The sequence below is a fragment of the Providencia sp. PROV122 genome (assembly GCF_028482365.1).
GTDB lineage: Bacteria > Pseudomonadota > Gammaproteobacteria > Enterobacterales > Enterobacteriaceae > Providencia > Providencia stuartii.
On sequence record NZ_JAMPQI010000027.1, the window covers coordinates 1 to 48,445 of the forward strand.

Genomic DNA, 48,445 nt, shown 5'->3' on the forward strand with positions numbered 1-48,445 from the left:
TTTTTGCCAAGAAGCATTGTATAATGAAAATCACGATGTTGTCGCTCAATGGCTTATCACGCTATGTGATAAACATATAGAGTGGTCGGCACTTTTTTCGGACAATGACAATGAACAAAGCTCAACAGGTTATGAAATATCAATGAATATTTTAATTCCTTGGCCTTTTGAGTACCAAGCAGTCAAAAATTTCCGAGCTCGCCATGGGTTGACAACACCCATCATTGATCATCCGCTATTAAAAACCCCCATGGCAATAGACCACCGTCCGGATATGATAGGATGGAAACAAAATATGCCCGCTATTTATCACCAAATGATTGATGACTTGATTTCGATTAATCCCGAGCTTCAAGTGATTCACAAGTTATTTTAATCACGATTAATAGGCAGTAATTTACTGACTGTGAATATAGATAATGTCGTGAAGCTGACGTCAAAAAACAAAAAAATTATTCAAAGTAGCGAACGTCAAGCGTTTTTTTTATCTGGAAAATGAATATCAACCGGTATTAGCACACTATAAGATTAAACGAATAATATTCTTTAATTTGCTAAAGAGAAACTGCTTGCAATATTAAGCAGTAGCCGAATTACCTGAGAATACTATTCCGCATGATGGAAATTTCTCTAACATTTAAATTTATTGATTTCGGTGATCGTTTGAACGACCACCTTTTATAAATAGGCAAATATATAGAATTATTCACAGGGCCTAGAATTCATCGCCCCAGTACTCTTCGATAGATATTTAAATACGCCTCCGCCGACTTTTGCCAACTCACATCTTTTGCCATTGCATTTTTTTGGACCTGTTGCCATTGTGCTGGAGAATCCCACAAAGCTAACGCGCGGTCGATTGCGGATTTAAGATCGGCGGCATGACTCTCATTAAACACAAAGCCTGTTGCCTCTTTGCGTTTTATCGCCTCCAATGAACAATCTGTCACGGTATCGGCTAGGCCACCAGTGTTGCGCACGAGTGGTAACGTGCCATAACGTAGCGCGTAGAGCTGTGTCAGGCCACATGGCTCAAAACGACTTGGCACCATTAATACGTCTGCACCTGCAATGACTTGGTGGGATAATGGCTCATCATAACCAATAATCGCGCGTACTTGATCTGGATATTGTGATTGAGCATGGCGATAGGCATTTTCGAGGTCGTGATCGCCGCTGCCAAGTAAAACAAACTGACTACCAGAACTCAGTAGATCCGGTAAGATTTCTAAGATCAGATCCAAACCTTTTTGGCGGGTCATTCGGCTAACAACAGCAAAGAGCGGTTTATCCGTTTGTTGCGCAAGGCCGAGGGATTGTTGCAAAGCCAGTTTGTTTTTTACCTTATTTTTTACACTACGCTCACTGTATTTTTGCGCAATTAAGGCATCACTTGAAGGTGACCAGACTTCAGTATCTATGCCATTTAAAATACCACTTAAGCGCTGCTCGTGGTTGAGCCGATTTAAAAGCCCATCGAGGCCATAAGCATAATGCGGATTTAAGATCTCTTTGGCATAGGTCGGGCTAACGGCGTTAGTATGATCGGCATAAAATAGCCCTGCTTTCATAAATGAGAGTTGACCAAAAAACTCCATTCCATCAACGTTGTAAAACTCAGGAGGCAACCACAGTTCATGAATATGATGGGGTGAAAATAGCCCTTGGTAAGCGATATTATGGATGGTGAACATACAGCGGGCAGGGTAGCCATAGGCTGCAAGGTAGGCACAGGCTAGGGCAGCATGCCAATCATGAGCATGCACAATGTCGGCTTGCCATAGTGGGTCACAGCCTCTGGCGAGTTCAGCGGCGATAAAACCTAATAATCCAAAGCGGCGATAGTTATCTTGATAGGCATTGTTATAACCATCGTGATAGGGGCTACCTTCTCGTTGGTAAAGGTGCGGTGCTTCAATAAGATATAATGGCGTATCGTTATATAGACAATAAAATAAGGTCACTTCCCCTGCGAATGTGTTAAGGGTCGTGACTTTTTGTTTATCAGCAAGTTGATTGATAATAGCAGGAAAACCCGGCACTAAGACTCTCGCATCTGCACCATGTTGCCGCTGAGCGGGCGGGAGTGCCGCAACAACGTCAGCCAGTCCACCTGTTTTTAATAAAGGAAAAAACTCGGCACAAACATGTAATACTTTCATTTTTTACTCCTTATTTTTCTTTGTGGCTGGCTTTATGGTCAGATATAGCGTTGATAACGGTGGCAGCGTCAATGCAATAGAATACTGGCAACCATGTGCCTTGATTGGCTGGCTGGAAATAGGAGCAACAGGATGCTTATCGCTGCCCCCATAGCGTGAATCATTTGTGTTTAATAAGACTTGATATTGACCGTGTAGCCTGACACCAATGCGGTAATCTGCTCGCGTTACTGGAGTGAAATGGCTGATTACAAGCAGCGGGTCGCCATTTTCGGCGTAGCGAATAAATGCAAAAACCGAATTATCGTGATCGTCGACGATCACCCATTCAAAACTACTTTCATTGTGATCGTTATCGTACAGGGCGGGTGTACTGCGATAAGTAACGTTGAGATCTCTGATCAGACGTTGAACACCAGCATGCGGGCTGGTAGGAATATCCACCAGATGCCAATCTAACTCCCCATCATGATCCCATTCACGCCATTGTGCGATTTCTCCCCCCATAAACAGCAGCTTTTTACCTGGGTGCGCCCACATAAACCCATAATAGGCACGTAGCGTGGCAAGTTTTTGGTCAGGTGAGCCTGACATTTTGCGCAATAAGGAACCTTTACCGTGAACAACTTCATCGTGAGATAGAGGCAATATGTAGTTTTCACTCCACGCATACATCACGCTGAATGTCATTTTATTATGGTGGTATTTACGAGCGATAGGGTCTAGCTGTAAATAGCTTAACGTGTCATGCATCCACCCCATATTCCATTTGTAGTTAAATCCAAGTCCGCCAAGGGATGGTGGTAATGTCACCCCAGAGAAGTCTGTCGACTCTTCTGCGGCCATTAATACATTAGGCTGGATACGGTGAAGTAATTCGTTGGTATGCTGTAAGAAACTGACGGCCTCAAGGTTAATATTGCCACCATACTCGTTTGCAATCCATTCGCCGTCAGGGCGGCTATAATCGCGATAAATCATCGATGCAACAGCATCAACGCGTAAGCCATCGAAGCCAAATCGATCTACCCAATAGACGGCATTATCGGATAAAAACTGGCGTACCTCGTGACTGCGGTAGTCGTAGATCAGAGTATCCCAGTCGCGGTGCTTACCTTCTTTTGGGTCAGCATACTCATAGAGTGGCGTACCATCAAAATTGGCTAACCCACTATTATCCGAAGGAAAATGGCCGGGCACCCAATCTAGGATCACATTAATACCTAATCGATGTGCTTCATCAACAAAGTCAATCAAATCTTGCGGCGACCCAAAACGGCTGGTAGGAGAGTAGATACCTAATGGCTGATAGCCCCATGAGCCATCAAAAGGGTGTTCGCTAATAGGCAATATTTCTAAATGGGTGAACCCCATCTCTTTAACATAGGGAAGTAATGTTTCTGCCAGTTCTCGGTAAGTGAGCCAACTATGGTTATTGGCTGAGCGCCGCCATGAACCAAGGTGAACCTCATAAATAGAGATAGGGGCATTGCGTTGGTTCGATTGGATTTGCTGTGCTGTGGGGTGGCGCTGTTTTGGAAGCAGGGAAACAATTGATGTCGTATCTGGTCGTAATTGGCTGCGAAAGGCATAAGGATCGGATTTTAATTGTATTTCGCCTTTTGCATCTAATATTTCATATTGATAGTGAGTACCTGCCTGAATCGCGGGAAGAAAGATTTCCCAAAGGCCATTTTCGGGATGATGGCGCATTGGGTATCGGCGACCGTCCCAAAAGTTAAAAGCGCCCACGACAGAGACTCGTTGGGCATTCGGTGCCCAAACACAAAAATGCGTACCTGTAATATCACCCACTTGGCGTACATGCGCACCGAGTGTTTCAAATGAGAAAGTACGCTGGAGGCCTTTGGTATCTGCATCGTGTAGTAATGTGCCGAAACGGTACGGATCTTCAATAACCTGTTGTGAATTGCCCCAGTTAACCTGCAAAATATAAGTGAAATTAGCGTCTAAGTCTGTTGCATCGCCTGAAAAAAAGCCGCGTTCATCAAGGCGTGATAGTTGCACAACGGGGGCTGCGGTCAACCTATCCAGTACGGTGACCTCTTGAGCATTTGGGAGTAAGACTCGAAAATAGGTAACTTTTCCTTGTTGATGCATACCAAGGAAAGCAAAAGGGTCACGATAATGTCCGGCAAATAATTGATCGATGATCAGTTGTTGCTCTGATGGTTTTTCTCTCTCTTTCATCACCTCTCCTGAATGAAATCAGTCGCAGCTAGCCGCCTTATATTATCGTTTTCATGATTAACTTTTAGATGCTAAAGGTAGCGTTAAAACGAGCGCTATTTGTTATTATTTATCTTTTCAATGATACAAAATAATAGTCCACAATTTCATTTGATAAAAATATTGAGATAAGTCAATAACTATCAAATTAGGAATGTTTTATATTTTAATATAGCGATAAAACAATAAAGCTGCTTGGTGTTGAAGTAAAGTCATCAAAAATAGATGAATTGGAAATGGTTTTGTTTCTTATGATAATAAGTCTAGGTGCTAAAAAGTCAACATCTATAACTAGTTGAATCTATGCGTTTAAATGCTTTTCAATTTCGGATGCTCTTGATTAAATATTACTGTCATTTATTGATGTGAAATATAAAAAATTAATTAATGACAAAACTAAAAATTAATATTGTTAAATGGAATTCTCTATTGCTTTATTAGCATTAGTCCGTAAATATAAGGGTAGTGATTAATAAAGTGTGAGACCCAGAGAGTTATTATGGATCAACCAACGAGTTCAACCGAAACTAATCAAAAAACGAAGAATGAAAAACGTAGAAAAGTCTGGATGGTAATTGCTTCAATTATTATTGTTCTACTGTTTGTTGCTTATGGTGCTTATTGGTTTTTGGTATTACGTTTTCAAGAATATACTGATGATGCTTATGTCTCCGGTGTGCAAGTACCTATTGTTGCGCAGACTACAGGTAATGTGACTCAGGTTAATTTTGAAAATACCGATTTGGTTAAAGCGGGTGATGTGCTGGTGGTTCTGGATAAAACCAATGCACGGCTAGCCTACGAGCAGGCAAAACATGACCTCGCAACCACGGTGCGCAAAACCAAAGAGCTGTACATTAATGGTGATGAATACCAAGCGCAAATCCAAAAAAATCGTATCTCACTTGCGCAAGCACAGAAAGATTATCAACGCCGCGCCGCTTTAGGACGAAGTGGGACTATCTCTAAAGAAGATTTACAACACTCCCAAGAAGCGGTGCAGTTGGCGCAAGCAGCCTTAGATATCTCCATTCAGCAATATAATGCGAACCAAGCACTATTGCGCAATACCGAGTTGAGAAAACAACCGGCAATCCAACAAGCCGCAGATAATGTGCGCAACGCATGGATTACTTTGCAACGTACAGAGGTGAAAAGCCCTATCACAGGTTATGTTTCGCGTCGTAATGTGCAAGTCGGTTCACAAGTCGGTCCGCAAGGCTCTTTGATGGCTATTGTGCCAGCTCAACCCGTTTGGGTGGATGCGAACTTTAAGGAAACACAATTAGAAAAGGTGCGCATAGGGCAGCCAGTAACACTCACCAGTGATTTTTATGGTGATGATATTGTGTATACCGGTAAAGTGGCTGGTTTGGATATGGGAACGGGGAGTGCTTTCTCTTTATTACCTGCACAGAATGCAACAGGTAACTGGATTAAAGTGGTACAACGTTTGCCTGTCCGTGTAGAGCTAGACCCTGAACAGGTTGCCAAATATCCGTTGCGTATTGGGTTATCAATGAATGCAACGATTGATATTAAAGATCAAAATGGCCCTGTGCTAGCAGAGGTTCAGCGTGACACGCCAGCATTTGAAAGTGATGTGCTGGTGTTAAAGCTGGCGGATGTCGATTCGGTGATCGACACGATTATTAACGAAAACGCGGATTAGCCCGAAAGGAGTGGCTGTGGCAGATATTCAACCACTAAAGGGCTCAAAGCTGGTATGGGCAACGATTGCATTGTCACTTGCAACCTTTATGCAGGTGCTGGATTCGACAATCGCTAACGTTGCCATCCCAACCATTGCTGGTGATCTCGGTGTTTCAATGTCACAAGGAACATGGGTGATTACCTCATTTGGTGTTTCTAATGCCATTTCCATTGCGATCTCTGGGTTCCTTGCTAAACGGTTTGGTGAAGTCCGTGTTTTTATATGGGCAACCGCTTTATTTACCATCTTTTCATTACTTTGTGGCTTCTCTGATAGCCTTGGCATGTTAATCTTATTTCGTGTTTTACAAGGTGCTGTTGCGGGGCCGGTGATCCCCCTTTCACAAAGTCTGATCATGCGTTGCTACCCCCCTAAAATGCAAAATATGGCATTGGCATTTTGGTCAATGACGATCATTTTAGCCCCGGTGTTTGGCCCTATTTTTGGTGGTTATATTAGTGATAACTTCCATTGGGGGTGGATCTTCTTTATGAACGTTCCACTGGGTATTTTTGTGGTTATTGTAGGCTCTATTATCCTTAAAGGAATGGAATCGAAAGTAGTCAATGTCCCGTTTAATTTGATTGGCTTGGCATTATTGTCAGTGGGTGTTGGTTGCCTTCAGGTCCTGTTGGATAAGGGGAAAGAGTTAGGATGGTTAGCCTCTGATGAAATTGTCACATTAGCGGTAATTTCCGCGATAGCATTGGTTTTTTTGGTTATTTGGGAACTAACAGACAAAAATCCAGTTGTTGAGCTTGCACTATTTAAATCACGTAACTTCACGATAGGCACGATTTCCGTTAGCTTAGCCTATATGGCCTACTTTGGTGCTATCGTTCTCTTGCCCCAGTTATTGCAGGAGGTCTATGGGTATACGGCAACATGGGCGGGGTTGGCCCTTGCGCCGATAGGGTTATTGCCCGTCTTGTTCTCTGCCCCCGTCGCGAAATTGTCAGACTTCCTTGATATTCGCTGGATAGTGACATTTAGTTTTGTATTCTATGCGATTTGTTTCTTCTGGCGGGCATATACCTTTGAACCAAGTATGGGCTTTTCTGCCGTAGTTTGGCCTCAGTTAGTGCAAGGGATGGCTGTGGCTTGCTTCTTTATGCCACTGACGACGTTAACACTGTCAGGTTTACCCCCTGAAAAACTGGCGTCGGCGTCAAGTCTTGCAAACTTCTTCCGTACTCTTGCAGGCTCGATAGGAACATCAATCACAACCACGATGTGGAGTGATAGAGAGTCGCTCCATCATAGCCAGTTAACGGAATACATCACTGACTATAACCCTGAATCGCTAGAGATGTATAAAGAGATGGCGGCACATGGCTTAAGTCATGAGCAGACATCGGGCTTTATTGCGCAGGAGATCACTAGCCAAGGATTAATCATTGCGGCCAATGAAATCTTTTGGTTATGTGGATGGGTGTTTATTGGACTGATTATCACCGTCTGGTTTGCAAAACCGCCTTTTGGTAGTAAAGCGTAAGTTAAATACGATAAGAGCGCTAACGATTAGCGCTCTTATCTTTTGAAGCTTACGGGTAGACAATATTGAGTGTCGCCGTGGTTTTGAGGGTGCCTTGGGTTGCTCGCTGAGGGTCCCATGCATAATAGTAAACAGCCATTGGAATACTAAAGTGCGGTTCCAGTTGGCCTCCTGCATTTACGTAAAACAGCGACGTTGCATTACCTCGGGAGTTTGGATTTTGTGAAATCACCACAGGGGTATTTGGCGCATTAGTTTTAACTAAGCGTAGCCCGATACCTTGTGCGGCATTGGCTGTTTTATCAATCAAGACCGTATTATCTGAGCTAAGCAGATTATTGCTAGATAAAAAGACATCGATCGCTCTTTCTGCCGTATTATTTGCGCCCCCAAGGTTCTCACAACGCATATTCAATGAAAACGGTGTATAGCCAGCTTGGTTTCCATTAATGACTTGATGGCGGCTTAATGTTGGTAATGTGACAACAAGCCCCGCATTTTGGAAAGCGCAGGTAGTTAATTTTGGTGCATATTTTAATATTAGTGGCTGACCGAACATATCACGGTCATCATAGGGCCAGTTAAAACCGTTAAATAACCATTGTAGGATTTTCAGAAGTTGTTTAACGGGCCATAGCACAATATCAAAAATTGACATTCCGCTTAAATCTGTGACGAAGAGAATATCATGTAGATGGACGGTATCACCGGCAATGAGCGTGCCTTGTTTTGGTTCAAGCGTAAATTTAATCGTCACTGGCGTATTTAACTCAGAAGCAGAGTGACGACCTGATTTATTCAGTTTCTTATTCGGAATATCATTAATGATTTGTGCCCTGACATGATATTTCCCATTCATAAAACTCAAAATGGTTGCATATTGGTTGTCAGTATTCAGGATTTTGGTATAACCAAATTCGCTTTGGCGGGTGGAACAATTAAAGCTACCCGAGTACTGTGTCGATATGGTCGTTGTCCACTCGGGGGTGGCGGGGGTGAGTTTATCCGACAAATCAATGCTAATTGGCGAAGCATAGCTTATGCCACTTTCATGGCAAATTGCCTGACTATAGCCGCTAAAGAGAATTAGGATTAAAAAAAGATAGGATCGCATCATGACATTCATCTCGTTATTGGCAAACGCCAGTGGGGCCGTCAAGGTTGTCTGGTAAGTTATGAATGGTGCAGTGACCCTCATTTAACCGAATAATGACCGACTTAGGAAAAGCTTCCGCTTTTAAATACAGCACACTGGCTTGCCCTACATAGCCAATCGCTTCTCCTTGAAGGTCAGTTACTTCTGCGCCGAAAGGTAATGCACTGCCATCTTGTCGTAATGCACGACTGAGCCAAGAGGTGCGCGTATCGGTTTTGAATTTCACTAAATTCACTGAACCTTCGATTGGTGCGCTATTTGCCATATTGCCGATAACTTCAGCGCCTTGTGTATTTTCTGTATTTGAAAGCATAATCGTATTTTTACGATATGGCGTTGCATAAGGTACTAATGCCAGTCCTTCTTTATTGGTCACGATACTTTGGTCGCCATTCACCATTAAGCCTTGTGCATGGGGCGCTTTGACGATGGTCATTGTATTGCCGATTTCGTTAGATGCGAGTATATCCCAAGGTATAGCGACTAAGCTGCCGCGTGCACTCAGCCCAGTTTGATGGTAGTCATTAGATTCACTGAGTGAACTACCAATAGTGGAAACATTTGAGCGATAAGCCATATTGGCGCTTGCCATGTTTTGGCCACCTTGCTGATTACTGCCGGAAAGTGAATAACTCAATCGGTTTGCTTCCAGAGCCGTACCACTTAAAGAAACGGTACTTTGTTGATAGTGAGAATCGGTAGCAGTAAGGCCTGTGCTGACCCATATATCATTATCAAATACAGACAGAGGTAAACTGATTGAAATATAGTAGCGATTTTCTTCTTCGCCTTTACCATCCCGTACTCGGCTAGCGGACAGTGAATAGCTGATATCTGAATACGCATTCGAGTAGCCTAGTTGGTACTCGCGGGTTGTTGGGGTAGTCGACCAATAGTCACGTTGGGAGCCGGAAACGTAGAAGGTTCCCCAGTTTTCAGGTAAGCGCTGATTTAAATTGATCGTGAAGGTATTTTTTGGACGAACCCCACGCATAGAATCCCACGTATTTATATCGAAAGCAGGTAATTCACGATGAGGCAGTGTCTCTGTGGCCTGTTTTTCTAAAGTTTCCTGATATAAACGATAACCTTCATGGGCATGAATCGAATCACTGAAGCTATAATAGCCTTTGGTCGAATAGCGATAGGCGGCTAAGGTGAAATTGGTAGCTGTTGTATTGAGAAACTTACTGTATGACACTCGCATACTTTGGCCTTTCTGCGTGTCATTAGGTAATTGAGTATTGGCATGTGTGATATCGAGAGAAACAGCACCAATAGGTAAGTTCCAACCAGAGCCGACCAGATAAGCTTGATAATCTTCACTTGCAATCACCCCCGTGTAGCCAGTGATTAGGTTATTAAAACCATATTCAAAGGTGCCTTGGAGAAATTTGGGCTGATAGTGACCATTTTCTTGGTTCACCTTACCAGCCAGCAGGGCATAATTACTTACCCCCTCTTTTAACATCCCCGGTACGGCAGAAAATGGAACCGTAAAGGATTGTTCTTGCCCGTTGGCTTCTTTTACGATCACTAACAAATCGCCAGCCGACCCCGTTGGCTGAATATTATCGATGGTAAATTGCCCTGGTGGCACGTTTTCTTGGTAAATAATACTGCCGTTTTGTATGACTTTGACAAGGGCGTTAGTTTGAGCGACACCTCTAACAATCGGGGCAAAGCCTTGTTGTGAAGTGGGGCGCATATTAATGTCTGAGGCGAGAGAAACGCCACGAACTCGCACTGAATCAAATAGTGTTCCCTGGGAGTAAAAATCACCTGCAATAAAATTGGATTGATATAATGGTAAAGCTTTGCGTAGATAGCGTGTATTATTTTCCCATTTTAAGCTATCACCTGAATGTTTTCGGAGTGAGCTGCTATCGCGAAATTGCCAAGAGCTAAAATTGAGCCCCGATTCAAAACCCGCGTAGAGATCATCACTCGATGATTTATCACCATTTTTATTCTTTGTTTTATAGTAAGTCGCGTTATATGAAAGCATGGCTGCGGGGATACCCTCTTCCCAAAATTCGGGAGGAACATAGCCCACTTCGTTGCGCAAAAGAAAGCTTTGTGGAATAGACATTTTGATGCTTAATGTACTGATATCGACATTAAAGCTACCACCTTGCACCAATTGTTCTAATGTATATTCCTGCTCTTCATCCGATGTTTCAGGTAATTTGATCCCTAAAAGTCCAGCTTCGCGTTTACTAAGAAAAATACGGTTGTGAGAGTCTGTAAATATAAAAGGATAACGGCCTTTCCAATCGCCATTAATAAAGACATCCATCTCTTGTGTACCCGCTGGCATGCTTTGCTCTTCATAAAAGCGAGACAGATCGGATTTCGCGGAATCACCAGCGAGTAAAGAGGTATCAAAACTCACCCCCCAGCTTTTTGATGTTCCAAGAATTAGGCAAACTGCTAATAGGCTCCTATGGCGGCCATGCAACTTCATTATTACAAGCTCTCTTATATTTTATTTTGCAATCACATCTTTATTTTTATAGGCGCCGAGATCATCGACATAGAGCAAACTGTATTTTTGACCTGCACTGACAGCGGTTTTAGTTGGTGCTAAAGCATGTGAAAACGGCGCTACCATGAGTGAATCGGTCAATATTTTTTTACCTTTTTTATCATCAACATTCGCAAGAGTGACGTAATAAGGACTATTGTTAGTGATACGGAATTGTTTGTTTTCCGCTTTCACTTCAATCTGTTCGAGTGCTTGTTCAACACCGGCTTGTAAGTGGTTCGGACGATAGAACAGTTTAATACGTGTTTTAATCGCCAACTGCATCGTGTTTTTCCCTTGCAGATGTTCTGGTGTTGGTGGGATATCTAATATATTTAAATAAAAAACAGATTCGCGATCGGTTGGCAGCGATGCGGGGAGTTTTTTAATGCGTAACTGTTGCCCATCATTCCCTGATACCTTAACAACAGGGGGAGAAAGCAAAAAAGGAACATTGGCTGTTTCTGGTGTTGAATTGATATCACCATCGTCAATCCATGATTGGACTAAGGCTGGATCATTTCCATTATTAATAAGTTGTACGATGGTTTCGTTATTTTTTTCTGGATAAATAACGCGTGTTCCATTAACAACAATATTAGCAAAGGCAGTATTAATACTAGCGAGTAAGGAAAATAAAATAAGTAGGCGCATAATAATAAACTCAGAAATAGCCAAGCTAATAAAATAGCCTGGCTATTTGGGTAAATAATTACAGATATGAAATGGTATAAGTGACGTTAGAGCTTAAGCTACCAACTCTTGCTGGCAGAGCATTCGTTTTATAGTAATAGATATCTAATGCTAAGGTTTCAGTGTTAGAGTCGTTGCCTTTGATATCAGTAACGAATGGTTGGTTTAATAACAGAGGAATTTGGTCTGTTGTTTTAGTAATGGCGAAACCAACGTTACGAGAAACGCTCGTGTCATTTTCATTAACTGTGGTATTTTGCAGATACTTACCATCAGTAGAAATATTATTTGCAGATGAGAAATAAATTTTCAGAGGGGTATCAGCAGCGCCGCTTGCAGAAGTACAGTTAGAGAAAGTGAGTGATACTGTTTTTTTATTTTTAGTAATAATGCCTTGAGTCGTGCCTGCATCTTCAACAGTGATTGGATTTAATGCAACAGTGAAATCCGCACTTTTACCGCCATTGATAGTACAAGTTGTATCAGTAATTGCGCCACTAAAGTTAATTACACCACCAGCTGCTTTTTCAGCAGCAAGTGCTGGTGTAGCAGAAAGAATTAATGCCGTTGCAACTGATAATGCAAATTTGTTATTCATTTTCTTCTCCGAGAAAAGCTGTATATATGTTAATAAAAGAGGAATGGCAAAGTTTGCGCCTTCTGTTATTTATAGAAATAGAAAGCCATCCTCAGCCAGTTTAAAAAAATTTATTAATTACGTTGAATTTAAAAAACAGAAATACGAAACGGCACTTTTTAACAAAGGCGCTTTATATTTCAGCCTCATTTAAATTTGAGGGTAATTTGATTTATATCAAATTTTATAGGGCGCTATTATACGTGTAATCATTTGTTTAAAAAGAGGGGGATTATTACTCATATTAGATTTAAAAATTAAATATCGAATTAGGCTCGGAAAAGATTGCTGATTACGTGTTAAAGGGCGTATTTTGAAAAGAGGGTGGTGTTTTATTTTTTAATTTCAGTTAATTCAGAGCTATATGTATTTTTTGGCTGCAAAAGTAGAGTTAAAAACTTGTTACCAAACGTTTCATTTTGTGGATTTGTATTTCTTTATTGATTTTAAATCAATATGTTAAGTCAGGTACTCCTTTGGTAGTAGTTGATAAATAGTCAAAATACATAAATTTTTTTGATGAAAATCATTTTAATAATTTTATTTTATTCAAATTTTTAATCTTAATAAATAAGTTTAGTCAAAATAAATATTTATATAAAAATGAAACTATTCTTAATATGTATTATTGTTAATAAATATATTCACCATGTGAAATATTTTTTTGATATAAACAATGACGTATCGATGAGTAAATATTAATCAATTTTAGGTTTTAACTATCATATTAATAGCTAATATCTATAAAATAACCGTATTAATAATAAGGTTTATTTTATATTGGCTCACTTCGAAAAAGGTCTGCCAGTTAAACTTAATTTATCGAAAAATGATTTATTCATTTCTACAGGTTTCATTATCGGCAAAAAACAAATTAACTTTATTATTAATTTACCTTTTCTTTTGCACATAGAAGAAAAGGCGGTGAATTTTTCAACATGGGGGGTATTTTGCACGATAAATACCCATAACGAATTGTTATTCTTTGTTATTGTGGGTTGAAAAACAGCCACTGCTTATTTTATTTCTAAGGGATTGTATTAAACACGGCGATATAAGCGAATCAGAATAGTATCAATTTAATGATGATTTATTGCCAATAATCAGTGACTTTACTTAATTATGGGTATAAAAGCACTCGAAGTGGAGTGCTTATTATTTTATTTGTGGGGTAACTATAGGGCTGATTTCGGAATGACACCTTCAAATGTCAGTTTCGGGCGATCTGGCTCTTCTTGTGTGAGTGGGGTAACTTCTTTGAAGCTTTGTTGGCAGCGGATAACAAGGTCTTGATAGTCAGCCGTACCTCGGCTTTTCCAAGCTATTTCTTTTTCAGACAGTGTTCTTTGTGCTTTAGCAGGCGTTCCTACGATCAACGTATTATCTGCAAATACCGCTTCTGCTTTCACAAAGGAGCAAGCGCCAACAATAGAATTCTCGCCAATCACGGCGCCATCCATAATGACACTGTTCATTCCAACCAAGGCATTACGCTTAATATGGCAGCCGTGCAAAATCGCACCGTGACCAATATGACCATTTTCTTCAATGATGGTATCGTATTGCGGGAAACCATGCATAACACAGTTATCCTGAACATTAGCCCCTTCTTTAATGATCAAGCGCCCGAAGTCTCCACGTAAGCTCGCATTAGGGCCAATATAAACATTTTTTCCGATAATCACGTCGCCAATGATCACAGCGGTTGGATGCACAAAACTTTCTGGACTAACAACTGGCGTGATGCCATCTATCTGATAAAAAGGCATATTGAGTTCCCCTTCTGTTTAAGTTACATCGGTATTTAAGAAGATTTATGCCGCGATCTCTTTTAATACACCGCCAAAACGTCGGAAATAGGTTGTAGTCGGTTGCGGCAGTTCCCCTACAGTTGTTTCGCATATTTCGCTGACGTAGCGTGTTGCTGCTACTTCAACACGCTGGTAAATATTGATACACAGATTCCTGGCTATTTGCCCCTCCCATTGTGCGGGAAGTAACTCATCGGGTAGCAGCGGATCTTTTAATACCACTCGGCGATAAAAGTGGATCAGTAATAAGCGTAGTTGAAAGCATTGCTCAGGTGTTATTTGCTCATCCGATAACTCTTTTAATAAGAGTGCGAGTGGGCGAAATAACACGATAAATTGGTGATAATGTTCAGCCACCTGTTGTAACGACCAACTGTCTGACACCAACTCTTTTAGGTGTTTTTCGGAGCGGTTATAGGGGTAATCTGCTCGAAAGTAGATCACCTCTTCACTTGCATTAAGTTCATTAAGTAATGAAGGAATATCGCTTTGAGCGCTACTTGGTGCTGCCATCAGTGAGGTGCTAAATTGACCAAATCCTAACCAGCTTAACTCTTTTTTGAGCCTTGCTTTTTCATCTTTGTCAGCGGCTTCAAGTAACAATAAATCCCACTTGCCATCCCAATTGGGTTGCTCACTTTGATAGATTTTACTTTCAGCGTGACGAAATTGGTTTTGACCACGTTCAGATATTCGGTAATAGCTACGACGACCGATTTTTTCAGCATCTAGCCAGCCTTCTTTTTGTAAGCGAAATACAGAAGTACGGACAAAGCGGTCGGTAAAGCCCATTGGTTCAAGTAAATTGGTTAAGCTACCAAGCCATACTTCGCCCCCGCGGTGGTGTAGCGCATCGCCATAAAGAGAGATAATGAGTGATGTTCCACTAATTGGCTGGCTGGTTAGCGCATGCTGTATAAATTGGTTAAGTTTAGTTTCCATTTTGTCATTATCCGATGAATATCTGTATCAAAAATATGAATGAATAGTAGACAAAAACATCTTGCTTGTCTTCTATTTGCTACACAGGGCATTGTTATATTAGGAAACTAAAATTAAAGGCACCCCGACATTTATCCATTGTGAGGTGCCTCGTAGAGAAGATTTATATGGCGATCCTTGTATCAATAACACGAGCCGCTTTGCCTTGTGAACGAGGGATATCACCGCAATTAACGATACTGATCTGTGTGCTCACACCTACCATTGACTTAATTCGATGCTTAAGGTTATGGCAGATATTACAACGCTCATCATAGGTCAGAAGATCGGGTTTTTTCAGCTCGACGCGAATAGCTAAGCTATCCATATTCCCTTTACGGCTAATTTCTAGCTGGTAATGAGGGGAAAGCTCTTTGAACTGCATGATTTGCTCTTCTATCTGCGATGGGAAAACGTTGACTCCACGAATGATCATCATGTCATCAGAGCGGCCGGTAATTTTACCGATACGGCGCATATTACGATTAATCCCCGGCATTAAGTGGGTTAAATCGCGAGTGCGATAGCGGATAACAGGCATAGCCTCTTTTGTTAGGGTAGTGAATACTAACTCACCTTTATCGCCGGGCGAGAGTGTTTTTAGGGTATCAGGTGAGATAATCTCCGGATAAAAATGATCTTCCCAGATTGTAGGCCCACTTTCTCCGGCATCGGCACACTCCATGGCAACACCTGGCCCCATGACTTCTGACAGGCCGTAGATATCAAGCGCTTTGATGCCTAAGCGAGTTTCAATTTCTGTTCTTAATGCCTCAGTCCATGGCTCTGCACCAAATACGCCTAGTCTTAGTGAGCACTTACTTGCGTCTCCGCCCATGATTTTCTCTAGCTCATCAATGATGCTTAGACAGTAAGAGGGGGTTACCATGATGACGTCAGGTTTGAAATCAGCAATTAATTGAGCCTGTTTTTCTGTCTGACCACCAGACATAGGAATAACGGCTGCACCAAGACGCTCAGCACCATAATGAGCGCCTAAGCCACCGGTAAATAGGCCGTAGCCGTAGGCAACGTGGATTTTATCTCCTTTCGTGGCTCCCGCAGAGCGTAGGCTACGAGCGATTAAATCAGCCCAATTATCAATATCTTGTTGGGTATAGCCGACAACAGTGGGGCGACCCGTCGTGCCCGAAGAGGCATGAATACGGATGATTTTATCCATGGGCACTGCAAAGGTATTAAATGGGTAATTCTCGCGTAGATCTTGCTTTGTGGTATACGGGAATTTTTCGATATCACTCAGTTGCTTGAAATCGTCAGGATGAACGCCGGCCGCATCGAATTTTTTGCGATACATCGGCACATTTTCATAAGCGTGAGTGAGTGTCCACTTCAGTCTTGAGAACTGCAATGCCTCGATTTCATCTCTCGATGCAAACTCAATTGGATCAATAGTGTGTTGTAGAGTGCTCATAATTGCTAGTCCTTATAATTATTGATATCCGCATGCTTTAAGCCTTTTTTGCGATATATTGCCGAGTCAGGGCGGGTATATATGCAATGGCGAAAAGCGAGTGCAGTATTGGCCTGAGCAGGTGTAGGGTTTCAGGCGTTTTTATTTTTTACCCATCATTCATCTCATTAGAACGGTGTGATTTTGGGTAGGTTAATCGGTCTAAACTCGTTCAATAATCATGGCTATGCCTTGGCCCACACCAATACACATGGTGCATAAGGCATAGCGCCCTTGGCGACGATGTAATTCGTTCACGGCGGTAATCGCCAACCTTGCCCCACTCATACCAAGAGGGTGGCCTAAGGAAATGGCACCACCATTTGGATTCACTTGTGGCGCGTCGTCAGGTAAACCTAATCCTCTTAGTACAGCGAGTGCTTGAGCAGCAAAAGCTTCGTTTAGCTCAATCACATCCATTTGTTCGATTGTTAGCCCCGTCATTTTGAGGACTTTTTGGGTAGCGGGTAATGGTCCTATCCCCATAAACCGAGGTTCAACACCACAGGTTGCTGTTGCGATAATTCGTGCTTTAGGGGTTAACCCCTGAGCTTTAGCCGTTTCTTGGGAAGCGATAATCAAGGCGGCTGCACCATCATTCACCCCAGAAGCATTACCTGCTGTCACTGAGCCATTTTCACGAAACGGTGTTTTTAACTTTTGTAATTGTTCCAAGGTTGTTTCAGGTCTTGGGTGTTCGTCTTCTGTAACAATCGTCTCCCCTTTGCGATGTTTAATGGTGACGGGGATGATCTCTTGTGCGAAAACGCCTTGTTGACGAGCCTGTTCGGTGCGTTGTTGGCTACGTAGAGCAAAGGCATCTTGGTCAGCTCGATGAATGCGATACTCTTCTGCAACGTTCTCCGCCGTTTCTGGCATCGAATGTGTTGAGAACTGCTTTTCCATCAGTGGATTGACAAATCGCCAACCAATTGTGGTATCAAATATTTGTGCTTGCCTTGAAAAGGCCGATTCTGACTTACCCATAACAAAGGGTGCGCGGCTCATTGATTCGACACCGCCTGCAATCATAAAATTCGCTTCCCCCGCTTTGATACTTCTAGCCGCAAGTGCAATTGCATCAAGGCCTGAACCACAAAGACGATTCACGGTAGTGCCCGATACGGATAATGGAAGACCCGCTAATAAACACGCCATTCGTGCGACATTACGGTTATCTTCACCAGCCTGATTTGCGCAACCTAGGATAATGTCATCAGTTATTGACCAATCTAATTGAGGATGCCTTTCCATTAGAGCCTTTAAAGGTAAAACGGCGAGGTCATCAGGGCGTACAGAGGACAGTGCGCCTCCGTAGCGGCCAATTGGGGTTCTGATACCATCACAGATAAAGGCATCTCTCATCACTCTTCTCCTGTTAAACGGTGACCTAGGCGATGCGCTCGCCCATAGAACCAAGCTAAGGTTTTGCCTTGTTGGTTGACAATTTCTACTTCATATAAGCCAGTACGTTTGCCCTGATGCTTAACGTTTGCGACTGCGGTCAATGTATCCCCTTCATATGCAGGGCGGATAAAATCAATAGAGCAGCTTGAGGCAACAGCGGCGAGTCCATGGCTATTGCAAGCGTAAGCAAACGCGGTGTCAGCTAGGCTGAATAGTTGACCGCCATGGCAGGTTTTATGGCCATTAAGCATGTGCGGAGTGACAGTCATGGAGAGTTGAGCGGCTCCCTCAGAAACTTGCTCTATCACCATCCCCATCGCTTTTGCGCAAGCATCGTCACGGTACATGATGTCTGCGGATTGTTGAGCCAATGTTATTGTGGTTTGTGAACTCATTGCAGCTCCTTAGCAGGTAATGACCGCACCCCAGCAACCAATTGGCGCAACAGGGGATTCGCCCGGTAGCGCCCGTCGGCATAAAACTGCGATAACTGATCGAGTGTATTAAGGATATGTTGCCAGCCAATTTCGGCGCCCCAAGCGAGCGGCCCTTTAGGGTAGTTCACGCCATAACGCATTGCGTTATCAGTATCTTTTGGGCTAGCGACGCCTTTATTGACAACATCTAAAGCTTCATTGCATAGCATGGCAACCGTCCGCATCGTCAATAGGCCGGGATAATCAGGTAATACAATCACGTCCTTGTTGAGCGATTGAAAAAAGGCAATGACACTCTGGTTTTCTTGGTGGCTGTTTTGGACTGCACAACTGATTGCAATTGCGTTTGCTTTGGCATAATCAGCGGATAAATCAAATTGCACCATGCTCTGATTGGCTTTTTGCGCTCGTACAGAAGTTAATTCACCATTCGTTAACATAACAATAACATTGTTAACTCGGAGTGTAGGCGATTCGTGGCTATCTATTTTAGATTCTTCGAGAGGGATCCCGTTTTGCCTTAATAATTGTGCAAACTCAGGTAAACTTTGCCAATCGCCTCGAGCCGTAACGGAGGGGGGATTGTTTAATATCACTTTTTCTGCCATTGTGGCTTTAGGCAGTGGTTTGTTGTCATCGTAATGATAAAAGCCGCGGCCAGTTTTTCGACCGAGATGTCCCGCTTGGACCAGCTCTAATTGTTCAAAGGAGGTTTGGAACCGAGGGTCGTAGCCAAATGCTTGAAAAACCGAATCCGTCACCGCGTAATTCACATCATGACCAATAAGGTCGGTCAGTTGTAAAGGGCCCATGGAAAACCCACCGGCATCACGTAGAACACTATCTAATGTTGCAGGGTTTGCGATTTGCTCTTCAAGTGCGCGTAATGTTTCAGCATAAAAAGGGCGAGCAACTCGATTAACGATAAAGCCAGGCGTTGAGCGGCAGATAACGGGAATTTTGCCCCATGCGACCGCCAAGTTTTTTAGCTGTTCAATAACAGCGCTTGCGGTTTCGCGCCCACGAATAACTTCAACCAACTTCATAATGGGAGCTGGGTTGAAAAAATGGAGGCCAGCAAAGCGCTCTGGGTGTTTAAGTTGGCTGGCGATGGCGGTAATCGATAACGAAGAGGTGTTACTTGCAAAGAGGGTATTTTCTTTGCAAATGCCTTCAAGTTCGCTAAATATCGCTTGTTTTATAGTCAGTTTCTCAGCGACAGCCTCAATGACTAATTGAGCCGGTGCTAAGTCAGCCATCGTATGTACAAGTGTAATACGCGCAAGCAGTGCCTCTGTTGTTTGCGCATCCGCTTTGCCCTGCTGAACGCGCTTATTTAACCGTTCAGTTAAAGACTGTTTTGCTTTATTCAGTGCTTGTGTGTTGATGTCAAATAGCAGTACCGTATGTCCAGCGCTTGCTGCCACCTGTGCAATGCCGATACCCATTGTGCCAGCACCAATGACAGCGACGGTATTAAGAGTTAAAGTCATATTAGCGTCCTTTAAACTTAGGTTCGCGCTTATTCAAAAAGGCATCGACTCCTTCGCGATAGTCTTCGCTGCGTCCACCTAAGCGCTGTAAATCACGTTCTAGGTCTAGCTGCTCATCTAATGTGTTAGTTGCGGCACGATAGATAGCTTTTTTGATTAGTCCTAAGCCATAAGTTGGCTGTGTGGCGAGGTGCTGGGCTAATTGATTAACGGTGGTTGTCAGCTCATCATTTTCAGTGACTTGCCAAATCATGCCCCACTGTAGTGCTTGCTCAGCGCTAATTTTATCGCCAAGTAATGCCATCCCCATGGCTCTTGCATGGCCTGCTAATTGAGGTAAGAACCAGCTACCACCGGAGTCCGGTACTAAACCTAAGCGGCAAAAAGATTGAATAAAACTGGCGCTTTTAGCCGCAATAACGATATCACCCGCTAAGGCGATTGCCGCGCCTGCACCTGCGGCTACGCCATTAACGGCACAGATGATAGGCTTCGGTAGTGAAGTGAGTCGGCGGATCAGGGGGTTATAGAAAGTTTCGACGGAATAACCTAAATCCGGTGCCTGTTCGCTAACCGAAACATTGCGATCATTCAAATCTTGACCTGCACAAAAACCACGACCGGCTCCTGTAATCACTAAACAACGCACGGTATCATCACGTTCAGCAATTTTTAGTGCATCACTTAGTTGACGATGCATTTCATCGTTAAAGCTGTTTAACCGGTCAGGGCGGTTTAATGTAATGGTGAGTACGCCATTTTCCCGTGTTGTCAGTATCATTGCGCTGTTTGGCATCTTATTGTCCTGTAAATTTTGGCTGTCGCTTTTCAAAGAAAGCATTGATCCCTTCGCGGCGGTCATCAGTACCTGCCAAGGTGACAAAATATTGGCGCTCAAGCTGTAATCCCTCTGAAAGTGAGATTTCTTGAGCTGCATTAATGGATGCTTTAGCCGCTCTCACGGCAAGTGGGGCGTGATCCGCCATGCGTTGGGCAAGTTTCTGTGCGTATTCAACAACTAACCCATCCACACAAATTTGACTCACTAATCCTGCTTGTAAGGCACGTTGTGCAGGAATCGCCTCGCCCGTGAGTACCATTTGCATCGCAAGGGATTTGCCAACCACGCGAACCAGACGTTGAGTTCCTCCCGCGCCAGGTATTAGCCCTAGGGTGATTTCAGGTAAGCCAAAACGCGCCGTTTCACCGGCAATGACCACATCACTTGCAAGTACTAATTCAAAGCCAGCACCCAATGCATAACCATTGACTGCGGTGATAATGGGTTTGGAAATTTGCGAAAAACGACGCCAAACTTGAGGGCGCCTATCCGTGATCGCCGCCGCAACGGTTTGTTGCTGGAGCTCTTTAAGGTCAGCACCCGCCGCAAAAAAACGTGGGTTACCGGCAATAACGATGGCGCCGATTTGTGGGTCTTTATCGGCTTGTTCAAGGTGATCGACAAGTAATTCGAGGCAATCAGTACTTAAGGCGTTACGCACATCAGGGCGATTCAACGTCAATGTTAGGACGCGATGTTCAATATGAGCTAGGATCCAATCAGTTTGCATATGAGCCTCCTACACATCGAAATCGAGTTCTACGCCATCGCCTTTCGGCCATGCTTGGCAGCTTAAAATATAACCATCCGCAATTTGGTCCGGCTCAAGGCTGTAGTTGACGCCCATTTCAACTTCGCCCGCTTTAAGCTTACATTTACATGTTGCGCAAACACCGCCTTTACAGGCATAGGGAAGGTCTGCGCCTTGGCGTAAGGCCGCATCCAGAATACTGTCGTCTTGGCTATCCATATTGATGGTCATTGTACGTCCATCAAGGTGAATGCTGACTTGGCGGTTATCCGTTGCTAATGTTGCAGATGGGCGGAATTTCGTGCCGGAAGTGTTAAAACGCTCACTATGAATACGCTCTGGCGCCATGCCACATTCAGCTAATGCAGATTGCACATCGTCCATCATCTCTTCAGGGCCGCACACAAAAGCATGGTCAAATTGCTTAAAATTGAGCAAGGTTTTACCCAATGCCATTAATTGTGGCTTATTCACGCGACCGCTAAGCAGTGCACTGTCTTGCTGCTCTTGGCTAAATAGATAGAGCACCTGAAAACGTTCTGCATACTGGTTTTTAAGGTCGGCAATGCTCTCTTTAAACATCACCGAACGGCTATTTTTGTTGCCATAAATTAAAGTGAAGCGGCTGTGTGGCTCAGTTTGTAGGGTGGCTTTAATAATGGAAAGTAAAGGTGTGATACCGGAGCCTGCCGCAACCGCAAGGTAACGACCTTCTGTTGTGACTTGAGGTTGATAACCAAATTTCCCTTGGGGGATCATTACATCAAGGCTATCGCCAACATGAAGTTGTTGGTTAATAAAATTTGAAAAACGTCCTTCGTGGATGGCTTTAACACCAATTTTTAGAACCCCGTCGTCAGGTGAACTGCAAATGGAATAACAGCGGCGTAAGTCTTCGCCATTGACTAAGGCTTTTAGGGTTAAATGTTGCCCAGGGCGGTAGCGATAGTGCTCGCGCAAATTATCAGGAACGCAGAAGGTCACAGCAACCGCATCAGGCGTGTCACGTTCAATTGCAGCAATACTTAAACGATGAAATACAGTCATGAGTGTGCCCTTAAATACATTTAAAATAATCAAATGGCTCAAAGCATTCGAGACAGCGATATAGTGCTTTGCAGGCGGTCGAGCCGAATTCGCTGATTTTCTCTGTGTGTTGACTGTCGCAACGTGGGCAACAGATTGGCCCCGATTTTTCGGGGTGTTCACAGGCTTTTCCTGCTGGCGGCGCAATACCAAATTCACGCAAGCGTTGTTTGGCGTCTTGGTTCATCCAATCTGTTGTCCATGCCGGCGTGAGAACGACCTCGATTTCCACATTGGGAAACCCGGCATGCTCTAAAACATTTTTGATTTCGTTAATTAAAAATTCAGTTGCTGGGCAACCGGAATAAGTGGGTGTAAACATCACTTTCCAGCCACGAGATGTGGCAAAAACATTGCGGATCATGCCAAGATCAGTAATGGAGAGTGCAGGTAACTCAGGATCGGGGATTTGATGTAGTTGCTGCCAGATCTGATGAATTTGAGGGGGTTGTAACCCGCTGTTTTGCAATCTCTGTTCCATAGCATCACCATTCACAATTTGGATAAGCGCGTTGGACAAACTGTAGCTCGGTTAAAATGAGGCCCAAGTGTTCAGTGTGGTTACCCTGTTTGCCACCTAAACGGTATGCATTTTGTTCAGGCATCGTCAGCGTGGCTTGCGCGAAAGTCTCTGTGACCGTTTCTAACCACTGTTCACGTAATGTTCGAGGGTCAACGGCGATACCTACCTCCGCGAGCGCAATCTCGACTTCATCGGCGTGGAATAATTCGCCTGTAAAGCGCCACAGTTGATCGACCGACTGCTGAATTCGCCGATGGCTTTCTTCGCTACCATCACCTAAGCGGATCATCCAGTTACGGCTAAAGCGTAAGTGGTAGAGCACCTCTTTGAGCGATTTTTCCGCGATGGCTGCCAATTGTTCATCTGCGCTGTGAATTAAGGCTTGATAAAGCGGAACATGGTAGGCATCCATAAAAAATTGGCGTACTAGCGTGTCGTTGAAGCCGCCGTTTGGTTGCTCTACCAGCAGTAAGTTGCAAAACTCACGTTCATCTCGGAGGAAGGCAATTTTATCTTCATCAAACTCTGTTCCTGATAGGGTTGCGGCATACGCTAAAAAGTTTCTTGCCTGACCGAGTAAGTCCAAACCGATGTTGGAGAGAGCAAGGTCGATTTCCAATTCTGGTGCATGACCACACCATTCACATAGCCGTTGAGCCAGGATCAATGCGCTATCGCCTTGCCTTAAAACATATTGTTTGAGTGCTTCATGCTGATTCATATCGTTGCCTCACATGTTTTTGATGCCATCGGGGATGGTATAAAAAGTTGGGTGGCGATAGACTTTGGTGTCAGCAGGGTCAAAGAAAGCGCTCTTATCTTCTGGTTGAGAGGCAATAATATGCGTCGCTTTGACCACCCAAACGGAGCATCCTTCACTACGACGAGTGTAAGCATCGCGTGCATTTTCTAGTGCCATCTGATCGTCAGCGGCATGCAGGCTACCAACATGACGATGCGCAAGCCCTTGTTTGCTCCGAACAAAAACTTCATATAATGGCCAATCTTGATTGCTCATGGTCTTTTCCTTTTATTCTGTGCTAGGCGGCGGATTTAACGGCTTTCTGTTTTCGGCTATGTGCCATGGCACCTTCGCGTACCCATGCTCCATCTTCCCAAGCCTTGCGTTTGGCATGCACGCGTTCGTAATTACAGATGCCTTCGCCTTTAATGACTTGATAAAACTCTTCCCAGTCGATTTCACCAAAGCGGTAGTGCCCTAGCTCCTCATCCCATTTCAGTTCTGGATCTGGAATAGTCATACCGAGGGCTTCCACTTGCGGTACTGTGTTATCAACAAATTTTTGGCGTAGCTCATCGTTACTAAATCTTTTAATTTTCCATGCCATACTTTGTGCACTGTGTGGGGAGTCACTGTCGTTCGGGCCGAACATCATCAGAACAGGCCACCAGAAACGGTTAATGGCATCTTGTAACATGGCTTTTTGTTCATCAGAGCCGTTCGCCAGTACAGTGACAGCTTCGTAACCTTGACGTTGATGAAAACTCTCTTCTTTACAGATTTTCACCATCGCTCGTGCATAGGGGCCATATGAGGCTCGGCAGAGGGCAACTTGGTTAACAATGGCGGCACCATCAACCAACCAGCCAATCACACCTACATCGGCCCAAGTTAGGGTGGGGTAGTTAAAAATAGACGAATATTTCATTTTGCCATCAAGCATCTTTTGATAGATGTCTTGGCGAGTGCATCCTAATGTTTCGGCTGCGCTATAAAGGTAGAGGCCATGACCTGCTTCATCTTGGATTTTTGCTAACAAGATAGCTTTACGTCTCAATGTGGGTGCGCGAGTTAACCAGTTTGCTTCTGGCAGCATGCCGATAACTTCCGAGTGTGCATGTTGTCCAACTTGGCGGATCAGGTTTTGCCTATAGGCATCGGGCATCCAATCTTTTGGCTCAATATTAATGTCGGCTTCGATTTTGGCCTCGAAGTTTGCCTGATTTTGCTCATTCATTGTTTTCTTCCAAATGATTCGTATTAAATTAAATAAAAATAAAAAATGAATCACAATATTTAACATTAATGCTAGGAATCGTTAACAATAAAATCAATCTCATTTATTCTCCTTTTGCGATTGGCTTCACAATCAATTTAAGTTTCTTGATTTAAATCATAGGGTTAATTTTATGTAAATTAGTGTGGTTTTTATTTGTTAGTAGCTAATGGATAAGTTTTGTTCTTAATTTGTTAAATTGAGGTTGGCATTCGCTGCCCATATTGTGATACATATTTATTTAATATTTGTGTTTGTTGTTTTTTATTTTGGAGAGATGCCATGCAGCAATTAACAAGTTATATAACGGGGAAGTGGTTATATGGTGAAGGTGAAGGCCGCAAAATTTATCATGCATTGACTGGGCAGGCGTTATATGAGGTTACCACTGCGGGTTTACCTCTGGTTGATTGTCTTGATTACGGTCGGAAAAAAGGCGGGGATGCTTTATCCGCCATGACTTTCCAGCAGCGCGGCCAAATGTTAAAAGCCGTCGCTAAATATTTGCTAGAGCATAAAGCGTCTCTTTATGAAATATCAGCACAAACAGGGGCGACTAAAGCAGATAGTTGGGTTGATATTGAAGGTGGGATCGCAACACTCTTCTCTTTTGCAGGGCTTGCAAATCGCGAGTTGCCAGATGATACGATTTGGCCCGAAGATGAGATGATCCCGCTATCGAAACAAGGCCAATTTATTGCTCGCCATATTTTAACTTCCCGCCATGGTGTGGCATTACATATCAATGCATTTAACTTCCCTTGTTGGGGAATGCTAGAAAAATTGGCACCAACGTGGCTAGCGGGGATGCCTGCGATTATTAAACCTGCGACGGCTTCCGCTCAAGTTACTCAAGCAATGGTGCGCCTGATCGTTGAAAGTGGGTTAGTGCCTGAAGGTGCTATTCAGCTAATCTGCGGGGGGATCGGTGATATGTTTGAATATCTCGATTTTGAGGATGTGGTGACCTTTACTGGCTCGGCAGCAACAGGGCAAAAATTAAAATCTCACCCTCGATTACGTGAAAAGTCGATCCCATTCACCATGGAAGCAGACTCCCTTAACTGCGCAATACTTGGGGTTGATGTTACTCCAGAACAACCTGAATTTTCTTTATTTATTAAAGAAGTGACCCGTGAAATGACGGTGAAAGCAGGGCAAAAATGTACGGCAATCCGTCGTATCATTGTGTCGAAGCCCCAGTTAGAAACAGTTAAACAGGCATTATTAAAACGCTTATCGGGTATCACTGTCGGTGACCCTGCCGTTGAAGGCGTGCGCATGGGGGCTTTAATCAATCAAGAGCAGCGTGATGATGTTCATGAAAAGGTTATGTATTTACAGCAAAACGGTTGTGAAATCCTGTGTGGAGGGGATCTTCAAGAGCTGAATGTGATGGGGGCCGATAGCCAAAAAGGGGCATTCTATCCGCCTACCTTGCTCTATTGCGCCGATCCTTATACTAATCAGGCCGTCCATGAAACGGAGGCATTTGGGCCGGTTGCAACATTGATTGGCTATGAGACGAGTGACCAAGCGGTTGAGTTGGCCATTATGGGAGGAGGGAGCCTTGCGGGTACATTAGTAACGGCAGACACCTCAGTAGCGCAAGATGTTATCCGTAGAAGTGCACGGGCACATGGTCGAATGTTGATTCTGAATGAAGCCTCAGCGGCAGAATCAACGGGGCATGGCTCACCATTACCACTATTAGTGCATGGTGGCCCGGGTCGCGCGGGTGGTGGCGAGGAGCTAGGCGGATTGAGGGCAGTTAAACACTATATGCAGCGAACGGCTATTCAAGGTAGTCCTTCTATGCTGACTGCCGTCACCAAGCAGTGGATCCGTGGTGCAGATGTAGTGACGGATCAAGTGCATCCATTTAGGAAGTATTTTGAGGATTTAGTCATTGGCGATACCTTATTGACGGCAAGACGCACGGTGTCGGAAGCAGACTTAGTCAACTTCGCTTGTTTAAGTGGTGACCATTTCTATGCACATATGGATAAAATTGGCGCTGCGCAATCATTATTTGGTGAGCGAGTGGCTCATGGCTACTTTGTTGTATCAGCAGCGGCTGGTTTATTTGTTGATGCGGCAGTCGGTCCTGTGATCGCCAACTATGGTATGGAAAACTTACGTTTTATTGAGCCTGTAAAAATTGGTGATACCATCCAAGTGCGTTTAACTTGCAAGAAAAAGATTAAAAAAGCACAAAAAACGGCAGAAGATAAGCCAAATGGCGTAGTTGAATGGGATGTTCAAGTCTTCAATCAAAATAATGTTGCCGTTGCCTTATACAGTATTCTGACGCTTGTTGAGCGCCGTGAAGGGGATTTTTAGCGGCTGAACGGATACGGGGATGATTCGCCCGTATTCAATAGCAGGTTGCGGTGAGGCTAGCCGCTGTCCAGCCTCTTATCAGCAGTCAGAAATTAATTGTGAATAAAGTGCGCTTGGTTCAGTTGGCTAAGCGCATGATTGACGGCAAAGATCTCCCCTCGGACTTCAGGAACACCAAAGGATTTTAGCCGCGCACTGTGCTTTTGTAAGTAAGCTTGAGCTTGCTCTTCTGACGCAAACAGGTAAATACCTCCAGCCTTTTGTGTCGATGGGTTCTCCGTCCAAATTTTCCAGATAAAGCCAGGTTCATCATTGATAGACTCGGCTAATGTTTTCATTGCATCAGCCATCTGCTCTCCCCAAGGGCCTTGATAAGGGAAATCGACCTGTAAAATCACCTGCATAACGACTCCGATTTTTTGCTTGTTCTATGGATGAGTAGTAGACAGTATAATCCCTAACTGAAATTATTACTTTGATAATTAATGGTGTTTTACGCTATCGCTTTTTCCTGCTTCAAAAGCGGCTAATGTGGCTAAACGTGCTTGTTTATGGTCAACAATTGGTGCGGGATAATCTAAAGTAACGTGGTTAGCCTCTGCCCACTCATGCGGTGTGTGAATATATTTATCGGGTACGGATTGTAATTCTGGAAGCCACTGGCGAATAAATGCACCGTTAGGGTCAAATTTTTTACCCTGAGTGGTTGGATTAAAAATACGAAACCAAGGTTGTGCATCAGTACCTGTCGAAGCAGACCACTGCCAGCCTCCATTGTTTGCCGCGAGTGTGCCATCAATTAATTGCTGCATAAAATATTGTTCGCCGAGTCGCCAATCAATCAGTAAATCTTTCACTAAAAAACTCGCAGTGATCATTCTTAAGCGATTATGCATCCAACCTGTGGTATTGAGTTGTCGCATTGCAGCATCAACGATGGGGTATCCCGTTTGCCCAAGCTGCCACGCTTTAAAGTCAGCATCGGAGCTATTCCACTGAATGTGGTTGGTCCATTCAATAAAAGGCTGGTGGCGGCATAAGCGTGGAAAAGCGACGAGTAGATGATGGTAAAACTCTCGCCAAATTAATTCATTAAGCCATGTGAATGCCCCGCTATCTGGGGAATCAAAAAGCGGTGGATACTCAGCGAGCAGGCGATTTAAACATTGCCGTGGTGAGAGTACCCCAATTGCCAAATATGGGGATAACAGGCTAGTACCCTCAATTGAGGGAATATCGCGATGCTGTTGGTAATGCTGCACTTTTAGGCGACAAAATTGCCTGAGTTGTTGTCGTGCTGCTGATTCACCCGCTGGGAAATGTGGCGCAATATCGACGGCGTGATGCGCAAACAAGGGGAGTGATAGGTCATCGATAGCAAGTGCTTCCCCTCGTGGTTGAGGTGCTGGTAAGGAACGAAAATCGGTGGTCACTAATTGGCTAATAAAGGCTCGACGAAACGGAGTGTACACTTGGTACATTTCGCCTTTCTGATTTGTGACGGATTTTGGTGGTAATAGTAAGGCATCATCAAAAGCATGCACTCGGAAAGCGCGTTGTGGGTGATGAATCAACCATTCGTCTCGCCTATGCTCATTGAGTTCATATTGATGATTGAAATATAGGTGGTCAACTTGCTGCTGTTGAGCAAAATCCAGTACCCATTGTGCGGCACTTAAAAAATCGGGGGTTGTTTGGCAAAACAGAGGGATGCTTAATTTGGCCAGCGAGTCACGAAGCGCAATGAGATTTTGATGCAAAAAGGTGATTTGCCGAGAGGAGAGGTGATGTGCTCGCCATTGTTCTGGTGTAGCCGTAAACACGGCGAGCACTTTAGCATCAGGATCAGCACAAGCAGATGACAGCGCTTTATTATCGGTGACACGAAGGTCATTACGAAACCAGACTAGGTGACAAGCCTGTTTTTTCGCCATCTTCTGCTCCTTTGCCTTACATCAGGTTTAATCCAATTTAGGGTGCTGATTAATTAATGACTGACGCTTTTTCTCTAGCTCAGCGATCTGTTGTTCAATATCTTCAACTTTCTGTTCAATATTGTCATAGTGCTCGCTTAAGATCTCTTTCGCCTCTGCTCTATCAGATGCCGCAGGCGTTGCCCCTCTTAATGGTTTGTTTGCGGTCTCTGGCATAGTAATACCAGTATAGAGGCCAATTAAGGCGATAACCATTAAATAAAAGGCGGGCATATACAGATTATTGGTTGATTCAACTAACCATGCTGCTACTGTCGGTGTGGCACCGGCAATCAAAACTGAAATATTAAAGGCGATTGCGAGGGCGCTATAACGAATGTGCGTTGGGAAAATAGCCGGTAAAATTGATGCCATCACCCCTGTAAAACAGTTCAGTAGCACAGCTAAAATAAGCAAACCAACAAAAATCAAGCCAACAGAGCCGCTATCAATGAGCATAAAGGCAGGATAGGCTAACACTATCAGACCTAAACTCCCCGCAATAACGAATGGGCGGCGACCAATTTTATCGCTGGTTAAACCAATAATTGGTTGGACAAAGAGCATACCAATCATAATGGCAATGATGATCAGCACACCATGGTCAGCAGAATAGTTTAGGTTATGCGACAGGTAACTTGGCATATAAGTCAGCAACATGTAGTAAGTCACGTTTGTTGCGATAACTAAACCAACGCAGATCATCAAACTTTTCCAATATTTAGAAACGACTTCACGGAAAGAGACTTTCGGTGGATTTTGAATATTGGCTTTATCTTGTTTTTCGAGCGTTTCAATGTGTTGTTGGAATGCTGGGGTCTCTTCAAGTGCATGGCGTAAATACAGGCCAATGATACCTAAAGGCAGTGCAAGGAAGAAAGGGATCCTCCAGCCCCATTCGTGGAAGTTTTCTTCACCAACAATACTTGAAATGAGTACCACAACACCAGCACCTAGCACGAAACCTGCGATAGAGCCAAAGTCTAACCAACTTCCCATAAAACCACGTTTACGGTCAGGTGAGTATTCGGCAACAAAGATAGCTGCACCTGAATACTCTCCACCCACGGAGAAGCCTTGGGCGAGTTTTGCTAACAATAGTAGGATAGGCGCCCAGATACCAATAGTCTCATATGAAGGGATCAAACCGATACTGAAAGTACTGATCGACATAATGATAATGGTGACGGCTAAGACTTTTTGTCGGCCATACTTATCCCCTAGGATACCAAAGACGACACCGCCAAGCGGTCGAACTAAGAAGGGAACAGAGAAAGTGGCTAGAGCGGCGATCATCTGTACGCTCGGTGATGCGCCAGGGAAGAAAACTTGACCGAGTACATAGGCTAAGAAACCGTATACCCCAAAGTCAAACCACTCCATCGCATTACCCAGCGACGCCGCAGTGATGGCTTTTTTTAATTTTCCATCATCAATGATAGTAATATCATTAATATTTAAAGGCTTTTCTTTTTTCTTTTTGAACTTCATGGAACCATCCTTTTATCTGAATTTCGAAACGTAATGAATTGCATTCATGATCTGTGTGGTCCATATCTCTATATCTTGCTCGCGCCAGATAAAAACAGAGATCGTTATATTAGAATAGTCGTTATCTGTAGAATGCATCAATATTTTATTTATCACTGGCAAAGATCATCAATATGACGAGTGTTTCATATCGAATTTGCTAAGACGACTTGGGGAAAATCACCGCTAACAATTGCGCAGAGAAGAGCAGGGAATAGAGAAGTGTTGTGAGCTAGTTTGTTGTTGTGCATTTTGTAAAAAAAGCAAAATGAGAACCTTTATGTGACTTAAACAGGTCATCAATAATACAATAATATCGATTAAATGTAAAATGTCGGTTATTTATGCTGATTTTAGTGGCTTTATTAATTTTTTAACCTTGCTAAAAATACTTAATTGGTTTTTATACTTAGTGTGTTGTTTTTTAATAAAAAATTGCGATGTGTTTAATGCTTAATAATATGATGCTTATCTTAAATTTTTTACAAGAGGGGGAGTTATGCAGCAGCGCGCAAAAATATCGCGTTTGACCTATTGGTAAACCATACCATTTATCCGATGGAGGGTATGGAATTTGAGTTATGTATCGATAGCTATTTTTGAGTCTTATTTCTGGTTTGAATTTCGTGAATATTTCTATTTTGATGCCAGCTTCTTGCACTTCAATCACCAATTTAAATATTCTGGCACCTTAACCAATACAATTATTTATCTTATTTTTACTCCTCTAGGATAATCAACAAATTACTTATCATTATCGATATTATTTATTAAATACTCTTATTATGACTGGTTATTAAATAATTGTTAATATTATTGTTTTTTGATATTTCAGCGCACAATGAATATTTAATTTATGCTGTATCTAGATTCTTCTTTTGATATTAGTGGAGGATTGTTCTGTTCTTAATAGCTATTTGTTTTCCTCGGTAGGAACCGCAAATTTAATTCGTTACACTAAGTTTAAAGTGCGTAAATTGGTTTAATAATGATGATGTATTACAGAGAAAATAGATTTGATGCTCTGTGAATATTTTAACCTAATCTGACTGGAAAGAGTGCCATTATGAAAAAACAGACAGTTGCATCCTATGTCGCGAAAGTCCTAGATAATGCTGGTGTGAAGCGCATCTGGGGCGTTACGGGTGATTCACTCAATGGGCTGAGTGATAGCTTACGCCGTCTTGGCACAATCGAATGGTTAGGCACCCGTCACGAAGAAGTTGCAGCATTTGCCGCAGGTGCAGAAGCGCAAATGACGGGTAAGCTAGCCGTTTGCGCAGGCTCTTGTGGTCCGGGTAATATGCACCTAATCAATGGGTTGTATGATTGCCATCGTAATCGCGTGCCTGTATTAGCAATTGCTGCACATATCCCTTCTAGTGAAATCGGTAGTAACTACTTTCAAGAAACGCACCCAACAGAGCTATTTCGCGAATGTAGCCATTATTGCGAACTGATCTCTAACCCTGAGCAGCTTCCTCAAGTGCTTGGGATTGCGATGCGTAAAGCGATTCTAGAAAAAGGTGTCTCTGTCATTGTACTGCCAGGAGATATTGCGTTACGTGAAGCACCGGAAACAGCAAATGATACATGGTATCAGCCGCAAGCTCCGTTGATCATGCCTCAGCTTGCTGAAATTGCGAAGTTAGCGGACGCACTGAACCAAGCACAAAATATCACCCTATTTTGTGGGGCAGGCTGTGCTGGTGCACACGATGAAGTGATTAAGCTGGCGGAAACATTAAAAGCGCCAGTCGTGCATGCACTACGCGGTAAAGAGCACATTGAGTGGGATAACCCATATGGCGTTGGTATGACGGGGCTGATTGGTTTTTCATCCGGCTACCATGCAATGATGAATGCCGATACGGTGGTGTTACTGGGTACTCAGTTCCCATATCGCCCATTCTATCCTCAAGGGGCTAAGATTATTCAAATCGATATTAATGCAGGTAGCTTAGGCTCCCATTGCCATATCGATATGGGCATGATTGGTGACATTAAAGCCACTTTGACCGCATTGCAACCGCACTTAGACGTGAAACAAGATAGGCACCACTTAGATAGCGCATTGAAACATTATACCGAAGCGCGTGAAGGTCTTGATGATTTAGCGAAACCGGGTAAAGACGGTGTGATCCACCCTCAATATTTAGCAAGCCGGATCAGTGCATTGGCGAATGATGACGCGGTATTTACCTGTGATGTGGGAACACCAACGGTATGGGCGGCTCGTTACTTAAAAATGAATGGTAAACGCCGTTTGATTGGCTCGTTTAATCATGGGTCAATGGCAAATGCGATGCCGCAAGCGATGGGGATCCAATCTGTCGATAAACAACGTCAAGTTGTGACCATGAGTGGTGATGGCGGTTTTAGTATGTTGATGGGGGATCTGTTGTCACTGGCACAAATGAATTTACCTGTGAAAGTCATTGTTCTGAATAACGGCGTGTTAGGTTTTGTCGCTATGGAAATGAAGGTAGGTGGCTTCTTAACAGAAGGCACTGATCTCCATAATCCTAATTTTGCGGCAGTTGCCAATGCTGCTGGGATCAAAGGGATCCGCGTTGAGAAGAGTGAAGATGTGGATGCCGCATTGAAGGAAGCTTTCGCTCATGATGGCCCTGTTGTTGTTGATGTTGTCACAGCAAAACAAGAACTTTCTATGCCACCGACAATTAATTTGCAAGAAGCAAAAGGTTTTAGCCTATATATGCTCAAAGCCATTTTAAGTGGTCGTGGTGATGAAGTTGTTGAATTAGCGAAAACCAACTGGTTACGTTAATCGGTCATTTTGACTGATCTGCTTTGCCGAATTAGGCAATTTACGCAGCCAACCAATTAGGGTTGGCTGCTATCTGTATGAGGGAATTAATACCCCGCAGCCGATTGGCTACGCCATAAATGAGCGGCAACTAAGGCACGCCATGGCGAAAATGCCTCTAACCATTTTTCCGTCTCTTTTGCTGTAGGCTGGCTCTCTGCGCCAAGTAGAGACTGCAAATTGCGCCTCACGGCCACATCGCCATGTAACGAGCCATCGAGGTAGTTAAAACCGCGTAAAAGCGCATAATTTACCGTCCATGGGCCAATACCTTTAAGGCTGACTAATTGGTCGGTCAATATTGTGACATTATGGTTGCTGATAGGTTGTGATAGGTCGATTTGCTGACTTAACAGTGCGTGACAAAGCGCTCGTATGGCGATGATTTTACCAGTAGAAAACCCAGCTTGGCGTAGTGATTCATCAGTCACTTTTGACACCTGCTGTGCATCTGGAAAACACCAAATGCCCGATGAGTGTTTTGAACCAGTGGCTTGAATAAAGCGACGACGTATTGCAATCGCGGCTGTTACACTGATTTGTTGGCCAATAATCGCCCACACTAATGCTTCAAATGGGCTTGAAGATTGATATATTCGTAAACCTTGTTGTTGCTTAATCAGCTTACCGATAATGGGATGTGATAAATATTCCGCTTCAAACTGTTCGACGGCTTGCCGTAAACCGAGCATATGTTTCCCTAGTTCAACAACATCGTATTCGCTGGGCCGATTTTTAGCGTTATCAATATCAAGGGTAATGTGTGCCTTGTCTTTATCAATCTCAATAAGTAATTGGCGCCCACAATATACCTTTGCGTAATAAATTACCTTCAACAATTTCGGCAATATTATGTTGATCTCTTAAATGAAAGGCGAAAAAGTCATTCGTCTGATAATGGGGAGGTAGAGACAGCTGGGCGGTTATTTTTGGCATAGAGTAGGCCTTATCGGGATTATTATTTTTATGGACAAAAAATATGAGGTTATTTTGATATTTTTCGTATTTTGGCTTTGATAATTTTTAATTCAAAGGTGATATTTTAATCGAAAAGCGTTAGATTTATATAAAATAAATTTTCCATTTAAGTTAACTATTTGCATTGAGGTTAAACTAAAAAGCAAGGAGCTAGCCATGAACCAATCTGAAGAACATCTCTCCTCAAGTAAAATTAATGAGGGTTCAGATCAAAAAACGGATTGCCCATCAGTAACGGTTGAAAATGAGCCTCTTTCTTCTGAACCCGTCGGTTTTGGGGGATGGCTACTAATCCCTATGTTAGGATTATTTCTTACGCTAATTATCACTCCTTATACTTTATTGAAAGACCTTCCAGAGCAGCTAGAAGGTTTGGAGAAGATGACTGACCCTACGTCATTATCATTTATTCCAATGGCTAGGGAGTTCATATATTTTAACTTACTCTCGAGTGCATTGATTTATGGCTTATTGTTATTCGTATGTTATCTCTTTATTTATAAGAAAAAATTGGCGATTAAAGTCATTATTCTCTTTTACGCGAGTGACTTCATACTATCCATAGCAAGTGTCGTTTTATTGAGTTCATTATTCTCAATATCAGCAGAGGATGAAGATATTGTAGATATTGTCGGTAGTGGGATACGCCTCTTTATTTGGGGCTTATATTTCTTAGTTTCTGTCAGGGTAAAAAATACGTTTGTTAATTAAGTAATAGCGATACTGAATATCGCAAATGTGAGGGTGCATGATTTACTGTAAAAGAGTCTATGATGCCGTTTCGTCTGAAGATGGATACCGTGTATTGGTTGATAGGTTATGGCCAAGAGGGATAAAAAAAGTCGCGCTCGATTATGATGAATGGAATAAAGACGTTGCGCCATCCAATGAGTTACGTAAATGGTTTCATCAACATCCTGACCAATTCGATAAATTTGTTGAAGACTATCATCAAGAATTAAGTCATCATTCAGCGGCTTGGATGCCTCTTGTAGAGAAAGCGAAGCTAGGCAATCTCACCTTGCTGTATAGTGCTAAAGATAAGGTGCATAATCAGGCACACGTATTGAAAGCATATTTAGAACGCTGTATTAAGTCACAAGAATAAGGTTATTAATCAGATGGATGTCAACACACCCGCAGTCTTAACGGGCCCTCAAAAAACACCACTACAAGGCATTAGAGGATGGCTTATTTTACCTATGCTGGGTCTGTTTTATATGCTTTATCAGACTATCATCATGATGTACTTAGATATCCTGCAAGTTAAATCAGCTTGGCACCTTGTGACGAATGAGCAATCTGATTTTTATGTCGATGGGTTTTCAAACGCTTTTTATATGCTACAAATGGCCCAAGGTATATTGATAGTTTTGTTGGCGTGGAACGTTATCGCAGCCCTCAAAGGCCTAAAAATCGCGAAACCTTTATTTATTATCTCGATGCTATTTTATACCGTGATGGTTGTTGTTTCGCGCTTTGTTTTCCCAAATATTTTTGGCATTGAAATTGAGTATAGCTACATTATTAATGTGGTAAATAGCTGTTTCTACTGCTTTATCTGGATCCCCTATGTTTTGATGTCAGATAGAGTCAAGCAGACGTTTATTCACTAGTCGCTCGTTGGCTGCCAGTAGGCAGCCAACGGCATAAAAAGGTTAATTTGCCAGCACTAATTCATTGGTCATCCCACATTGTTCGACAAAAGTCTCATCATGCGACACCAAAAAAAGCGTGCCTTTGTAGTCGCTGAGTAATCCTTCCAATAGTGTTTTTGAATCTAAATCAAGGTGGTTATCAGGTTCATCCAGTAACAATACCGCAGGGGGGGTTGGGCTATGGGTTAGCGCTAATAGCGTCGCTTTTAGTTGTTCACCACCGCTAAGTTGGCTAAGTGGTTGGAGTGACTTATCCCCTCGGATCCTGAGCATGCCCAATTGGGTGCGCCATTGTTCAACGGTAAATGCAGGTTGATAGCGTTGTAGCGCTTCCGCGACGGGGAGGGTTTTATCCAATAAATTGAGATGTTGATCGAGATAACAAAATGCAGGGTTAATTCGGTATTCTCCGGATACCGCAGTAATCATCCCCGCAAGGGTTTTTAACAATGTTGATTTACCGCTGCCATTACGGCCTTTAATGTGCCAATGTTCCCCTGTATAGGCAGTGAAAGAAACAGGCTCCGTGTAGCCATAAGGCAGTTGTAGCTGGGAGGCAAAAATCGTGACCTTACGACCATCTGGCTGGTAATTTAACGTCATTTTCTGTTGTTTATTATGGATCTGTTTGTCTTGTACGTCCTGTAATTGGCCTTGTAAATCGTTCATAACACGCTGATGGCGTTCAGCCACGTTAGATTGTCTTTTTTGCGCACGATTGGTTTGCATATCCAGTAGCAATAAGGACTGAGAGCCACTATAACGAACTTTTTCGCCTTGTTTGCGTCGTTGCTCTGCTTTTTGCAACGTGGCGTGTTGTTGGCGTTTTTCTAGGCGGATTTGGTTGTCTAGCCGTTCGGTTTTGGCCTCAATGGCTGCCATAGCAAAATGTTTTTGTTCTTCATAAAGGGCATAGTTGCCGCCATATTCATGTAGCCCTTTATCGGTTAACTCAAAAATCATTTGCATATGAGCCAGTAAAGCTCGGTTATGAGTAATAACCAAAGAGCCTGCTTTATGTTCTGCCAATTTATTGCTTAGCCACTGGCGACCCTCATGGTCAAGGTGGTTATCGGGTTCATCTAATAACAGAAAATGGTCTTTATGTAAGAAGGCTCGACATAATGCAAGACGAGTTTGCTCACCACCACTTAAGTGATTAATTGGAGCATCTATCATCACGGGTAATTTGGCTGAGTCCAATAAGCTCTGCCAAATGGCAGGTAAGTGCCATTTATCTTCCAATAGCTCTAAGTCCTCCATAGTCGCATTACCCGAATCGACTCTTGTAAATGCATCGACCAAGGGGCTAACACCTAAAGCGTCTGCGATGGTATCTCCTTCTAAGCGTGTGAGCTGGTCAACGTGCATAAAAGGCATCGCCCAACTAACGTAGCCTGAGGTTGGTTGCATTTGTTGAGCAAGTAGCCGCATTAATACAGACTTTCCTTTGCCATTGTTGCCAATTAACGCATTTTTTTGGCATATCAAGGAGCCATTTAAGGGGGGAAAAAGCGCTGTTTGGTGAAATTCGATATTAAGTTGTGAAAAATGACAAGCAACAGTCATGTGCACCTCCTGAGAGCAGGGGGCAGACAACAGCGTGCTATCTTTCAAGAAATGAGACGATTGATGACCATTGTCTGCCAAAAACAGAAAAAGAAATACCGTGTTGGGTATCTGTAAGCATTTTCTGGCAGATCTCAAATCATCGTCGGGGAATACCTTTAGTTAGGTGGAAGAAAGAGTGATTTGATTATTTAATCAAACTCTATGCGTTTAGGCAACTGATAAAGTAGTAGGTATTGTGCTCTATGGGTCAGTATAAATTCCAAAAGAAAAGCCAGCCGATGATAAACCGACTGGCTTTTGGTGCATTGCCAACGAGATTTTTACAACTAAACTGTGGCTGGTTGAGCGACGTTCACATGCTCTGCCAACCATTGTGCGATGCGCTGTTTTTCACTTTCGTTCAGCCACATGCCCAATTTGGTACGACGCCAGATAGCGTCATCTAATTCAGTAACCCACTCATGTTCGACTAAGTAACGTAGCTCTGCTTCATAGACGTTATGACCGAATGCTTCGCCAAGATCGCTGAGTGAGTTAGCGCCTTCGAGGATCAACTTGCTTTGACTGCCGTATGTTCTTGCAAAACGTAGAGCAAGGCCTTCTGGTAGCCAATTGTAACGTTGACGTAGTAAGCGTGCATAACCATCACGATCACAACCTTCAATGTCACCGCCAGGCAGCACACCATTTTTAGTCCATGCTGCACCTGCATTTGGGTAGTAAGGCGCAAGTTTACCGACAGCCGCTTCTGCGAGTTTACGATAAGTGGTTAATTTACCGCCGAAAACAGACAGCAGCGGTGCTTTGCCATTTTCATCGTGAATATCGAGTGTGTAGTCACGTGTAATGGCTTGTGGTGAATCAGACTCATCGTCACATAATGGACGAACCCCTGAGTAATCCCAAACAATATCCGCTTTGCTCAACTGTTTTTTGAAATGATCGTTATAGACTTTTAGTAAGTAGTTCACTTCATTGTCATCAATACGAACATTTTTTGGATCGCCTTTGTATTCGACATCGGTGGTGCCGATAATGGAAAATTCATCCATCCAAGGGATCACAAACACAATACGGTTGTCTTCATTTTGTAAAATATAAGCTTGTGGCTCATCATGAGCGCGAGGCACAACAATATGGCTACCTTTGATAAGACGAATGCCATAAGGTGATTTGAGTTTCAAACCATCGTCAAAGAACTCTTTTACCCATGGGCCAGTAGCGTTAACTAAACCTTTCGCCTTCCAAGTTTCTTTTTCACCAGTGCGCAGGTCTTCTGCTTCAACCACCCATAAGCCATCTTCACGATAGGCTCGAGTGACTTTTGTACGTGTGCGAACCTCACCATTTTTACGTACCACTTCTTGAGCGTTTAATACAACCAAACGCGCATCATCGACCCAACAGTCTGAGTATTCGAAACCTTTGTTAAGTTCTGGCTTAAGGACGGAATTTTGACCAAATTTTAACCCTTTACTGCCGGGCAAGCTGGTACGTTTACCCAAGTGATCATACAGGAATAAGCCAATACGGATCATCCAAGCTGGGCGTAAGTGAGGTTGGTGCGGCAGACGGAAGCGCATTGGAAACGCAATGTGTGGCGCAAGTTTTAATAACACCTCGCGTTCAGCAAGTGCTTCACTCACAAGGCGAAATTCATAATGCTCAAGATAACGTAAACCACCGTGGATCAGTTTTGAACTCGCAGATGATGTCGCACTTGCTAAGTCTTGAGCTTCAAGCAGCAATACAGATAATCCACGGCCAGCGGCATCTGCCGCGATACCAGCGCCGTTTATACCGCCGCCGATTACAATCAAGTCTTTAGTTTCCATGCATCCCCCTGAGATGTTCGAAACGTTTTCTATAATGTTCGTTTTCGCTCATTTGATTGTAATCAAAATCGATTAATATGCCAACTGTTAACCAACAAAAAACAACAACTCGTGATAAAGGTAACAAATTATTTTCAATAACCACACATATACTGTGACTATTTTTACAAAGTGAAAATGTTCGAACATTAACGAAAGAATGTCATTGAGAGCGTTATCGAGAGGGTTAACGAAAAGGTTAAGTTTGGTAGGAAAGGAAAGATGGTAGCCGATACTACCATCTAGATTAAAGTATTAGCACAGCTCGAGCTGTACATTGTGCTGTTCAATCACTTTTTGAATGCTTTCAGGTGGTAGCTTGTCGGTAAATAAATGATCGATCAGATTCATATTGCCGAGGTTGACCATGGCATTACGACCAAATTTTGAGTGGTCAGTGACTAGCATCACACAACGTGAGTTTTCGATAATTGCGCGTTTGGTGCGCACTTCGTGATAATCAAACTCAAGTAGTGAACCATCCATATCAATGCCGCTGATCCCTAAGATACCGTAATCCAGCCTAAATTGTGAGATAAAATCCAGAGTTGCCTCACCAACAATGCCGCCATCGCGTGAGCGTACTTCGCCACCCGCGAGGATCAAGCGGAAGTCTTCTTTTGGCATTAGCAGTGTGGCGACGTTTAGGTTGTTGGTCACGACCCGTAGATTTTTATGATTCACCAGTGCATGAGCCACGGCTTCAGGGGTTGTACCGATATCGATAAATAAGGTTGCACCATCAGGGATCTGGCTGGCAACGCGTTGAGCAATGCGAGCTTTTTCATTTGACCACATGATTTTACGGTCGTGATAGGCCGCATTAACCGAGCTAGAAGGCAGGGCTGCACCACCATGGTGGCGCTGGATCCTATTTTGTTCTGCGAGGTCGTTGAGGTCACGACGGATCGTCTGAGGGCTAACCTCGAAATGCTCAACAAGCTCTTCAGTGCTCACATAGCCCTGAAGGCGAACGAGTTCGATGATTGCATCATGTCTCTGGGTCTGTTTCACGGTGTTAGCCTCTAACTAAATATGTATGTTCTATCTGGAGCGATGGGATGTAAAAGTATGTCGATTATCCCATATTCCCATCAATAATCCGATAATTAACCCCGATATATGTGAGGCATTTGCGATATCAGGACCTAAAATTTCTAAGTTACCTAACACGAGCCAAACAACAACTAGAATGATTAACCCTCTCGGAGCACTGACCTCTTTTTCGGGTTGACGTTCACCCATTAGCCAAACGTAGCTGATCAGCGCGTAGACAACCCCAGATAGTCCACCAAAATTAGATGCACTATACAGCGATTGCCCCCAATTACAGAATAAGGCAGATACTAAAAAGATCGTTAGTAATTTACCGGAGCCTAGCCTACGTTCAACTTGGCTAGCTAAATACCACCACAAAACGAGGTTAAAAATGAGCTGAGATAGGGAAAATTGAACGAATGCAGGGCTAAACCACCGCCAAAGTTCAAATTGCTGCCCTTCCCGTGGCCATGCAAGATAACGTAGCACATCAAGGTGCTGGGTTATGGCTAACCAAAAATAAACGCCAGCACAGATCAGTATGACGGCGATGGTTAAAGGACCTGATTGTGCTTTGAGATTAGCCAAGGTCAAAGTGTTGCGATATTTAAACGCGGTTTGGGTGTTACCTATTTTCCAGCTTGCTTCGGTATAACGGGGGTTTGATGGATCTTGCAAAAAAAGGTTAAGCTCTTGCTGTACTTTTGCGAGATATTGCTCATCTTGAAGCCAAAGCTCTATTTGCTGCTGCTCTGGAACAGGATGGACTTTTAATTCGATATGTTGGCTTGCCATATAATCGACAAAAGCCTGAGCCATTCTGGGATTTGTGAATGAAACAACATGGATCATGAATGGATTTTCTCGCTTAGAGAGCCGTAACGGCTTGTGGATATTCCCTCAACCAAGCCTCAAAACCACCATTGATACTGTAGACGGATTCGAAGCCAATATTAATTAAGTACTGTGCAGCTCCTTGGCTGCTATGACCGTGATAACACATCACCATGATGGTCTGCTCATAGTCTGTTTGTGCTAAAAATGCGCTCAGTGTTTCATTGGTCAAATGATAGGCGCCACTTGCGTGCCCCGCACGGAAGCTTTGTGGGTCACGAACATCCACTAATATCGCGGTGCCATCAACCCAATGTTGGTATGCCTGTGCAGGCGTTAGCGTCTCAAATTGTTCCATAAAATACCGAATTATAAAGGTGATGAAATAATAAAAGACACCCGCAATAAGATACGGGCGCCGTCAGATTAGCAAGTTTAGGTGAACAATTAGTAGAACGAATGCTCACCACGTTGGTGCTCAGTAAGATCTTTAACACCTTTTAGCTCGCCTTCAAACATTTTGAGAAGTTCTTTTTCAATCCCTTCTTTTAATGTGACATCGACCATTGAACAGCCGTTACAACCGCCACCAAACTGTAAAATAGCAAAGCCGTCATCAGTGATCTCCATCAGTGAGACACGACCGCCATGGCTTGCAAGTTGTGGGTTAATTTGTGATTGTAAAACATACTCAACACGTTCGATAAGAGGTGCGTCATCAGAGACTTTGCGCATTTTTGCGTTAGGCGCTTTGAGCGTCAGTTGTGAACCCAACTGATCTGTCACGAAATCAATTTCTGCGTCTTCTAAGAATGGTGCGCTGATCTCATCAACATAAGCGGATAGGCGCTCAAATTTCAATTCTTGGTCTGTTGCTTCAACAGCGTCCGGTGGGCAATAGGAAACGCCACATTCAGCAGAAGGTGTGCCTGGGTTGATGACAAACACGCGAATTTGGGTGCCTGGCTCTTGGTTTTCCAGTAATTTGGCAAAATGAGCCTGTGCTGCTTCAGTAATATTAATCATAATCATTTGCTCAATAATAGTTGACCGCTTTAGTTGGTTATAATACGCCCATTTGCCCCATTCCTACAAGGTGCGACAGAGTGACCAAGCCTGTACTGTCTCTACACCCGCACAAATCAGCAATTGTGCCGCGGCTTGCATCGTCGCGCCTGTCGTCAGCACATCATCAAAAATAGCGACGTGCTGCCCTATGACAGGGGTTGTTAGGGTAAATGCGCCATTAAGATTGCTGTGGCGGTGTTTACGTTTTAATGTTATCTGAGCCAGTGTATCACGAGTGCGCAATAATGAATTTCGTGAATAGGCAATATTTAACCACTTGGCTAAATATTCACCGATAAAAGCAATGTGGTCAAATTCACGTAACCATAGCCGCTTAGGGTGTGAAGGGATTGTCAAAAGCCTATCAGGCTTAGGCCAAAGCTGCTGGCGATAACCATTAAGCCAATGTAATGCGTACACTTTAGCAAGCGTGAAAGCTAATTGAGGCTGTGGGTTAAACTTATAACGATGGATTAATTTACGTAAAGGGGCTTGATAGGGGCTAACAGCGATTAACCGATGCCACGCAGGCGGCTGAATTAAGCAGCGACCACATAGGATGTGGCCTTGTTCGGCTGGTAGTGCGCACCGATGGCAGACATTTGACATGGTTGGGATGCACTTTATGCAGAACGCACAAATCCCGTGATCCACTAATTTTAATGGCTGCTGGCATAGCCAACAGGCACCTTGCATTGTTAGCATAAGCATATTCCTGTGAAAAAAGAGAGTGTAACCATGACGCAGTTGTACTGGGAGACAATCGGTGAAGGTTCTCAAGATCTTGTGTTGCTGCACGGATGGGGGCTGAATGCCGAAGTGTGGCGTTCCATTATTCCGCGAATCTCACCGCATTTTCGTTTGCATTTAGTTGACATGCCTGGCTATGGTCGTAGCCAAGGGTTTGATGCGATGAATTTAGCCGCGATGGCTGATACTTTATGGCAACAGGCGCCTAAAGAGGCTATTTGGCTCGGGTGGTCACTGGGGGGATTAATCGCCAGTCATATTGCACTTAGCCATCCTCAGCAGGTAAAAGGATTGATTACGGTCGCTTCATCACCTTGTTTTCAAGCTCATGAGGGGAGCTGGCCGGGGATAAAATCAACGGTGCTACTTGGGTTTGAACAGCAACTATCGACAGATTTTCAGCGCACAGTCGAACGTTTTTTAGCATTGCAAACGTTAGGCACTGAAAGCGCTCGTCAAGATGCTAAATTGCTAAAATCTGTGGTGCTCGAGCAGCCTATGCCAAAAGTGGAAATTCTAAATGCAGGGCTAGAAATTTTACGTATTACAGATTTACGTGAGGAGCTTAAAGCTCTCACCGTGCCATTTTTACGTCTTTATGGTTACTTAGATGGTTTGGTGCCACGTAAAGTCGCGACATTACTTGATGAACGTTATCCTAATTCACCTTCTGTTGTGATGCGCCATAGCGCCCATGCACCCTTCATTTCCCATCCAGATGAATTTTGTGAATATTTACTGGACTTTCTGGCACGATTGGAAGAGTGACCTATTAGCTCAGTGGCAATAAGCCACTGAGTAAAATGATAAAACTAACGTTGCTGGGTAGGCGAAAATAGGGCATAAGGGGGAGCTGGTGCGTTGTGCTGCCCAGAAAGATGTGCGTCATGGAGCGCTAAAGGGGATTTATCCCCTAGAAATAGTTCGCCATAAGATGGAGGAACGGCAGAGCTGGTAGAGCCAACCGTGTCTTCTGCCATCAACGCCTCGGGTGGGGCGGAAGGCTCAAAAGGGAGTGGTGGCGCGGACGGCGCAAAAAGGTTTGCACGATGGGTTGCCGTTTGTTCTTGGTCGGCGGCGGGTGGTCGGTGGTAATAAAACTTTTTGTATTTCAATGTTTCGGTAGAATAGCCATTTTCAAGGTTATAAGCCGTAGCTTTGCTAATCAGCGTCGTAAGAAAGGCGTCAATACTATAGAATTTTTCAACACCGACATTAGGGTCAAAGAGGGTGAAAGTTGTGACATCATCTGCTGGATTTTTACGGATATAGGCCGCTAATGTATCTTTACCGGCAAAAATTTGTATCCCTGTCTCTTTATTGCCTGTTTCAGCCTGCCGGGCGTCTTCACGTAACCCTAGTTTAATTTCAACAGGCGTTTTTATTTGAAAAAAATAGCTAAGCTCAGTTTCACTCGCTGTGATAAATCCATTTTTTGCCATAAATTGGTCATATTGCTTTAACTTGGGGCAACGCATTTGTTCCGCAGCGGTATTAAAGCAGGCCTCTATTAGGCTTTTATCGGATTTGGTAATGAGTTTTGATAAATTATTGGGGTATCTGCTGAGTAATTTTTTAAATAAAACCTTATTTAATGAGGGGTCGAGCTCATCAACGTTTTTAAGTGCTTTATTTTTCAGTGCATTAAAGTATTGTTCAGCTAATTGATGAACGCTGTCACTATATTTTTTGAAATGTTGGCTGCTTTCAACATCTGCTTTTCGGTGGGTTGCGAGTGATTGTTTGACGCCTAAACCTCGGCGATCAATTTTGCTAGAGCTGGCATGATAGTCTTGATAGCGTTTAATCACATCTAAGGGTTTTTGGATATCAAGTACTTTTTTGATACTTGTTGTGAGTAATTCATGGGAGATATCGGTTTTATTTGAAGTTAAGTGAGTACGATTAAGATAATCTTGCGCTCGCGATAACAAGCTGATGTAACTGTTACCACTATTTTTCACTGAGGTAACGAGGAAATAAGCGGTAAGGCCTTTGGTTAAATTATATTTCACTTCTGATGGGATTGCTTGATAGCCGAATTGACGAAGGTAATTAAGCGTATTATTTAAAAATAGGCTTTTATCAAATCTTGTCATACATACTTCCTCTTTTAACCTGAATGAAGTCATGTATTTTAGTGAGTAATTTGATTAAAACTTTAAAAAAGAGACATTGTCGAGGTCGCGTAAGTCATTCACAGAACGGGGGTGACTTTATTTTATATAAAGGGTGTGAGCAATTACTGCTTTCGGGGCATCCTTTACAGCTTGTTCCGGTTAAACAGGCTGTTATATCGACTTTTTCGATTTTGTTCATTGCGACTAGTTTATCGAGCATCGCTTGGATAAGTGATTTAGGGGCATGGAGTCGTTGGCTGAGTAAGTCGAGGTCAGCTTGCCCATACAGTGCAATTAAATCCCTGATTTGTAACAAGCTGACCATCGTTATTCCCCGTTAGTGGCAGGCTTTGCCTGAGCAGTCGGAACAAGATTTGGCGGTTTGATTTGCCAGATTCAGTGTTACTCTGCTCCGTGCTCGGCGCAATAAGGTAAACAGCACAAGATTAAATATGATAACTGCAACAATAATAATTAAGCTGCTTTGCGGGTGCTGGCTAAAAGTTGCAGCTTGGTAGAACAGAGCCGCAAGGCTATAAGCCACATTCAGCCCCCATAAAATGGAGAATGCCATCCAGCTTTTATTGGTTTCACGAGCGATAGCCCCCATGACCGAAACACAAGGGACATACAGCAAGACAAAAATAAGGTAGCTGTATGCGGCAATATCGGAACCAAATTTGGCTGCCATGGTGCCCATGGATCCAGAAGCCATTTCACCATCGCCTTTACTTGCCTCGATTGGATTAGAAAGTGCACTTAGGGTAAAGGTCTCTTTCAAACTATCCCAAGTTTCTGCGACTGCATCCCCCAACTCATCGAGTAAATCAAAGGATTGGGCATCGAATGGCTCGGCTGTGATATTTTCCGCGGTGTAGAGGGTGTTTAATGTTCCTACAACAACTTCTTTTGCCATCGCACCAGTAATCAAACCAACAGTGGCTTGCCAGTTATCAGTATGCACTCCGATAGGCTGTAAAACAGGGGTAATCACTTTACTGACGGAAGCAAGAGCGGAGTCATTAATATTATCGACAGGTTTTCCTGAAAGGGAAAAACTATTTAAAGCGCCGATAAACATACTGGCAACCACGATAACTTTACCAGCACGGATCACAAAGCCTTTTAGGCGCTGCCAAGTTTGGATCAACAGCGTTTTTAAGTGGGGCACATGATACACCGGGAGTTCCATCACAAAGGGAGAGGCTTCACCACGCATTAAGGTATGTTTCAGTAGCAAACCCGTTAAGATAGCGACAACAATTCCGAGGATATAGAGTGAAAAAACAATACTTGCGCCACTTTTCCCAAAAAACGCGGAGGCGAATACCGCGAAGATAGCGAGCCGTGCACCACAAGACATAAATGGAGCCATTAATACGGTAATGAGGCGCTCACGAGGTGCATCCAACGTACGTGCGCCCATAATGGCGGGAACATTGCAACCAAAACCCACAATTAATGGCACGAAGGATTTACCCGGTAAGCCCAAGGCCTGCATTAATCTATCCATCACAAAGGCGGCTCGTGCCATATAGCCCGAGTCTTCTAAGACAGATAAAAACAGGTACATCATACCAATTTGCGGTACGAGAGGGAGTACGGTATTGATACCGCCACCAATACCTTGTGCAAGGAAGACGGTGAGCCAATCAGGGAAACTGAAATACGCCCCTACCCACTGAATACCATGGATAAAGATGGCTTCTGAGGCACCTTCAAAGAACGGCTGCAAAGCGCCACCAATATTAATTGCCAAGACGAACATTAAGTACATGACAAATAAAAAAATCGGAACGCCAAGCCAGCGGTTAAGGATGAGTCTATCAAGGGATTGCGTTAATTTGTTGGGTTCCGCGGCACTGTTATTGATGGATTTCTCACAAATCGCTGCAATGGATTGGTAGCGGGCATCGGCAATTAACAGTTCAGGCTCTTCATTTAAGCTAGCTTTTAAGTGCTGTTGAGTGGCCTGCAATTGCGCTTCTGTAATATTCGCGCGCTGGCGGCTATAAATATCGCCTTCGAGTATCTGCAATGCTAACCAACGACGTTGTTGTTGACTAAATTGCTGCGCCGAGATCTGCTCAGAGAGTGAATCCACCTCTTGTAATAAGGCCGCCGGATATTCAACCAGCGCTGTCATATTGTTCTGAGGATGTTTATCAATCGCTTGTTTGAGTTTATCAATCCCTGTAGCACGGGTTGAAACCAACGGAATGACAGGGCAACCCAACTGCTGTTGCAGTTTTTCAACATCAATCTCAATGTGTTGGCTTTGTGCAATATCCAACATATTAAGTGCGATGATGCAAGGCACTCCCAACTCCACTAATTGCAAAGTGAGGTAGAGGTTGCGCTCTAAATTAGAGGCATCGACGACGTTAATCAGCATATCGGCTTCGCCGCTTAAAATAAAAT

Annotated in this window: 40 protein-coding genes and 2 pseudogenes; 9 read left to right on the top strand and 33 right to left on the bottom strand. The window is 43.4% G+C overall.

The features are described from left to right. Positions 1 to 376, top strand: a pseudogene (locus PSE69_RS16820) (hypothetical protein); the annotation flags it as partial. Positions 377 to 722: 346 nt separating this feature from the next. Here the strand turns inward: PSE69_RS16820 and glgA are convergent. Both glgA and glgB read right to left on the bottom strand, forming a co-directional pair. After that, on the bottom strand, positions 723 to 2,162 hold the full coding sequence (gene glgA / locus PSE69_RS16825) for a glycogen synthase GlgA (RefSeq protein WP_004923412.1): 1,440 nt from the start codon (positions 2,160 to 2,162) through the stop codon (positions 723 to 725). 3 nt (positions 2,163 to 2,165) lie between these two features. Further along, complete coding sequence (glgB, locus tag PSE69_RS16830) at positions 2,166 to 4,373, bottom strand: 1,4-alpha-glucan branching protein GlgB (protein ID WP_121875226.1); 2,208 nt, start codon at positions 4,371 to 4,373, stop codon at positions 2,166 to 2,168. 538 nt (positions 4,374 to 4,911) lie between these two features. Here glgB and emrA point away from each other — a divergent pair. After that, positions 4,912 to 6,084 (top strand): multidrug efflux MFS transporter periplasmic adaptor subunit EmrA, encoded by a 1,173-nt coding sequence (gene emrA / locus PSE69_RS16835; RefSeq protein WP_004923418.1) that lies wholly within the window; start codon positions 4,912 to 4,914, stop codon positions 6,082 to 6,084. A gap of 16 nt (positions 6,085 to 6,100) precedes the next feature. Beyond that, positions 6,101 to 7,621, top strand: coding sequence for a DHA2 family efflux MFS transporter permease subunit (locus PSE69_RS16840; protein WP_014657040.1), 1,521 nt, complete (start codon positions 6,101 to 6,103; stop codon positions 7,619 to 7,621). A 49-nt stretch (positions 7,622 to 7,670) separates the two neighbouring features. On the opposite strand, the gene PSE69_RS16845 is transcribed toward PSE69_RS16840, so the two are convergent. The 17 genes from PSE69_RS16845 to paaA all read right to left on the bottom strand — a co-directional run bounded on the left by PSE69_RS16845 (position 7,671) and on the right by paaA (position 25,417). Next, positions 7,671 to 8,738 (bottom strand): fimbrial protein, encoded by a 1,068-nt coding sequence (locus PSE69_RS16845; protein ID WP_040132675.1) that lies wholly within the window; start codon positions 8,736 to 8,738, stop codon positions 7,671 to 7,673. Between the two features lie 13 nt (positions 8,739 to 8,751). Beyond that, positions 8,752 to 11,244 (bottom strand): fimbria/pilus outer membrane usher protein, encoded by a 2,493-nt coding sequence (locus tag PSE69_RS16850; protein WP_121875227.1) that lies wholly within the window; start codon positions 11,242 to 11,244, stop codon positions 8,752 to 8,754. A 21-nt stretch (positions 11,245 to 11,265) separates the two neighbouring features. Further along, entirely contained in the window at positions 11,266 to 11,961 is a 696-nt protein-coding gene (locus tag PSE69_RS16855; RefSeq protein ID WP_072503009.1) for a fimbrial biogenesis chaperone, read from the bottom strand. A 55-nt stretch (positions 11,962 to 12,016) separates the two neighbouring features. Further along, positions 12,017 to 12,595: a fimbrial protein gene (locus PSE69_RS16860; protein WP_004923436.1), complete on the bottom strand. Its 579-nt coding sequence runs from the start codon at positions 12,593 to 12,595 to the stop codon at positions 12,017 to 12,019. A 1,214-nt stretch (positions 12,596 to 13,809) separates the two neighbouring features. Beyond that, positions 13,810 to 14,403 (bottom strand): phenylacetic acid degradation protein PaaY, encoded by a 594-nt coding sequence (gene paaY, locus PSE69_RS16865; protein WP_004923444.1) that lies wholly within the window; start codon positions 14,401 to 14,403, stop codon positions 13,810 to 13,812. Between the two features lie 45 nt (positions 14,404 to 14,448). Next, the gene (paaX, locus tag PSE69_RS16870; protein ID WP_004923446.1) at positions 14,449 to 15,387 is read right to left on the bottom strand and encodes a phenylacetic acid degradation operon negative regulatory protein PaaX; all 939 of its coding nucleotides are present in this window, start codon (positions 15,385 to 15,387) and stop codon (positions 14,449 to 14,451) included. A gap of 163 nt (positions 15,388 to 15,550) precedes the next feature. Further along, positions 15,551 to 16,861 carry a phenylacetate--CoA ligase PaaK gene (gene paaK, locus PSE69_RS16875; protein ID WP_014657036.1) on the bottom strand — a complete coding sequence of 437 codons (1,311 nt, stop codon included), beginning with the start codon at positions 16,859 to 16,861 and terminating at the stop codon, positions 15,551 to 15,553. A gap of 201 nt (positions 16,862 to 17,062) precedes the next feature. Next, entirely contained in the window at positions 17,063 to 18,265 is a 1,203-nt protein-coding gene (pcaF, locus tag PSE69_RS16880) for a 3-oxoadipyl-CoA thiolase (protein ID WP_053110258.1), read from the bottom strand. Next, positions 18,265 to 18,702 (bottom strand): hydroxyphenylacetyl-CoA thioesterase PaaI, encoded by a 438-nt coding sequence (gene paaI / locus PSE69_RS16885; RefSeq protein ID WP_102781009.1) that lies wholly within the window; start codon positions 18,700 to 18,702, stop codon positions 18,265 to 18,267. Before paaI ends, pcaF begins: the two co-directional genes overlap by 1 nt. Continuing rightward, a complete protein-coding gene (locus PSE69_RS16890) occupies positions 18,699 to 20,237 on the bottom strand; it encodes a 3-hydroxyacyl-CoA dehydrogenase (RefSeq protein WP_053110257.1) in 1,539 nt (512 codons plus the stop codon). The genes paaI and PSE69_RS16890 overlap by 4 nt, the downstream gene beginning before the upstream one ends. 1 nt (position 20,238) lies before the next feature. Then, positions 20,239 to 21,033 (bottom strand): 2-(1,2-epoxy-1,2-dihydrophenyl)acetyl-CoA isomerase PaaG, encoded by a 795-nt coding sequence (gene paaG, locus PSE69_RS16895; protein ID WP_042117018.1) that lies wholly within the window; start codon positions 21,031 to 21,033, stop codon positions 20,239 to 20,241. A 1-nt stretch (position 21,034) separates the two neighbouring features. Further along, positions 21,035 to 21,808, bottom strand: coding sequence for a 2,3-dehydroadipyl-CoA hydratase PaaF (gene paaF, locus PSE69_RS16900; protein ID WP_004923466.1), 774 nt, complete (start codon positions 21,806 to 21,808; stop codon positions 21,035 to 21,037). A 9-nt stretch (positions 21,809 to 21,817) separates the two neighbouring features. Further along, the gene (gene paaE / locus PSE69_RS16905; RefSeq protein WP_014657033.1) at positions 21,818 to 22,876 is read right to left on the bottom strand and encodes a 1,2-phenylacetyl-CoA epoxidase subunit PaaE; all 1,059 of its coding nucleotides are present in this window, start codon (positions 22,874 to 22,876) and stop codon (positions 21,818 to 21,820) included. A 10-nt stretch (positions 22,877 to 22,886) separates the two neighbouring features. Further along, positions 22,887 to 23,396: a 1,2-phenylacetyl-CoA epoxidase subunit PaaD gene (paaD, locus tag PSE69_RS16910; RefSeq protein WP_014657032.1), complete on the bottom strand. Its 510-nt coding sequence runs from the start codon at positions 23,394 to 23,396 to the stop codon at positions 22,887 to 22,889. Between the two features lie 4 nt (positions 23,397 to 23,400). Further along, positions 23,401 to 24,159 (bottom strand): 1,2-phenylacetyl-CoA epoxidase subunit PaaC, encoded by a 759-nt coding sequence (paaC, locus tag PSE69_RS16915; RefSeq protein WP_014657031.1) that lies wholly within the window; start codon positions 24,157 to 24,159, stop codon positions 23,401 to 23,403. A 9-nt stretch (positions 24,160 to 24,168) separates the two neighbouring features. Continuing rightward, positions 24,169 to 24,456 (bottom strand): 1,2-phenylacetyl-CoA epoxidase subunit PaaB, encoded by a 288-nt coding sequence (gene paaB, locus PSE69_RS16920; protein ID WP_004923482.1) that lies wholly within the window; start codon positions 24,454 to 24,456, stop codon positions 24,169 to 24,171. Between the two features lie 22 nt (positions 24,457 to 24,478). Beyond that, a complete protein-coding gene (paaA, locus tag PSE69_RS16925; protein ID WP_036944051.1) occupies positions 24,479 to 25,417 on the bottom strand; it encodes a 1,2-phenylacetyl-CoA epoxidase subunit PaaA in 939 nt (312 codons plus the stop codon). Positions 25,418 to 25,738: 321 nt separating this feature from the next. Between paaA and paaZ the strand changes: the two genes are divergently transcribed. Continuing rightward, on the top strand, positions 25,739 to 27,799 hold the full coding sequence (paaZ, locus tag PSE69_RS16930; RefSeq protein ID WP_121875219.1) for a phenylacetic acid degradation bifunctional protein PaaZ: 2,061 nt from the start codon (positions 25,739 to 25,741) through the stop codon (positions 27,797 to 27,799). A 92-nt stretch (positions 27,800 to 27,891) separates the two neighbouring features. Here paaZ and PSE69_RS16935 read toward each other — a convergent pair whose 3' ends face one another. From PSE69_RS16935 to proP, 3 genes are all read right to left on the bottom strand, one after another. After that, complete coding sequence (locus PSE69_RS16935; protein ID WP_014657028.1) at positions 27,892 to 28,203, bottom strand: monooxygenase; 312 nt, start codon at positions 28,201 to 28,203, stop codon at positions 27,892 to 27,894. Positions 28,204 to 28,281: 78 nt separating this feature from the next. Further along, positions 28,282 to 29,733, bottom strand: coding sequence for a deoxyribodipyrimidine photo-lyase (gene phrB / locus PSE69_RS16940; protein ID WP_121875218.1), 1,452 nt, complete (start codon positions 29,731 to 29,733; stop codon positions 28,282 to 28,284). A 27-nt stretch (positions 29,734 to 29,760) separates the two neighbouring features. Next, entirely contained in the window at positions 29,761 to 31,263 is a 1,503-nt protein-coding gene (gene proP, locus PSE69_RS16945; protein WP_004923504.1) for a glycine betaine/L-proline transporter ProP, read from the bottom strand. 1,105 nt (positions 31,264 to 32,368) lie between these two features. On the opposite strand from proP, the gene poxB reads away from it, so the two are divergent. Next, a complete protein-coding gene (gene poxB / locus PSE69_RS16950; RefSeq protein WP_121875138.1) occupies positions 32,369 to 34,093 on the top strand; it encodes a ubiquinone-dependent pyruvate dehydrogenase in 1,725 nt (574 codons plus the stop codon). An 86-nt stretch (positions 34,094 to 34,179) separates the two neighbouring features. Here poxB and PSE69_RS16955 read toward each other — a convergent pair. Next, positions 34,180 to 35,068: pseudogene (locus tag PSE69_RS16955) on the bottom strand (DNA-3-methyladenine glycosylase 2). Between the two features lie 198 nt (positions 35,069 to 35,266). On the opposite strand from PSE69_RS16955, the gene PSE69_RS16960 reads away from it, so the two are divergent. From PSE69_RS16960 to PSE69_RS16970, 3 genes are read left to right on the top strand one after another with little or no spacing between them, the layout of a single operon-like run. Continuing rightward, positions 35,267 to 35,821 (top strand): DUF2569 family protein, encoded by a 555-nt coding sequence (locus PSE69_RS16960; protein ID WP_004923523.1) that lies wholly within the window; start codon positions 35,267 to 35,269, stop codon positions 35,819 to 35,821. Positions 35,822 to 35,858: 37 nt separating this feature from the next. Next, entirely contained in the window at positions 35,859 to 36,218 is a 360-nt protein-coding gene (locus PSE69_RS16965) for a DUF488 domain-containing protein (RefSeq protein ID WP_004923526.1), read from the top strand. Between the two features lie 13 nt (positions 36,219 to 36,231). Next, positions 36,232 to 36,726 (top strand): DUF2569 family protein, encoded by a 495-nt coding sequence (locus PSE69_RS16970; RefSeq protein ID WP_053110253.1) that lies wholly within the window; start codon positions 36,232 to 36,234, stop codon positions 36,724 to 36,726. A 42-nt stretch (positions 36,727 to 36,768) separates the two neighbouring features. Here PSE69_RS16970 and PSE69_RS16975 read toward each other — a convergent pair whose 3' ends face one another. The 7 genes from PSE69_RS16975 to PSE69_RS17005 all read right to left on the bottom strand — a co-directional run bounded on the left by PSE69_RS16975 (position 36,769) and on the right by PSE69_RS17005 (position 43,859). After that, positions 36,769 to 38,337, bottom strand: coding sequence for an ATP-binding cassette domain-containing protein (locus tag PSE69_RS16975; protein WP_121875139.1), 1,569 nt, complete (start codon positions 38,335 to 38,337; stop codon positions 36,769 to 36,771). Positions 38,338 to 38,666: 329 nt separating this feature from the next. Beyond that, positions 38,667 to 40,175: a glycerol-3-phosphate dehydrogenase gene (gene glpD / locus PSE69_RS16980; RefSeq protein WP_004923536.1), complete on the bottom strand. Its 1,509-nt coding sequence runs from the start codon at positions 40,173 to 40,175 to the stop codon at positions 38,667 to 38,669. Between the two features lie 294 nt (positions 40,176 to 40,469). Beyond that, positions 40,470 to 41,228, bottom strand: a complete 759-nt coding sequence (locus tag PSE69_RS16985) for a DeoR/GlpR family transcriptional regulator (protein ID WP_004923543.1) — start codon at positions 41,226 to 41,228, stop codon at positions 40,470 to 40,472. Between the two features lie 30 nt (positions 41,229 to 41,258). Continuing rightward, a complete protein-coding gene (gene glpG, locus PSE69_RS16990) occupies positions 41,259 to 42,104 on the bottom strand; it encodes a rhomboid family intramembrane serine protease GlpG (protein WP_014657022.1) in 846 nt (281 codons plus the stop codon). A gap of 16 nt (positions 42,105 to 42,120) precedes the next feature. Continuing rightward, positions 42,121 to 42,444 (bottom strand): thiosulfate sulfurtransferase GlpE, encoded by a 324-nt coding sequence (gene glpE, locus PSE69_RS16995; RefSeq protein ID WP_004923549.1) that lies wholly within the window; start codon positions 42,442 to 42,444, stop codon positions 42,121 to 42,123. Positions 42,445 to 42,533: 89 nt separating this feature from the next. Next, a complete protein-coding gene (nfuA, locus tag PSE69_RS17000; RefSeq protein ID WP_014657021.1) occupies positions 42,534 to 43,112 on the bottom strand; it encodes a Fe-S biogenesis protein NfuA in 579 nt (192 codons plus the stop codon). A 63-nt stretch (positions 43,113 to 43,175) separates the two neighbouring features. Beyond that, positions 43,176 to 43,859, bottom strand: a complete 684-nt coding sequence (locus PSE69_RS17005; protein WP_121875140.1) for a DNA utilization protein GntX — start codon at positions 43,857 to 43,859, stop codon at positions 43,176 to 43,178. 33 nt (positions 43,860 to 43,892) lie between these two features. On the opposite strand from PSE69_RS17005, the gene bioH reads away from it, so the two are divergent. Beyond that, positions 43,893 to 44,672: a pimeloyl-ACP methyl ester esterase BioH gene (gene bioH, locus PSE69_RS17010; RefSeq protein ID WP_004923560.1), complete on the top strand. Its 780-nt coding sequence runs from the start codon at positions 43,893 to 43,895 to the stop codon at positions 44,670 to 44,672. A 44-nt stretch (positions 44,673 to 44,716) separates the two neighbouring features. On the opposite strand, the gene PSE69_RS17015 is transcribed toward bioH, so the two are convergent. The 3 genes from PSE69_RS17015 to feoB all read right to left on the bottom strand — a co-directional run. After that, a complete protein-coding gene (locus PSE69_RS17015) occupies positions 44,717 to 46,003 on the bottom strand; it encodes a hypothetical protein (RefSeq protein ID WP_042117029.1) in 1,287 nt (428 codons plus the stop codon). A gap of 94 nt (positions 46,004 to 46,097) precedes the next feature. Beyond that, a complete protein-coding gene (locus PSE69_RS17020; protein ID WP_036942244.1) occupies positions 46,098 to 46,349 on the bottom strand; it encodes a FeoC-like transcriptional regulator in 252 nt (83 codons plus the stop codon). Between the two features lie 12 nt (positions 46,350 to 46,361). Then, positions 46,362 to 48,445 (bottom strand): Fe(2+) transporter permease subunit FeoB (gene feoB, locus PSE69_RS17025; protein ID WP_272675297.1); only part of this gene is annotated, 2,084 nt, incomplete at its 5' end.

Coding starts and splice junctions, on each gene's coding strand:
- paaB (WP_004923482.1), bottom strand. CDS start 24,456: ATGAGCAATCAAGATTGGCCATTATATGAAGTTTTTGTTCGGAGCAAA.
- glgB (WP_121875226.1), bottom strand. CDS start 4,373: ATGAAAGAGAGAGAAAAACCATCAGAGCAACAACTGATCATCGATCAA.
- paaI (WP_102781009.1), bottom strand. CDS start 18,702: ATGAGTTCACAAACCACAATAACATTGGCTCAACAATCCGCAGACATC.
- paaG (WP_042117018.1), bottom strand. CDS start 21,033: ATGCCAAACAGCGCAATGATACTGACAACACGGGAAAATGGCGTACTC.
- pcaF (WP_053110258.1), bottom strand. CDS start 18,265: ATGAGAGATGCCTTTATCTGTGATGGTATCAGAACCCCAATTGGCCGC.
- glgA (WP_004923412.1), bottom strand. CDS start 2,162: ATGAAAGTATTACATGTTTGTGCCGAGTTTTTTCCTTTATTAAAAACA.
- paaK (WP_014657036.1), bottom strand. CDS start 16,861: ATGAGCACTCTACAACACACTATTGATCCAATTGAGTTTGCATCGAGA.
- paaC (WP_014657031.1), bottom strand. CDS start 24,159: ATGAATCAGCATGAAGCACTCAAACAATATGTTTTAAGGCAAGGCGAT.
- paaZ (WP_121875219.1), top strand. CDS start 25,739: ATGCAGCAATTAACAAGTTATATAACGGGGAAGTGGTTATATGGTGAA.
- poxB (WP_121875138.1), top strand. CDS start 32,369: ATGAAAAAACAGACAGTTGCATCCTATGTCGCGAAAGTCCTAGATAAT.
- glpE (WP_004923549.1), bottom strand. CDS start 42,444: ATGGAACAATTTGAGACGCTAACGCCTGCACAGGCATACCAACATTGG.
- PSE69_RS17015 (WP_042117029.1), bottom strand. CDS start 46,003: ATGACAAGATTTGATAAAAGCCTATTTTTAAATAATACGCTTAATTAC.
- bioH (WP_004923560.1), top strand. CDS start 43,893: ATGACGCAGTTGTACTGGGAGACAATCGGTGAAGGTTCTCAAGATCTT.
- PSE69_RS16845 (WP_040132675.1), bottom strand. CDS start 8,738: ATGATGCGATCCTATCTTTTTTTAATCCTAATTCTCTTTAGCGGCTAT.
- PSE69_RS17005 (WP_121875140.1), bottom strand. CDS start 43,859: ATGCTAACAATGCAAGGTGCCTGTTGGCTATGCCAGCAGCCATTAAAA.
- PSE69_RS17020 (WP_036942244.1), bottom strand. CDS start 46,349: ATGGTCAGCTTGTTACAAATCAGGGATTTAATTGCACTGTATGGGCAA.
- PSE69_RS16935 (WP_014657028.1), bottom strand. CDS start 28,203: ATGCAGGTGATTTTACAGGTCGATTTCCCTTATCAAGGCCCTTGGGGA.
- PSE69_RS16850 (WP_121875227.1), bottom strand. CDS start 11,244: ATGAAGTTGCATGGCCGCCATAGGAGCCTATTAGCAGTTTGCCTAATT.
- paaF (WP_004923466.1), bottom strand. CDS start 21,808: ATGCAAACTGATTGGATCCTAGCTCATATTGAACATCGCGTCCTAACA.
- paaE (WP_014657033.1), bottom strand. CDS start 22,876: ATGACTGTATTTCATCGTTTAAGTATTGCTGCAATTGAACGTGACACG.
- phrB (WP_121875218.1), bottom strand. CDS start 29,733: ATGGCGAAAAAACAGGCTTGTCACCTAGTCTGGTTTCGTAATGACCTT.
- PSE69_RS16960 (WP_004923523.1), top strand. CDS start 35,267: ATGAACCAATCTGAAGAACATCTCTCCTCAAGTAAAATTAATGAGGGT.
- paaD (WP_014657032.1), bottom strand. CDS start 23,396: ATGGAACAGAGATTGCAAAACAGCGGGTTACAACCCCCTCAAATTCAT.
- proP (WP_004923504.1), bottom strand. CDS start 31,263: ATGAAGTTCAAAAAGAAAAAAGAAAAGCCTTTAAATATTAATGATATT.
- PSE69_RS16965 (WP_004923526.1), top strand. CDS start 35,859: ATGATTTACTGTAAAAGAGTCTATGATGCCGTTTCGTCTGAAGATGGA.
- paaA (WP_036944051.1), bottom strand. CDS start 25,417: ATGAATGAGCAAAATCAGGCAAACTTCGAGGCCAAAATCGAAGCCGAC.
- PSE69_RS16890 (WP_053110257.1), bottom strand. CDS start 20,237: ATGACTTTAACTCTTAATACCGTCGCTGTCATTGGTGCTGGCACAATG.
- PSE69_RS16970 (WP_053110253.1), top strand. CDS start 36,232: ATGGATGTCAACACACCCGCAGTCTTAACGGGCCCTCAAAAAACACCA.
- paaX (WP_004923446.1), bottom strand. CDS start 15,387: ATGGAAACTAAACTTAACCAATTTATACAGCATGCGCTAACCAGCCAG.
- nfuA (WP_014657021.1), bottom strand. CDS start 43,112: ATGATTAATATTACTGAAGCAGCACAGGCTCATTTTGCCAAATTACTG.
- glpG (WP_014657022.1), bottom strand. CDS start 42,104: ATGATCCATGTTGTTTCATTCACAAATCCCAGAATGGCTCAGGCTTTT.
- emrA (WP_004923418.1), top strand. CDS start 4,912: ATGGATCAACCAACGAGTTCAACCGAAACTAATCAAAAAACGAAGAAT.
- glpD (WP_004923536.1), bottom strand. CDS start 40,175: ATGGAAACTAAAGACTTGATTGTAATCGGCGGCGGTATAAACGGCGCT.
- PSE69_RS16860 (WP_004923436.1), bottom strand. CDS start 12,595: ATGAATAACAAATTTGCATTATCAGTTGCAACGGCATTAATTCTTTCT.
- paaY (WP_004923444.1), bottom strand. CDS start 14,403: ATGCCTTTTTATCAGATAGATGGCATCACGCCAGTTGTTAGTCCAGAA.
- PSE69_RS16975 (WP_121875139.1), bottom strand. CDS start 38,337: ATGACTGTTGCTTGTCATTTTTCACAACTTAATATCGAATTTCACCAA.